This window comes from Nonomuraea sp. NPDC050680, from assembly GCF_040654555.1.
Classification (GTDB): Bacteria; Actinomycetota; Actinomycetes; order Streptosporangiales; family Streptosporangiaceae; genus Nonomuraea.
The window spans coordinates 1-55,486 of sequence record NZ_JBFAIF010000009.1 but is presented as its reverse complement, the minus strand read 5'-3'; the positions used below and the strand labels follow the sequence as shown (position 1 = coordinate 55,486).

Genomic DNA, 55,486 nt, shown 5'->3' with positions numbered 1-55,486 from the left:
CCTCGTCCTGCACTTCGCCTCCGCGGCCTCGCCCGCCGACTACCTGCGCTATCCGATCGAGACGCTGCGGGTGGGCAGCGTCGGCACCCTCCACGCGCTGGGGCTGGCCCGCGAGAAGGGGGCCAGGTTCGTGCTGGCCTCCACCAGCGAGGTGTACGGCGACCCGCTCGAACATCCGCAGCGGGAGACGTACTGGGGCAACGTCAACCCCGTCGGGCCACGCAGCGTCTATGACGAGGCCAAGCGCTTCGCCGAGTCGCTGACCACCGCCTACCGCCACTCACGCGGCACCGACACCGGGATCGTGCGCATCTTCAACACCTACGGCCCGCGCATGCGGCCCTTCGACGGCCGGGCGATACCGACGTTCATCAGGCAGGCGCTGCTCGGCGAGCCGATCACGATCACCGGGGACGGCACGCAGACCCGCTCCATCTGCTACGTCGACGACACGGTGGCGGGCATCCTGGCCATGGCCGGCAGCGACTTCGCCGGACCGGTCAACATCGGCAATCCGGACGAGCTGACCATGGCGGAGCTGGCCGCGCTGATCAAGGAGCTGAGCGGGTCGTCCTCGCCGATCGAGTTCGTCGACCGGCCGGCGGACGATCCCCAGGTGCGCCGGCCGGACACCTCGCTGGCGGCGGAACGGCTGGGCTGGCGGGCCGTGGTGCCGGCGGCCGAGGGGCTGCGCCGGACGATCGACTGGCTCGCGGCGGAACTGTCCGCCGACGAGCCGCTGGCCCGGCTGAGCTGAAGTGCGACGCCCAGCAGGGCGTCGGTCAGGTCGCGGACGTCTAGAGCGCGACGCCCAGCAGGGCGTCGGTCAGGTCGCGGACCAGGGGGGCCGCCGCCGGGTCCGCGCCGCCCTCGGACAGGGCCCGTTCGGCCCAGGCGTCGACGGCGGCCAGCGCGCCCGGGGTGTCGAGGTCGTCGGCGAGCCGTTCGCGCACCTCGGCCAGCAACCGGCCCGCCTCGGGCGCGGTGGCGAGCCCGGCCGCCGAGCGCCACGTGGCCAGCCGGGCCTCGGCCGCGGCGAGCTGGTCCGGGACGTACTCCCAGTCCTCGCGGTAGTGGTGGGCGAGCAGCACGAGCCGGATCGCCATCGGGTCGTGCCGGCCGCGCAGCTTGGAGACGAAGACGAGGTTGCCCTTGGACTTCGACATCTTCTCGCCGTTGAGCGCCACCATCCCGGCGTGGGTGTAGAACTTGGCGAACGGCCACTCCCCGGTGGCCGCGTGCCCCTCGGAGGCGCCGCACTCGTGGTGGGGGAAGATCAGGTCGGTGCCGCCGCCCGCGACGTCGTAGCCGGCGCCCAGGTTGTCGAGGGCGATCGAGGTGCACTCGATGTGCCAGCCGGGCCGGCCGCGGCCGAGCGTCGACTCCCATGACGGCTCGCCGGGCCGCTCGGCCCGCCACAGCAGCCAGTCGAGCGGGTGGCGCTTGCCGGGCCGGTCGGGGTCGCCGCCGCGCTCGGCGAACAGCTCGACCATCAGCTCCTCGCTGTAGCCGGACACCTGCCCGAACTTGGGCGCGTCCGCCACGCTGAAGTAGACGTCGCCGTCGAGGTCGTACGTGACGCCTTTGGCCGCCAGCGTGGCGATCAGCTCGGCCACCCGGCCGACGACCTCGGTCACGCCGACGTACTCGCGCGGCGGCACGATGCGCAGCGCCTCCATGTCGGTGCGGAACAGCTCGATCTCCCGCTCGGCCAGGTCCTGCCAGCTGACACCGGTCTGCTGGGCCCGCTCCAGGAGCGGGTCGTCGACGTCGGTGGCGTTCTGGGTGTAGTGGACCTCGTGGCCCGCGTCACGCCACACCCTGCCGACCATGTCGAAGGCCAGGTAGGTGTTGGCGTGGCCCAGGTGGGTGGCGTCGTAGGGGGTGATGCCGCAGACGTACATGCGGGCGGTCGGACCCGGGTCGCTCTGCCGGACCTGCCCGGCCGCCGTGTCGTAGAGCCGCAGTGGGACGCTCTCACCGGGAAGCGCGGGAATGGCGGGGGCAGACCACGATCTCATGCCTTTGAGCCTATCCGTCCAGAATCAGCGGTCAGGTCCGTGAACTCGTACGTCACACCCTCCGCCGCCAGCGTGACCAGGGTCACCGACAGCGAGGCGAAGACGCGGCCGTCGGGCAGCTCGTGCCGGATGATCAGGGCCGCCGGGTCGGCCGAAGGGGCGGCGGCGATGAGCTCGCGCCAGTCGGCGGCGCCCTCGAAGCGCGGCCGGAAGGCGGCCACCCGTTCGTGTTCCGGGTTGAGACCGGTGTTGACGATCATGCTGGTGCCGTCGGGCACCTCGGAGGTGCTGAGCCGTTCCCCGTCCCAGCTGAACAGCCGCACCCGCGTCAGGTCGGCGAGCAGCAGATGGAAGGGGTCGTAGTGGGTCAGGTCGACATCGGGCAGGTCGTTCGCCGCGACGGCGAGGAGCGGCAGGTCGCCGCGGGAGATCTTGGTGGCCTCGGCCGCGGGCCGGCCGTGTCCGTTGAGGAGGGCGGCGGCGCGGCGCTTGTCGGGGTCGACGGCCAGCCAGGTGCCGCCCGCCTTGAGGTCGCGCCCGCCCAGCACGCCGGGGTGTTCGGGCCAGTGCTCTCCCGGCCCTTCCCAGGGCCGGTCGGCGAACTCGTCTCGCACGCCCATCAGCGTCAGGGGCTGACCCGTCTTCACGATCACCGTGCACATAGGGCAAAGCGTAGTAAACGGTTTTCCATGGGCGGCCACGGGATGGCCGGTTGACGTGGTCGGTCTACATGGGCGGCCACGGGATGGCCGGTTGACGTGGTCGATCTACATGGGCGGCCACGGGATGGCCGGCCACTCGCGGGAGGGGTAGGGGTGCAGGCCGGTTTCGAGCAGCCGCCTGATCCGGGCCCAGGTCGCCTCGACCTCGGCGAGCGTGAGCAGCTCGCGCAGCCTGCGGCCGAGCTGACCCGACTCGATGTCGCGCTCCAGCTTGGTGAGCGTGGCCACGGCATCGCGGGCCAGCGGCTTGCCCCGCCACTGCCAGAGCACGGTGCGCAGTTTGTCCTCGGCGGAGAAGCAGACGCCGTGGTCGACCCCGTAGACGTGGCCGGTGGGCAGCGGTAGCAGGTGGCCGCCCTTGCGGTCGGCGTTGTTGACCACCGCGTCGAACACCGCCATCCGGCGCACCACCGGGTTGCGGCTGCGTACGAGGCGCATGAGGTCGACCTCACGCTCGGTGTCGATCCAGAGCTGGCACATGCCGGGACCGAACGGGCCCTCCCGGAGGACGGTCGGCGGCACGATCTGCCAGCCGGTCGCCTGGGAGACCTCGAACGCCGCGACCTCGCGGGCGGCCAGCGTGCCGTCGGGGAAGTCCCAGAGCGGGCGCTCGCCGCGTACGGGCTTGTAGACGCAGGCGGCGGTGCGCGTGCCGAGCGTGATCGAGCAGTAGAGCGTCATGTTGGTCGCCTCGACGAGGCGGCCCGCGACTTCCAGGCTGCCGTCGCGAAGCAGCTTCAGCGCCTCCTCGTCCTCCATGGGCGACGGGTGCGACGGCCGGGTGGCCGGTTCGCTCTCCGGAGCGCTCATGATGTCGCCTCACCCCCGCGATAGCCGTTGAGGCGGACGCAGACATGTCCCTCGGGGTCGAGTGGCTGCCCGCAAAGGGGACAGGCCGGTCGGCCCGCAGCGACGAGCTGGAGCGCCCGCTGGGTGAACGCACGGGCGACCCCGGCGCTGATCCGCACCCGCAGCATGGCGGGCTCGGGTGCTTCGACGGCTTCCTCGTCGATGATCTCCTGCGCTTCGATCACCACCTGTGAAGTATCGGGATCCCAGGCCAGTGCCATGGTGCCGACCCTGAAGTCCTCAGTGACAGGCACCTCTAGGGGCTTGTCGTCGGTCAGGTCGGCGGGCGCCATGGCGGGCACGTGCGCGGTGCCCCCGCTGCGGCGCAGCACCTCGTCGAGCAGCTCGTCCAGCCTGCCCGCGAGCGCCGCCACCTGCAGCTTCTCCAGCGCTACCGTGGTCAGTCTGCCCTCGGCTCTGGCCTGCAGAAAGAAGGCTCGCGCGCCCGGTTGCCCCAAGGCACCGGCCACGAACCTCTCTGGTGGGTCGTAGTCGAAGACCGGCATAGCCTGACCTTACGTGGTTCCGGGTCCACCGCCGACGGCGGCATCGCTCCCGGAGAGTTTTTCTCCCCCGTCTTTCTCCTCCGAATCCTCGGGAAGCTGCAATTCCCCCATATCGTTAAGCCTGAGAACAAAGGGGCGCAAGGGGGCATAGCGAATGACGGTGAGAGCTCCGGGATCCGCAGTTATCCGCTGAAAGTGATCCAGGTGGAGCCCCAGCGCGTCGGCGACGATGGCCTTGATCACGTCTCCGTGGCTGCAGACCAGGTAGACTCCTTTCTCCCCCAGGCGTTGATTCCACTCCCGTACGGCGGCCACGGCCCGATGTTGCATTTCCGTCAAGGCCTCCCCTTCCGGAAATGTCACCGCACTGGGATGCGCCTGCACCACCTGCCACAACGGCTCCTTCGCCAGCTCCTTGAGCGGCCGCCCGGTCCACGCTCCGTAACCGCACTCCACGAACCGCTCATCGGTCTGTAGGGGCATGCCGTGCCCCTCGGCGACGGCCAGCGCCGTCTCCTGGCAGCGTTCGAGCGGGCTGGAGACGATGGCGTCGAGCCGGACGCCGGCGATGCGCCCGGCCAGCGCCGCGGCCTGCGCCCGGCCCGCCTCGCTCAGATGCACTCCGGGAGTGCGGCCGGCCAGCACCGGCCCGGTGAGTGCGGTAAGCCCGTGGCGGGCGAGAAGGAGGGTGGTCACCGACCAAGTGTCGCAGGCGTGGATCACGGCGTTTGACGCACCCGGGCGGTAACCTGGCGGGATCATGGAGCAGCGCTATGTCGGCCGGAGCGGCCTGTCGGTGTCCCGTCTGGGGCTCGGCACGATGACCTGGGGGCGTGACACCAGCGCCGACGACGCGGCGGCGCAGCTGCGCACCTTCATGAGCGCGGGCGGCACCCTGGTCGACACGGCCGACGTCTACACCGGCGGCGACGCCGAACGCCTGCTCGGCCGGCTGCTGCGCGACTCGGTGCCGCGCTCCGAGCTGGTGATCTCGACCAAGGCGGTGGTGACGCCGTCGGGCCGCCGGCCGCGCGACGCCTCCAGGCGCCATCTGATCGCCGCGGTCGACGACTCACTCAACCGCCTGGGCCTCGACTACATCGACCTCTGGCAGCTGCACACCTACGACGCCGAGGTGCCGCTGGAGGAGACGATGGCGGCGCTCGACGCGATCGTCTCCTCGGGCCGGGCCGTCTACGCGGGCGTCTGCGACTACGCCGGCTGGCAGCTGGCCGCCGCCGCGGTCATGCAGCGGTCGATCCCGGGCCGCATCCCGATCACCTCCGCCCAGGCCGAATACTCCCTGCTGGCCCGCGAGCCGGAGCGCGAGCTGCTGCCCGCCGCCGAGCACGTGGGCGCGGGCGTGCTGGCCTGGTCGCCGCTCGGCAGGGGGGTTCTGACGGGGAAGTACCGGACGGGCATCCCGGCCGATTCGCGGGCCGCTACGCCGCATTTCGCCGATTTTGTCCGCCCTTATCTCGACGAACGCAGCCGACGTGTGGTCGAATCCGTGATGACCGCGGCCGACGGGCTCGGGGTCTCGCCGTTGGCGGTGGCGCTCTCATGGGTACGCGACCAGCCGGGCGTGTCCTCCGCTATCGTCGGTGCCCGTACGCACGCTCAGCTCGCCGGCGCACTGACCGCCGAGGACGTGGTGTTGCCGCGAGAGATACGTGAGGCCCTGGATGACGTGTCGTCGCTCGACTGAGAGCGAACGAGAGTCATGCTCGCGTGTCACGCGTCGATACCGAATCGCAACTTTAGCCGGAAAACGCCTGCGACACACCGCCGATGTCCATAAAGATTTCCTCCGTAAGCGACGCAGGAGGGGACGGATGGGCAGCAGGACCGCGATCTCGGCTGGAGCTCTCGCGCTGGCGCTGGCCGCGATCCCGGTCGTCTCCTCACCCGCGCTGGCCGAGGCGGCCGACTGCAAGCGCGGCGACGGGCTGCTGTCCGGAGTGACGAACGGCCTGTGCGACGTCGTGGAGGCGGTCACCGGCACGGTCGACAGCCTCACGGGCGACACGCTCAAACCCGTGACGAAGAAGGTCGACGGCACCGCGGACGATCTCCTGGGCACGGTGGGCGACGCGGTCCCGACGGCGATCCCCACCAGGTCGGGGCAGCCCCAGCCGACTCCGTCGGATCAGGACCTGCTGCCCAACACCTTCAGCGAGGTCTGCCTCCCGGTGCTGGCCTGTGAGCATGACGGCCAGCCGCGCGACAAGGACCCGGAGCACGTCCTGGAGACCCCGGATCCCCACGACTCCGCCAAGCCCACTCCCTCGGCGAAGCCGAACAAGCGGGAGAAGAAGGAGTCGACGACGACCCTTCCGACGGACGGCCCGACGCCGCCCGAGACCGAGCCCCACCAACTGGACACGACCGCCAACCCGATCAAGATCCAGACCGCCGACACGGACGTGCCACGCATCGATCTCCTGTGGCCCAACCCCTTCGCCCAGGACCTCACCGCTCCCCTGCGCGACCAGCCGATCATCCGCCCGTCGAAACCCGCCTCGGACGTCCTGGGCACCTCCTTGACGATCGCCCTGCTGGCCTCGGCGATCCTGGCGACCCGCATCGTCCAGCAGCGCCGCCAGCGCACGGAGCAGCCGGACTCGATCCCCTTCGAACCGGCCAGAGCGAACAACGGCCGCCGCCACCGCCTGGCTTAGCGCCCCGCTCAACAGCCGAGAGCGCGAGGGAAGGTAAGGGACGCTTCCCCCCAAACTACGCCTAAGCTTCCTTCTCATGACTCTGAGTGGCCGAAGGGGCGAAACCGCGTGACCAGCACCGTAGATCGTGGCGTGAGAATCTCGCGACGCGCACAGGCGGTCGCGCCGTTCTTCGCGATGGAGTTCGGCAAGCATGCCGCGGCGCTGGAGTCCCAGGGACATCACGTCATCAAGCTCAGCATCGGCGAACCGGACTTCGGCGCGCCCCCAGCCGTGCTCGAGGCGATGCGCGAGGTCATGGACGGCCGGCCGATGCCCTACACGGCGGCACTCGGGCTGCCCCAGCTGAGGGAGGCGATCGCGCGGTTCTACCGCGGCGAGCACGGCGTCGAGGTCGACCCCTCCCGCGTCGTCGTGACCGCGGGAGCCTCGGCCGCCTTGGTGCTGGCCACCGCGGCACTCGTCGACACCGGCGACGAGGTGCTGATCGCGGACCCGTCGTACCCCTGCAACCGGCAGATCGTCGAAAGCTTCGGCGCCCAGGTCACGCTCATCCCCACCACCGCCGAGACCCGCTTCCAACTGGACGCGGCATCGGTGAGGTCGAACTGGACGGACAGGACTCGCGGGATCATGATCGCCACCCCGTCGAACCCGACGGGCACCTCGGTTCCGGCCGACGAACTGGCGGCGATCTGCGAACTCGCCCGTGAGCGTGACGCGTGGCGCCTGGTCGACGAGATCTACCTCAACCTGAGCGACCACGACGACCAGGGCCGGCCACCGCGGAGCGTATTGTCCTTCGATCCCGACGCCATCGTCATCAACAGCTTCTCGAAGTACTTCGGCATGACCGGCTGGCGACTCGGCTGGTGCGTCGTACCGGAGATCCTCGTGCCGGCGATGGAACGCCTGGCCCAGAACTACTTCCTCTGCGCGTCCGCTCCCGCCCAGCATGCCGCTCTGGCCTGCTTCACCCCCGAGTCCCTGGCGGTCTGCGAGGCACGCCGCGTCGAGTTCGCCGAGCGGCGCGCGCTCGTCCTCGACGGGCTGGCGCGGATCGGGCTGCCGGTTCCCGTCCCGCCCGACGGCGCTTTCTACGTGTACTTCGACGTCGGCCGCACCGGACTCACCTCCTGGCAGTTCTGCGAGCGAGCGCTGCGGGAGGCACACGTCGCCCTCACTCCGGGCAGAGACTTCGGCGTCCACACCGCGGAGACACATGTCCGGCTCTCGTACGCGGCGCCGACGGACGACCTTCGCGAGGGACTCGCCCGGCTCGGGAAGTTCGTGGCCACCCTTCGATGAGCCGCGCGGCGGCCTTGCCCGGCTGGGGAGCAACGCCCCGCCCGCCGTCCCTGCCAGGGCCTCACCAAGACAAGGAGGGCGACGCCTACGCGGCGTCGCCCAACGTATTAGCCCGTTCAGCCGGTCAGGCCGTTCGGCTCACGCGCCGATCGCGTGGGCGCCGCCGTCCACGTGGACGATCTCGCCGGTGGTGGCCGGGAACCAGTCGGACATCAGCGCGACGCACGCCTTGGCGGCGGGGACCGTGTCGGACAGGTCCCAGCCCAGCGGGGCGCGCTCCGGCCAGCTGTCCTCGAACTCCTTGAAGCCCGGGATCGACTTGGCCGCCATCGTGCGCAGCGGCCCGGCGGCGACGAGGTTGACGCGGATGTTGTGCTTGGCCAGGTCGCGGGCGAGATAGCGGTTGCACGACTCCAGGCCCGCCTTGGCGACGCCCATCCAGTCGTAGACCGGCCACGCCTTGCTCGCGTCGAAGTCGAGACCGACGACCGCGCCGCCCTCCTTCATCAGCGGCAGGCAGGCCACGGCCAGCGACTTGTAGGAGTAGGTCGAGATGTGCATGGCCGTGGCGACGTCCTCCCAGGTGGTGTTGAGGAAGTTGCCGCCCAGGGCGCTCTGCGGGGCGAAGGCGATGGAGTGGACGACGCCGTCGAGGCCGTCGACGTGCTCGCCGATCCGGTCGGCCAGCGTGTCGAGGTGCTCGTTGTTCTGGACGTCGAGCTCGATCACCGGCGGCGTCTCGGGCAGCCGCTTGGCGATGCGCTCGACCAGGCTCATCCGGCCGAACCCGGTGAGCACCAGGGTGGCGCCCTCCTGCTGGGCCAGCTTGGCCACCGAGAAGGCGATCGACGCGTCGGTGAGCACGCCGCTCACCAGGATCCGCTTGCCTTGGAGAATTCCCACGTCAGTGCCCCATTCCGAGTCCGCCGTCGACCGGTATCACGGCCCCGGTGATGTAAGAGGCGTCGTCGCTGGCCAGGAAGCGGACGACGCGCGCGACCTCGCTGGGCGACGCCTGGCGCCCGAGCGGGATGTTCTTGGTGATGGCCTCGACGTCGAGGTCGGCCGTCATGTCGGTGGCGACGAAACCGGGCGAGACCACGTTGACGGTGATGCCGCGCGAGCCGTACTCGCGCGCCATGGACCGGCCGAAGCCGATGAGGCCCGCCTTGGAGGCGGCGTAGTTGGTCTGGCCGGCCGAGCCGGACAGGCCGACGACGGAGGAGACGAGGATGACGCGGCCGCGCTTGAGCTTCATCATGGGCCTGATGGCCCGCTTGGCCACGCGATAGGCACCGGTCAGGTTGGCGTCGATGACGTCGGTGAAGGTCTCCTCCTTCATCATCGCCAGCAGCGTGTCCTTGGTGACGCCGGCGTTGGCGACGAGCACCTCGACCGGGCCCTGCTCGGCCTCTACCTTGTCGAAGGCGGCTTCCACGTCGGACATGCTGGTCACGTCGCACTTGACGCCGAACAGCCCCTCCGGCGGCTCCCCCGATCGATAGGTGACCGCGACGGCGTCGCCGGTCGCGGCTAGTTCACGGGCGATCGCGAGGCCGATGCCGCGATTGCCTCCGGTGACGAGTACAGAGCGTGCCATGACACCTGACGCTATCTCCTACCGGCGGGTATCCACTTGTCCGGGGGATACAAGATCGCAGGGTTAGGATCGTGGACATGCGCCAGATCGATTCCGATTTCCTGGAGCTGCCGATGCGGCAGCTGGCGGACGCCGCCCTGCAACGCGCTCGTGACCTGGGCGCCGAGCATGCCGACTTCCGGTTGGAACGCGTGAGAGCCGAGTCGCTCAGCCTCTACGACGCCCGGCTCGAAGGAGCCATGGACGCCGACGACCTCGGCTACGCGGTCCGCGTCGTCAAGGGCGGCACCTGGGGCTTCGCCGCAGGCATCCATCTCACGCCCGAGGCGGCCGCGAAGGTGGCCGAGCAGGCCATCCGGGTGGCCGAGGTGAGCGCCCCCATCAACCGGGAGCCCATCGAGCTGGCCCCCGAGCCGGTCCACTCCGAGGTGGTGTGGGTCTCCGCCTACGACGTCGACCCGTTCGAGGTGCCCTCGGCGGAGAAGGTGGCGCTGCTGGCCGACTGGTCGGCGGGGCTGCTCAAGGGCGCCGACCACGTCTCGGCCCGGCTGCTCCAGGTCAAGGAGCAGAAGTTCTACGCCGACACGGCGGGCACGGTCACCACGCAGCAGCGGGTACGCGTGCATCCCAAGCTCAACGCGATGAAGGCGGCCAACGGCGGCTTCGACGACATGTCGACGATCGCGCCTCCGGTCGGCCGCGGCTACGAATACCTGACGGGCACCGGCTGGGACTGGGCCGATGAGCTGGCCCAGCTGCCCGGGCTGCTGGCGGAGAAGCTGGCGGCGCCCTCGGTGGAGGCGGGCGACCACGACCTGGTGATCGACCCGTCCAATCTGTGGCTGACCATCCACGAGTCGATCGGGCACGCCACCGAGCTCGACCGGGCGCTCGGCTACGAGGCCGCCTACGCGGGCACCAGCTTCGCCACCTTCGACCAGCTCAACGAGCTCGTCTACGGCTCCCCGGTGATGAACGTGACCGGCGACAGGACCGTCACGCACGGCCTGGCCACGATCGGCTTCGACGACGAGGGCGTGCAGGGGCAGAGCTTCGACATCGTCAGGGACGGCATCCTGGTCGGCTACCAGCTCGACCGGCGGATGGCGCTGATGAAGGGGTTCGGGCAGTCCAACGGGTGCGCGTTCGCCGACTCGCCGGGGCACATGCCGATCCAGCGGATGGCCAACGTCTCGCTGGCCGCCGCGCCTGACGGGCCGTCGACCGAGGAACTCATCTCGCGGGTCGAGCGGGGCCTCTACATCGTCGGCGACAAGAGCTGGTCGATCGACATGCAGCGCTACAACTTCCAGTTCACCGGGCAGCGGGCCTACCGGATCTCGCACGGCCGGCTGGCCGGGCAGGTGCGCGACTTCGCCTACCAGGCGACCACGACGGACTTCTGGCAGTCGATGGAGGCCGTCGGCGGGCCGCAGACGTACGTGCTGGGCGGCGCCTTCAACTGCGGCAAGGGTCAGCCGGGCCAGGTCGCGCCGGTCAGCCACGGCTGCCCGTCCGGCCTGTTCAGGAACGTACGGATCCTCAACACCGTGCAGGAGGGTGGAAAGTGAGCGAGCACCGATCCGCGGCGGGCCATACCGGCCTGCCCGTCCAGATCTCCCCGCAGGACATGGTGGAGAAGGCTCTGGAGCTGTCCACCACCGACGGCTGCGTCGTGCTCGTGGACGAGGCTTCCACGGCCAACCTGCGGTTCGCGGGCAACACGCTCACGACCAACGGCGTGGCCCGCTCCGCCCGGCTGACCGTGATCTCGATCGCGGGCCAGGGCGTGGGCGTGGTCTCCCGCGCCGCCGTACGACCGGATCAGCTCGCCGACGTGGTGGCCGCGGCCGACCGGGCGGCGCGCGAGGCGCAGCCGGCCGAGGACGCGCGGCCGCTGGTCGAGGGCCTGCCGGCGAGCGCCTCGTGGGCGGAGCCGGTGACCCCGACCGACATCGGGGTGTTCGAACGGTTCGCGCCCGCGCTCGGCGACGCGTTCGCCGCCGCGCAGGCGGGTGGCAGGAGGCTGTACGGCTTCGCCGAGCACTCGCTGACCTCGACGTTCCTCGGCACCTCCAGCGGGCTGCGGCTGCGCCACGACCAGCCGTCCGGGCGGCTGGAGCTCAACGCCAAGTCAGCCGACCTGAAGCGCTCGGCCTGGACGGGCGTGGGCACGCGCGACTTCTCCGACGTCGATGTGGCGGCGCTCGACGCGTCACTGGCGCAACGGCTCGAATGGGCCAAGACCCGGGTGGACCTGCCCGCGGGCCGCTACGAGACCCTGCTGCCGCCGAGCGCGGTGGCCGACCTGATGATCTACGCGTACTGGTCCGCGGGCGCCAGGGACGCGCTGGACGGCCGCTCGGTGTTCGCCAAGCCGGGTGGCGGCACCCGGGTCGGCGAGCGGCTGGCCACGCTGCCCTTGACGCTCGTCAGCGATCCGGCCGCCCCGGGCATCGAGTGTGCGCCGTTCGTGGTCGCCCACGCCTCCAGCCGCGAGAGCTCGATCTTCGACAACGGCGTGCCGCTGTCGGCGACCGAGTGGGTGCGGGACGGGCAGCTCACGGCCCTGCGGCAGACGCGTCTGTCGGCCGAGCTCAGCGGGCTGCCGGTCACGCCCTCGATCGACAACCTGATCGTGCGGGCCCCCGGCGACGGGCGCTCGCTGACGGAGATGATCGCCGACACCGAGAGCGGCCTGCTGCTCACCTGCCTGTGGTACATCCGCGAGGTCGATCCGCAGACGCTGCTGGTGACCGGGCTCACCCGCGACGGGGTCTACCTGGTCGAGCACGGCGAGGTCGTGGGCGAGGTGAACAACTTCCGGTTCAACGAGAGCCCGATCGACCTGCTGGGGCGGGTGTCGGAGGTGGGTTCCAGCGAGCAGACGCTGCCGCGCGAGTGGGGCGACTACTTCAGCCGTACCGTGATGCCCGCCATCAGGGTGCCGGACTTCAACATGTCCACGGTCAGCCAGGCGAGCTGACCCTTTCGCCGTAGCACGACGAGCGCGTCCGGGACTCACCCGGGCGCGCTCGTGGCCGCTTCAGCGGCGCTCGCATGCTTCTCGGGGCCATCAGGAGTCCTCGAGAGCGTCAGGAGTCCTCCAGGCGGAAGCCCACCTTCATGCCGACCTGGAAGTGCGCCACCTCGCCCGCGTCGATGTGCCCGCGGACCTCCGTCACCTCGAACCAGTCGAGGTGCCGCAGCGTCTCCGACGCGCGTCTGACCCCGTTGCGGATGGCCTGGTCGATGCTCTCCCCCGACGTGCCGACGATCTCGGTCACCCGGTACGTACGATCCGTCATCTCCACATCCTCATTACGCGAAGGCTCATTACGCGAAGGCTCCTCACACGAAGGCTCCTCACGCGAAGGCTTCTTACCCAAAGCCCATGATCGCATGACCGCTACCGCCGTCCCCGGCCGCTGTCGCGTGCGGCGCACCCGGGGTCTACCGTGGATGTCATGAAGGGGTGGCGCAAGAAGCAGGACGTCCACCAGGTCACCGACGCGAAACCGTCGCTGACCTCGGACATCCACCGGCGGGAGATCAGCTACCTCATCAAGATGGGGATCCGCACGCTGTGCCTGATCCTGGCCGTGGTCGTCCCGGTGCCCTGGCCGTACCGGCTGCTGTTCATCGCCGCGGCCGTCTTTTTGCCATACATAGCCGTAATCGGGGCCAATGAGAGGGGCAAGGATGCCCCTCCCCCTACCTTTCACACACCGGAAGCTAACCAAAGCGAGATACCAAGGCATCGACGCGAGATCGGGTCGTGACTAAGTCTTGACGCATCCCATGGGTTGTAGGTGTACGCTTTAGGCAAGCGCTCCGGTCCCCCGTCGGAGTGCTGGTGCCGGCGTTCCGGGCCCCCGTCGGAACGCCGATGAAGCGACGCCGGGTGGTTTGCCCCCGTAACCACCCGGCGTCGCCCTTTTCCTGGGGAAACTCTCACTCGGACGATCAGTCCAATGCCCCGGAACCCTGTTGGGTAGGGCCGCTTTCCCAAAATCGTTTACGCTCTGTGCCGCTCACTATTGTCGGAAAATTGGCAACTTTGAGCATGGCTTGACACCAACAGTTCGTTGGGGTGTCAACTCTCGGTCAGCGTCTCGGTCGTGGCCGCACCCCAGTTCTTGGCGAGCGCGGTAATCCGGGCGACGGCGTCCTCGGGCGCGGTGCCGGCGCCCTCGGCGAGCCCCAGCAGATAGGCGGTCAGCGGCGCGGCGGGCCTGGCGACGCCGTGCGCCACCTCCTTGGTCAGGTCCAGGATCAGGTCCCGGTCGACGCGGGCCGGGTCGATGCCCAGCTCCTGGCAGGCCAGGGCGGTCCACTCGTTCAGCACGTTCATGCGAGCCTCCTCTAGATCGTCCATTGTGTCGCAGTCGAACCACGGCCGGCCGGGCAGCGCGACGCGCGCGTGGACGAGCGGTCCGAGCAGCCCTCTCAGAGAGCGCCCGGTGTAGCCGTCCAGCGCTCGGCGCAGCGTCTCGGCAGGCCACAGGCTCAGCAACCACTGCTCCCGCCCGCCGTCGTCCACCGCCACGACCCCGCCACCGACGTGACCGGCACCCGTATCCGAGGCGCGGAGCAGCTCGGCGACGTGTCCGGCTCTGAGGTACGGGAGATCTCCGGCGAGCAGCACCACCCGGGGCGCCGTGACCTCGCGCAGCCCGGCCCGCAACGCCGGAACCGGCCCGCCGCCCGGCGGATCCTCCCGCGCGAACAGCGCCCCCGGCAGTGGGCGTTCGGGGCCGACCACGATCACCTTGCGGGCTCCGGAGACCGCAAGCACGACGCCCTCGATCATCGCCCGCGCCCCGACACTCAAGCCGGGCTTGTCCAGGCCGCCCAGCCGCCGCGCCTGTCCCCCGGCCAGGATGACCGCGTCGTACTCTCCGCCGATCGTCACGCCCCCACGGTAACGGCCCCTGGCTAGCCGCCGATCGCCGACATCGGGCGGGACGGCTGGAGGAAGGACGGGTCGTCGATGCCGTGCCCGGCGCGCTTGCGCGACACGGCGGCGATCCAGCGGGCGGCGAGTTCCTCGTCGGAGGCGCCGGCTCGCAAGGGTGTCTTCAGGTCGGACTCCTCGGTGGCGAACAGGCAGTTGCGGATCTGCCCGTCGGCGGTCAGCCGTACGCGGTCGCAGGCGCCGCAGAACGGGCGCGTCACCGACCCGATCACGCCCACCCGGGCAGGGCCGCCGTCCACCAGGAAGCGCTCGGCGGGGGCGCTGCCGCGATCCTCGAGATCGTCTGCCGTGAGGTCGAACGAGGCCGACAGCATCGCGAGGATCTCGTCGGCGGTCACCATGCCCTCGCGGCTCCAGCCGTGCTGGGCGTCGAGCGGCATCTGCTCGATGAAGCGCAGTTCGTAGCCCTGGTCGAGGCAGTAGCGCAGCAGCGGCACGGCCTCGTGGTCGTTGATGTCGCGCATCAGGACCGTGTTGACCTTGACGGGGCGCAGGCCCGCCTCGTGGGCGGCGCTGAGCCCGGCGATGACGTCGTCGAACCTGTCGCGGTGCGCGAGCCGCTTGAAGGTGTCGCGGTCGAGGGTGTCGAGTGAGACGTTCACCCGGTCGAGGCCGGCTTCGACGAGCACCCCGGCCAGCCGGGCCAGCCCGATGCCGTTGGTCGTCAGCGACACCTGCGGCCTGGGATCGAGCGCCACGGTGCGGCCGACGATGTCGGGCAGCTCGCGGCGCAGCAGCGGCTCGCCGCCGGTGTAGCGGACCTCGGTGATCCCCAGCCGTTCGACGCCGATCGTGACCAGCCTGACGATCTCGTCGGCCGTGAGGAGCTGGGCGTTGGGCAGCCAGTCGAGCCCTTCGGGCGGCATGCAGTAGGTGCAGCGCAGGTTGCACTTGTCCGTGAGGGACACCCGTAGATCCGTCGCCACCCGTCCGAACGAGTCTCGCAACATGGCGTCACCTCCAATCCGTCGCCAGAGCCCAGCCTATGTCGGCCTTCTGGCTGCTCCCAAACCCGACATCTCACCGGACGACAACGCGGTTCGCGATCAGGTGATTCCTCGCTGGGCGTTCCAGAACTCGGTGGCGTGTCGGGTGAGGTGTTCGATGTCGGTCAGGTAGAGGTCGGCGTGCCCGGCGGCCAGGTGGGCGGCGAACGCCTGATTCCCGGCCGCCGCCTGCCGCCGCATGTGATCGACCATCGCCCGCAGCCGCTCGGCCGCCACCTCGGGCAGGGCCGTACGCTCCTCGCTGGAGAGGCCATAGGCGTCGGTGAGCAGCCGGAGCCGCCTGGCCTGCTCGGTCACCGACCGCACGGCCTCGCCGTTGCCGACGGCCGACAGCGGGACGAACCGGTAGGCGGCGTAGGCGACGTCCCACAGGCGCGGCCCGGGATGGGCGGTGTCGAAGTCGATGAGCGCCACCGGCAGGCCGTCGCGGTAGACGCAGTTGTAGGGCGCGATGTCGCCGTGGCAGATGACCTCGGCCGGCTCGCGCGCCGGGAAGTACCACTCGGCGTCCTGTGCCGCCAAGCCGGTGGTGGCCTCGTGATAGGCCCGCATGAGTACGGCCAGCGCCTCCAGCGCGGCGTCACTCCAGGCGTAGGCGGGCACCGGGTAGTGCGCCACCTCGCCTGGGACGAAGTCGAGGATCTCCCGGCCGGCCTCGTCCAGCCCGTGCGCGCGGGGCGCCCCGTCGAACCCGGCCGCGGCGAGGTGATCCAGCAGACGGTGTACGGCCGGCGTCCAGGGACCGGTCGGCCGCCGGACGGTGTCTCCCACCCGGACGACCTCGTTGACCCCACCGCCCGCCAACGGCTCTTCGATCATCCGCGGGACTCTACGCCATGGCGGCGCTCGTTCCTTCGCCGGCCTGGGTGGCGCGCACCTAGGAACAGCGCTGCCTGTCACCGGACAGGGGCGGGCGGAGACTGACGACGCGACAGAGGGGGATCCGATGCCCAACGAGAACGTGGTCGGCATGTGGGTGACGGCCGACGGCCACATCCGGCAGGAGCTGCTGCCGGACGGGCGCTACGACGAGGCCCGCGGCGACCGGCGCAGCGCCTATACCGGCCGCTACACCGTGACGGGCGCCCATCTGGACCAGAAATGCCCGGCCCCCGTGCCGGGGACCGGGCATTTCTCGAGCCGCGTACGGTCAGTGGCGGCGGCCGACGACCTTCACCCAGTCGGTGGCCTGTGAGCCGTCGAGCCACTCGGCGCCCTCGAAGACCGCCTTCCAGGTGCCCGAGGTGTAGGCCGGGACGCGGGTGGAGAAGTAGCCGTCACGGCTGGTCCGGACCGACTCCACGTACTCCCACCGGCCGCTGCCGTCGGCCTTGAAGAGGATCGAGATCCGCTTCCAGCCGAGGCGGTGCCACGACTCCGACTCCTTGCAGTAGTCGGCGTGGTGGACGGACACGAAGCCGCTGATGTAGTCCTCTTCGCACTGCACCGACAGCTTGCCCTCGAGGTTGAGGGGCTTGCCGCGCCAGGCCGGTTCGGGGTTGGCGTCGAACTGCAGGGCGGTGTGACCACCGTCGGGCTCGGGTTCCGCCAGCGCCGGAGTGGCGGCGGTCGCCACGACCGTGGCGCCCAGAGCAGCCGCAGCCAGTCCGGCGGCGAGACGTCGCATCATGAATGAACTTCCTTCCCCGTGTGGAGAACGCGCCCCAAGGACAGAGCACGTCAACGCCATTGACGCGTTTGGGAAAGGAAAAGTTGCGAAAGCCCCGATCACAATCTTGCAACGACAATTCACCCGACAGGCTTTATAGCGCCGTTTTTAGGCGTTTATCCCGCTTTCATGGATTTTTGAGACCTTTGGGGCGTAATGGTCGGTTCCTAGGTAGCGGGCCCGCCAGTAGCCGCCGGTGCGGCCCCGCACCGTCCTGCCGAAGTCGCCCGTCTCGCCGGTGGTCGCGATCGCCACCCGCTCCCACGTGTCCTCGGCCTCCGCGCGCCACAGGATCTCCACCTGCTGGTCCGCGAACGGCGCGTAGTCCTCGTAACCGCGCGGGTCCACCCTGGTCAGGGAGCCGCGCAGCCGTACGGAGTCAGCGCCGCCCGCCTTCTCCGCCCGTACGGACGACATCTTGGTCTCCCGCTTGAGCTGGAACGTCTGGTTCCGCGTCACGCGCTGCCCGTCGTCGCCCGTCGCGGTGGCGGTGATCGTCCAGGTGCCCGACGGGTAGAAGCGGGTGAGGACCTTGTCGGGCATGAACCGCCAGGTCTGCCAGCCGTCCAGCATCCGCATCCCGACCGGCTCCGTCCGCCACGCCGGCATGAACGGCAGCGCGGGCTCCACGGTGATGGGCCGCGGCTGTGGCCGCCTGGCCGAGGCCCAGATGTCCGGGCCGAACCAGGCCGGCCACCCCTCTCCGACAGGCCGCGCCGCCGGGTCCACGGCCTGGGCGGGATCCACGACGGCCGCTCCGCCCGGAGCCCGCTTGACACCCCGAGCGGGCTGAACGCCCGCAGCGGCGACGCGCAAGGCGCTTCGGCGACCGGGCGCGAGCACCCCGGTGCCCGTGGAGGAGGCGGGAGGCGTACCGGGGACCGACGGTACGGCGCCGACGGGCGATCCGCCGGTGATGGGCGTCTGGCCCGTGGCGCCGGGCATGGAGCCGGGCTCCACCTTGATGGTCACCCCGTCCTTGCCGCTCACCCCCTTGGCGACCACGTCGATCACCAGGCGGACGGTGTTCCCGGCCCCGACGACGGGGCTTGCGGGCCTGAGGTTGATCTCACGAATGGCGAGCTCGGTCGCTGCGGAGGACGCCGGTATGGGCACCGCGAGGGCCCCCGCCGCGAGCGAGACGAGAAGAAGACTTCTGGTCATGATCGAGACGCTAGGAAGCATCTGGTAATGACCAGGACCACGACGCACGCCCCGAACGGCAAAGGATCAGCCGGAGTACAGGCCCTCGATGACGTCGGCGTACTTGGCGTGGATGACCCGCCTCTTGAGCTTCAGGCTGGGCGTCAGCTCCTCGGTCTCGGCCGTCCACTCGGTGCCGAGCAGCGCCCACCGCTTGACCTGCTGCACCCTGGCCAGCTTGGCGTTGGCCACCACGACGGCGGCCTCCACCTCCTTGAGCACGGCGGAGTGCTCGGCCAGTTCGGCGAGCGAGCCGAAGGTGATGCCGCGCGCCTGGGCCCAGCCGGGCGCCACCTCGGCGTCGAGCGTCAGCACGGCCACCGGGTAGGCCCGGTTGTCGCCGTAGGCGAGGGCCTGGCCGATGAGGGGGTGCTCCTTGAGGTGGTTCTCGATCTCGGCCGGGGAGATGTTCTCGCCGCCGGCGGTGATGATCAGCTCCTTCTTGCGGTCGACGACCCGGTAGAAGCCGTCGTCGTCGACCGAGCCGATGTCGCCGGTGTGCAGCCATCCGTCGTCGTCGATCAGCTGGGCGGTGTCCTCGGGACGGTTGTGGTAGCCGCGGGTGTTGAGGGGGCTTCGGGCGAGGATCTCTCCGTCTTCGGCGATGCGGACCTCGACGCCCGGCTCCGCCCGCCCGACGGTGCCCAGGCGGTAGCAGGAGGGGCTGTTGCCGGTGAAGGCACCGGTCGTCTCGGTCATGCCGTACACGTCGATGACCTTGAGCCCGAGACCGGCGTAGAAGCGCTGCACCTCGGCGGGGAGGGGCGCGGCACCCGTGGCGGTCCACTCGGCGCGGTCGAAGCCGATCATGCCGCGGATGATGGACAGCAGCGCGGAGTCGGCCTGCTCGTAGGCGGCGGCGATCTCGGGGGTGAGCGTGCCGCCGTACTGTCCGGCCTCGACGTAGGCGACGCCGGCGGCCATGGCCCGTCGTACGGCCTCCTGCTGCTCGTCGGTCTGGGTGGCGAGGACCGCCAGCAGGCGGGCCATCATCTTCTCCCACACGCGCGGCACGCCGAAGAACATCATCGGCTTGACCTGCCCGAGCGTGGCGCCGAGGTTGGCCAGGTCGGTGCAGAAGTACACGTGGGAGACCTTCACCAGGGGCAGGTAGAGGCTGAGCACCCGCTCGGCGATGTGCGCGTAGGTGAGGTAGGAGATCTGCGTGCCCTGGACGGGCAGCGAGGTGATGCGGTCGGTCGACTCGACCTCGTAGAAGACGTTCGTGTGGGTGAGGGGAACGCCCTTGGGCCGGCCGGTGGTGCCCGAGGTGTACAGGATGGTGGCCACGTCGTCCGCCGTCACGGCGCGCCAGCGGGCCTCGACCTCGTCCGGGCGGGCGGCCAGCGCGGAGCGGCCCAGCTCCAGGAAGTCCGGCCAGGACAGGAACCGGTCGTCGTCGGGCGCGCCCTCCAGCATGATGATCTTGCGTAGTCCCGTCAGCCGGTCCAGCACCGGCTGCCAGCGGGCCAGCTCGGCGGGCCCGCCGAGCACCACGATCCGGGCGCTCACATCGGCGGCGACGAACGCGATCTGGTCGGGCGCGAACGTCGAGTAGACGGTGCAGCCGACGCCGCCCGCGTGCACCGCGCCGAGGTCGGCGAGCACGTGCTCACTCCTGTTGACCATCATCAGCGCGACGGATTCGCCGAGTTCGAGGCCGAGTGCGGCGTATCCGGCCGCTATCTCGAGCACCCGCTGTCTGGCCTCGCCGTACCTCAGCGTGTTCCAGCCGCCGTCGGCGGGGTCGGAGTAGGCGGGTGCGTCCGGGTAGCGCTCGGCCAGCTCGCTGAGCTGTCCGCATACGGTACGGCCGGCGATTAACCGCTCGATCTCCGCCCGGACTTCGAGGACATCTGCCATGGCACCCGCCTCCAGTCAGTAGTCACTTGCTCAGCTGGCATGCATCGCACCACACCGCCGGGGTAGCGGCAAGGCCTCGACATCGTCGTCACGTAGAGTGATGGATCGCGCACAAAAGGGGGACGGCGCATGGCCAAGGGCGAAAGGACGTTCTTCGGGCATCCGTGGGGCCTGGCGACGCTGTTCGGCACCGAGATGTGGGAGCGTTTCAGCTGGTACGGCCTGCGCGCCATCCTGGCCACCTTCATGGCGGCCTCGCCCGCCCAGCATGGCCTCGGCATGACAGAGCAGACCGCGCAGGCGGTGGTCGGCGTCTACGGCGCGCTGATCTACCTGGTGGCGCTGCCCGGCGGCTGGATCGCCGACCGGGTGCTGGGCCCGCGCAGGTCCGTCTTCCTGGGCGGCTTCATCATCATGTGCGGTCACATCAGCATGGCCCTGCCGGTCGGCGGCTCGTTCTTCATCTGGCTCGGGCTGCTGCTGATCATCGCGGGCACCGGCCTGCTCAAGCCGAACATCTCGGTCATGGTCGGCCGGCTCTACCGCGACGAGGACGACGGGCGCAGGGACGCCGGGTTCTCGGTGTTCTACCTGGGCATCAACATCGGCGCCTTCCTCGCGCCGATCGTGGTGGGCCAGTTGGCCGCGGGCGGCCGCTGGCACCTGGGCTTCGGCGCGGCGGCGGTCGGCATGGCGCTCGGCCTGCTGCAGTACACGCTGGGCAGGAAGAGCCTCAGGGGCGTCGGCGACGAGCCGGGCCTGCCGCTGACGCCGTCCGAACGGACGCGGGCCGTCAAGGTCGTCTCGTTCGCGGTGGCCGTGACCGTGGTGGCCATGGCGATCTGGGTGGCGACGGGGACGTTCACGCTGTCCAGGCTCACGGTCGTGGTGACGGTGGTGGTGCTGGCGGTGCCGGTGCTCTACTTCGGCTACATCATGCTCGGCAGCCACGATCTGACCGAGGACGAGCGGTTGCGGATGAAGGCCTACATCTGGCTCTTCGTGGCGGCCGCGATCTTCTGGATGATCTTCGACCTGGCGCCGAGCAAGCTGCTGTTCTTCGCCCAGAACAACACCGTCCTGTCGTTGTTCGGCATCCCCATCCAGGCGGCGACGACGCAGTCGTTCAACTCGCTGTTCATCCTGCTCCTGGTGCCGGTGTTCGCGGCGCTGTGGACGAAGCTGGGGACCCGGGTGAGCACGCCGCAGAAGTTCGCGTTCGCGCTGTTCATGGCGGGTCTGAGCTTCGTGGTCATGGCGCTGGCGGCCAAGCTGGCCGAGACGGGCAAGATCTCGGTCTGGTGGCTGGTGCTGGTCTATCTGATCCAGGTGTTCGGCGAGCTGTCGCTGAGCCCGGTCGGGCTCTCGGTCACCAGCAAGCTGGCGCCGCGGGCGTTCAAGGGCCAGATGCTCGGCATCTGGTTCATCGCGGTCTCGGTGGGCGACGCGGTCGGCGGGCAGACCGGGCGGCTCAGCAACGTGCTGTCCGAGCCCGCCTACTATCTTCTCCTGGCCGCGACGGCGGTCGTGGCGGGAGTGGTGCTGCTGGTGTTCACCCGTCGGCTGCGGGTACTGATGGCGGAGCACCACACCAAGCCGCTCCGGTAGAAATCTCTCTCGTGTCGGAAATTCTCGATCTCGTAGGCATCTTCGTCTTCGCCCTGTCGGGCGCGCTGATGGGCGTACGCAAACGGCTCGACGTGGTGGGCATGGCGGTGATCGCCGAGATGACCGCGCTGGGCGGCGGCGTCGTGCGCGACCTGATCCTCAACGTCCGGCCCACCGCCTTCCAGAGCTCCGGGTACGTGCTCGTGCCGCTCGCGGCCACGGTCATCGTGTTCTTCTGGCATCCGCACGTGGCCAGGGTGATGCCCGCCATCCTGGTGCTCGACGCGGCCGGCCTCGGGCTGTTCTGCGCGGTGGGCACCGAGAAGGCGCTCGACTACGGGCTCGGCCCCCTGCACGCGGCCCTGCTCGGCGTCACGACGGCGGTCGGCGGCGGCATGCTGCGCGACGTGCTGGCCGGGGAGATCCCGACGCTGCTGTACGACCGCCAGCTCTACGCGGTGCCCGCGACGCTCGGCTCGGCGGTGATGGCCGCGCTCTACACCAACGGGCTGCACGGCTGGCCCGCCACGCTGGCCGCCGCCCTACTGGCCTTCGGCCTGCGCATCGCCGCCATGCGCTACAACTGGCGCGCTCCGCTGGCCAGGGGTGTCAAACCCCCGGAATGAGCCAGGCGCCTCAGACCATCGGCATGAGCGAGTCGGGCAGCCGCGGCCTGGTCCCGGTGGCTCCGCGCTCGTGGGCCGCCGCGATCCGGCTGACGGCTTCGGCGAGCACCTGGGGCGGGTGCGTGTACGGCAGGCGCAGGTAGCCCTCCAGCGTTCCTTCCAGCCCGAACCAGGGCCCCGGAGCCAGGCGTACCCCCTGATGGGCCGCGGCGTCGGCGAGGGCGACCGAGGAGCCGCCGTCCAGCCGCACCCACAACGTGCCGCCGCCTTTGGGCACGGTGAAGCTCCACCCGGGCAGCCGTTCGCGCAGCCCGGCGACGAGCGCGTCGCGGGAGGCCCGCAGCGTACGGCGGCGCTCGGCCCTGGTCTCCTCCAGCCGGTCGAACAGCCGCGCCACCACGAGCTGCTCCAGCACCGGGCTGGCGATGTCCACGGCCCCGCGGTGGACGGCCAGGCGGCGGGCCAGCGCGGCCGTGGTGCGCACCCAGCCGATGCGCAGCCCGCCCCACCACAGCTTGGAGGCCGAGCCGATGCTGATCATCCGGCTGTCGGTGTCGAAGGCGGCCATGGGCGCCGTGCGGGGCACCTCGTCCAGGGCCAGCTCCGACCAGGTCTCATCGATCACCAGCACGGTGTCCGTACGCCTGGCGGCCCCGGCGATCGCGGCCCTGGTGGCGTCGTCCATGAGCGCGCCGGTCGGGTTCTGGAAGTCGGGCATCAGATAGGCCAGCCGGGCCGCGGACTGGCGCATGGCGCAGGAGACCAGGTCGGCCTGCCAGCCCTCGTGCGAGATGCCGACGGGCACGATCCTGGCGCCGCGCTGGCGGGCCACGTCGATGGCGTGCGGGTAGGTGGGCGACTCGACGAGCACCGGGTCGCCCGCGCCGACGAGCAGGCCCAGCACGAGCTGGATGGCGTGCTGGGAGCCGGTGGTGATGAGGATCTGCTCCGGCCTGGTGGCCAGTCCGCGGCCGGTGTAGTGGGCGGCGATCCGCTCCCTGAGCGCCGGCAGGCCCATCGGGTCGTAGCCGTGGCCCATGCCGTATCTGGGCAGGTCCGCCACGGCCTCGGTCATGGCCTCGGCCAGCGCCGACGGCGCGGGCGGGGCGGCACAGTGCAGCGGGATGAGCCCGTCGCCGTCGACGGACAGCCACGGGTTGTCCGCCGACATGGCCGGGTCCGGCAGCGCGGTCCAGCTTCCCGAGCCCTGCCTGCTCTCCAGGTAGCCCCGCTCGCGCAGCAGGTCATAGGCGGCCGTTACTGTGGTGCGGCTGACCTCCAGGGTCTTGGCCAGGTCACGCTCGGCGGGCAGGCGCACCCGCACCGGCAGCTGGCCGTCCATGATGAGCGCGCGCACGGCGTCGGCGAGCGCGCGGTAATAGGGCCGGGCGCCCGCCGGGACGTCCACCAGCCTGGCCACCTGAGTCGCCGACAAATGCCTCATAAAGGCCACTTTCCGGGATTGGCCCTGTTTTGGCAAGCCACGTCCCTGCCACTCTGGGACCACTATGAGCGAAGCGACCGTCCCACGCCCGAACACCCTCCCTATCCGCCTCCTGCGTCTTTACGGCGGTCTGGCGCTGTACGGGCTGGGCATCGCCTTCCAGCTGGTGTCCGGGTTGGGCAACGCCCCGTGGAACACCCTGCACCAGGGCCTGGCCATGCGGACGGGCCTGTCGGTCGGGACGATCATCATCGTGGTCGGCGTGCTGGTGATGCTGTTGTGGATCCCGCTGAAGGAGAAGCCCGGCCTCGGCACGATCAGCAACGTCCTGTTCGTCGGCCTGTTCGCCGACGCCGGCTTCTCCGTGCTGCCCACCGCCACGCACTGGACGGCGAGCTGGCTCTACCTGGTGCTCGGCGTGCTGTCGATCGCCCTGGCCACCGTCCTGTACATCGGCGCGGGGATGGGGGCGGGACCGCGTGACGGCATCATGACCGGCCTGACCCGGCTGGGCCTGTCGCTCCGGCTCGCCCGCTTCCTCATCGAGGTCATGGTGCTGGCCGCGGGCTGGCTGCTCGGCGGCAGGGTCGGCGTCGGGACCCTGATCTTCGCGCTGGCCATCGGCCCGCTGACCCAGCTGCTCACCCGCTGGTTGCCCATGACGTGATCCCAGCTGCTCACCCGCTGGTTGCCCATGTCGTGATCCCAGCTACTCGCCCGCTGGCTCCCCATGACCGATCTCGCGGCCGTGCCCGCTCACGACGCGACGTGCGCGGAGCGGCCGCGAGATCGCCCTCCCGCCGGTAGCGTCAATACATGCGGATCGAGGACTATGCGCTCATCGGGGACATGCAGTCGGCGGCCCTGGTGGGCAGAGACGGCTCCATCGACTGGCTCTGCCTGCCCAGATTCGACTCCCCCTCCTGTTTCGCGGCCATGCTCGGCAGCGAGCGCAACGGCCACTGGTGGCTCGGCCCCACCGGCAGGCGGCCCGCCACGCGGCGGCGCTACCGGCCTGACACGCTCATCCTGGAGAGCGAGTGGGACACCCCGACGGGCACGGTCCGCGTCATCGACTTCATGCCACCGCGTGACCGCAACCCCGACGTGGTCCGCATCGTCGAGGGCGTCTCGGGCACGGTCGAGATGTCCACGCAGCTCAGGGTCCGCTTCGACTACGGCAGGATCGTGCCGTGGGTGCGCCGTACCAACGGCCACCTCCAGGCGATCGGCGGCCCTGACTCCATCTGGCTGCACTCCCCCGTCCCGCTCAAGGGCGGCGACTACGCGCACCGCGCCACCTTCACCATCAAGGAGGGCGAGCGGCTGCCGTTCGTGTTCACCTGGCACCCGTCGCATCAGCCGATGCCGTCGCAGATCCACGCCGAGACCCAGCTCGCCGAGACCGAGGCGCTGTGGACCGAGTGGGTGGCCAAATGCACCTATGAGGGCCCCTACCGCGAGGCCGTCGTCCGCTCGCTGATCACCCTCAAGGGCCTCATCTACGACCCCACCGGCGCCATCGTGGCCGCGCCCACCACCTCCATCCCCGAAGACCTGGGCGGGGTGCGCAACTGGGACTACCGTTACTGCTGGCTGCGCGACGCGACGATGACGCTCGACGCCCTGATCAACTCCGGCTATCTGGACGAGGCCGCCGCCTGGCGGGCGTGGCTGCTGCGCGCGATCGCCGGCCGCCCGCAGGACCTGCAGATCATGTACGGCGTCGCGGGCGAGCGGCGGCTGCCGGAGATGCAGCTGGCATGGCTCGACGGCTACGAGGACTCCCGCCCGGTCAGGATCGGCAACGACGCCGTCACGCAGCTCCAGCTGGACGTCTACGGCGAGGTGATGAGCTGCCTGTTCTTCTCCAGGACCTCCGGCCTGGCCGCCGACGACCGCGCCTGGGCGATCCAGCGCCAGCTGCTCGACTACGTGGCCGAGCACTGGGACGAGCCCGACGAGGGGCTGTGGGAGGTGCGCGGCCCGCGCCGGCACTTCACCCACTCCAAGATGATGTGCTGGGTGGCGCTCGACCGTGCCGTGAAGTACGTGGAGAGGTTCGGCAGGACCGGCCCCGTCGACCGGTGGCGGGAGCTGCGCGACGTCGTCCACGCCGAGATCTGCGACAAGGCCTACGACCCCACGCGCAACACCTTCACCCAGTACTACGGTTCGACGGCCCTCGACGCCTCGCTGCTGCTCATGCCCATGGTGGACTTCCTGCCGGCCGACGACCCGCGCGTGGCCGGCACGGTGGCGGCCATCGAGAAGGAGCTGATGTCCGACGGTTTCGTGCTGCGCTACCCGGTGGCCGAGGACAACGACATCGACGGCCTGACCGGCGGGGAGGGCGCGTTCCTGGCGTGCAGTTTCTGGCTGGTCGAGGTGATGGCCATGCAGGGACGCAAGGAGGAGGCGACGCGGCTGTTCGAGCGGCTGCTCGCGCTGCGCAACGACGTGGGGCTGCTCGCCGAAGAGTACGACCCGCGATACGACCGTATGGTGGGAAATTTCCCCCAGGCGTTCAGCCACGTCCCCTTGGTGCACGCGGCCCGCGCGCTCTCCCGGCTGTGTTGATCCTGATGGGGTTGACCCCGATGGGGTTGATCCTGATGGGTCAGGCGGCGAGCCGGGCCAGCACCTTGGCGAACTCCGGCGGCGGCGCCACCACGAGGCGTGCCAGGCCGTCCTGCAGGACGATGTCCGCCCTGATGAGGGTCAGCCGCCCCTCGTGCCACCAGTAGACCTGCGGGCTGAGCCCGTCGGTGCGTACGGCGTGCACGCGCAGACGCTCCAGCGCCCGCACCACGCCGATCCCGTCGACCGGGTGCACGATCAGCGTGTACGGATCCGGCAGCACCACCAGCACCCCGTCGGCGGGCAACGCCAGATAGTCGCCGAGCCAACGCAGATGGGTGGCGGCGGCCGGGGTGCGGCTGGTCAGGCGCCACACCGGCGTGCCCGACAGCTCGATGGACTCGATCTCCAGCCGCTCGTCCCGCCCGACGTTCGTGACGGCCAGCTCCAGCGCCCGGCCCGACGGGACGGGCCAGCAGCCGGCCTCCTCGGGGCGTACCGGCCTGGAGCCCACTGTGAGCAGCTCGACCAGGTCGCCGTTGAGGTGGCGGCCGACCACCCTGGTCAGGTCGGCGACCTCGTCGACCGCCTCGACGCGGGTCCGCAGCAGCGGCTTGACCTGGTCGAGATCGCACACGTCGAGCAGTTCGTCGGCCGCCGCGACCGCGTGGGCGAGGTGTTCGGAGACCAGCACCGGCCAGTCGTCCCTGGGCCTGCGGCCCGCCTCGCGGCGCAGCCCGGTGAGCCTGACCAGGATCTCCCTGCCGCCACTCAGCGTCAGCGAGGCGCCGTCGGCGGCGAAGACGCAGGTGAAGCCGAGGGAATCGGCGACGAGCCCGAGCAGGGAGTCCAGGTCGGTGTCCTCGATCGACCGTCGCGAGGGCTCCCGGTCACGCCTGAACAAGTTCACGCGCCGTGTCCCCTTTGTCCGTTTCGTCCGTATGCGTGTATTCCTACCTTGCCTGCTCCTCGTCGCGGAACAGACCAGCCAGCGAGCACGATTCGGTATCGATAGCCCCAAGAGCCCCAAGCCACACACTCATCTGTGGTGCGCCGTGACCCACCGGCAACCCCGCCAGGACCGGCACTCCGAGCGGCAGCAGCCGGTCTTTAAGCACGGGATAGGGATCCCCGCAGCCCACCCACGAACCGAGGGCGATCCCGCGCACGCCGTCGAAGGCACCCGCCTGCAAGAGCTGGGTGAGCATCCGGTCGATGCGGTAGGGCTCCTCGCCGATGTCCTCCAGCAGCACGATCTTCCCGGCGAAGGACGGGTGGTAGCGGGTGCCGCACATGGAGGCGAGCAGCGACAGGTTACCGCCGGCCAGTATGCCCTCGGCCCGGCCGGGAGACAGCACCAGGTCGCCGACGACCGGCGGCGCCTGGCGGGCCAGGGCGGCCCGCAGGTGCTCCCAGGTACGCGGCTCGGCCCCCTTCTCGTCGGCGATCAGGTCGCAGGCCGGCATTGGGCCGTGCAGCGTGGGCACGCCCAGCTCCGCCGCGAACGCGTGGTGCAGCGCCGTGATGTCACTCGACCCGATCAGCGTCTTGGGTCCCGCCGCGCGCATGAGGCCCCAGTCGAGCAGCCCGAGCAGCCGGGCCGCGCCGTAGCCGCCCCTGGCGCAGAACACCGCGGAAACGGCCGGGTCGCACCAGGCGCCCTGCAGGTCCGCGGCGCGTGCCGCGTCGGTTCCGGCGAGGTAGGGAAGGTCCTGGCGGTCGAGAACGTGCTCGCCGACCACCACCTTCAGTCCGAGGCCCTCCAGGCGCTCGACCCCCCGCCTGAGCAGGACGGCGTTCGGCGGCCCCGAGGGCGAGACGACGGCGACGGTGTCACCCTGCCGCATTGATCAACTCCAGGACGAGCGGCGACGCCGACGTTGGCTTTTTCACCCGCCAAACGGTGTCACACTTACCTGTCGTATGCGACTTCCGCCCCACATCCTCGTGGTCAACGGCATCAAGGTCCGCAGGCCGGTCTTCCTGCTCGGTGCTCCGCACTCCGGCGCGGACCTGCTCGCCCGCGCCCTGAAACGGTCCCCCGGCTTCCACGTCACGATGGGCCGGGCGTCCGTCGCCCACGTGGTGCACGCCTTCGCCCGCAAGCCGTCGATCGGCCAGACGTCGGGGGCCGTACGCGTGCTGCGCGACGCGCTGGCCGAGTCGTGGCAGGTGCTGCCCCGCTCGTGCGGCCAGTGCGCCGAGGCGTGCAGGGAGGCGGGCGGCGTGACGAGCATGGGCCCGTGCGTGGCCACGAGCGAGGTGACCCGGTTCGGCGACGGCAGCCCCGACCTGCTCTACAGCGCGCCCGTGCTGCTCCGGGCCTTCCCCGACGCCCGGTTCGTGCAGCTCATCCGCGACGGCCGCGACGTGACCGCCGACATGCTCGACGACCCGGACTGCCTGGCCTGGTTCAAGCCGGTGATGCTGTCGGAGGAGACCGAGTTCCCCAACCCGTTCCTCGGCGTCAACCGCGACGAGCACCGCGACCGCTGGAAGGGCATGCCCGCCGCGGGCAAGAGCGCCCTGCGCTGGCGCAGCGCCGTACGGCTCAGCGCCACGCTGCGCAAGGAGCTGCCCGCCGACCAGCTCCTCACGCTGCGCTACGAGGATCTCGTGCAGCGGCCGGCCGAGCCGGTGGCGGCGCTCACGGAGTTCCTGGAGACGCGCGTCTCCAAGATCGGTTTGTACGCCCCGCGCGTCTCCGAGGTCGGCTCCTGGCGCACCCGCCTGCGGCCCGGCGACCTCACCCTGGTGGAGAAGGTCGCCAGGCAGGAGCTCACGCGACTGGGCTATCTGAAGCGCTGAACTGGGTGCGGTAGAGCTCGGCGTAGAGCCCGCCGCGCACCAGCAGCTCCTCGTGACGGCCCCGCTCGGCGATGCGGCCGTCCTGCACGACGAGGATCTCGTCGGCCTCCCTGATCGTCGACAGCCGGTGGGCGATCACCAGCGAGGTGCGACCGGCCAGCGCGGTCTTCAGCGCCTGCTGCACGGCCGCCTCCGACTCCGAGTCGAGGTGCGCGGTGGCCTCGTCGAGCACCACCACGCGCGGCGCCTTCAGCAACAGCCTGGCCAGCGCCAGCCGCTGCTTCTCGCCGCCGGACAGCCGGTAGCCGCGGTCGCCCACGACGGTGTCCAGCCCGTCGGGGAGCGCCTCGATGAGGTCGCCTATCTGGGCGGCCCTGAGAGCCTCCCAGATCTCCTCATCGCTCGCCCCTGGCCGGGCGTAACGGAGGTTGGCCCCGATGGTGTCATGGAAGAGATGAGCGTCCTGCATGACCACGCCAACGGTGTCGCGCAGCGAGGCGAGCGTGGCCTCGCGCACGTCGAGCCCGTTGATCCGGACCGCGCCCTCGTTGACGTCGTAGAGCCGGGAGACAAGGGAGGTGATCGTGGTCTTGCCCGCCCCCGAGGGGCCGACCAGGGCGATGAGCCGGCCGGGCCCGGCCGTGAACGACACGCCGCGCAGCACCTGCTGGGACGGGCCCGTGTCCTGCCTGGCCACCGACTCCAGGGAGGCCAGAGACACCTCCTCGGCCGCCGGGTAGCGGAACTCGACACCGTCGAACTCGATCGTCACCGGCCCGTCCGGCAGCGGCCGCGCGCCGGGCTTCTCCGACACCATGGGCTTGAGGTCGAGGATCTCGAAGACCCGGTCGAAGCTGACGAGCGCGGTCATCACGTCCACCTGCACGTTCGACAGCGAGGTGAGGGGCCCGTACAGCCGCATGAGCAGTGCGGCCAGGGCCACCAGGGTGCCCAGCTCGAAGGCGCCGCCGACGGCCAGCACGCCGCCGATGCCGTACACCAGCGCGGTGGCCAGCGCCGCGACCAGGCCGAGCGCGACCCGGAACACGGTGGCGTACATCCCGACCGTCACACCCACGTCGCGCACCCGGCCGGCGCGGGCGCTGTAGACGGCGGTGTCGTCCTCGGGGCGGCCGTAGAGCTTGGCCACCATCGCGCCCGCCACGTTGAACCGCTCGGTCGTGACCGAGCTCATCTCGGCGTCGAGCTGCATCTGCTCGCGGGTCAGCGCGGACATGCGCCGCCCGACCCACTTGGCGGGCACGATGAAGATCGGCAACAGCACCAGCGCGACCACCGTCACCTGCCACGACAGCGCCAGCATCGCGCCCAGCACCAGGACCAGGCTGACCACGTTGCTGACGACCGAGGACAGCGTGCTGGTCACGGCGCGCTGGGCGCCGATCACGTCGCTGTTGAGCCGGCTGACCAGCGCGCCGGTCTGCGCGCGCATGAAGAACGCCACCGGCATGCGCTGCACGTGGTCGAACACCTCGGTGCGCAGGTCGTAGATCAGCCCTTCGCCGATGCGCGCGGAGAACCAGCGCTGCACGAGCGTGAGAGCCGCGTCGACCAGCGCGAGCGCGCCGATCGCCACGGCCAGGCCGACCACGACGCCGCTGCGCCTGGGCAGGATGCCGTCGTCGATGATCGCCTTCATCAGCAGCGGGTTGGCGATCACGATCACCGCGCCCGCCATCACCAGCAGCAGGAACGCGGTTATCTGCCCGGTATAGGGCTTCGCGTAGCGCGCGATGCGCCGGACCGTGCCCGGGGTGAGCCGCTGCTTGGTCACGGAGCCGTCGCGCCGCAGGGACGCCCATACCTGGGGGCCGAAGCCCCCTCCCATCATCGCCATTCGGGGGTCCTCCTCCCCCGGCTCAGCACCCGGGAGGCCCGTGCGATTCCCGGCTCAGCTCAGCGCGAAACCCGGGCGCCACCGGATCAGCCCATTGCGACACCCGCGCCGACTCAACGCGGCACACCAGCGCCTCTCGAGCCGGCTCGATGCGAAGCCGGGCTCAGCCGAAGAGCGCCTTGAGGCGGCGCGCCTGCTCGACACCTTCCGCCACGCTCTGCTCCTCCAGGGTGCGCGCTCGCGCGCCCTGGAGGAGTCGCTTGGTCGCCGCCGCCGCGTCCCGGTTGGTGGACAGCAGCTCCGCGATCTTGTCTTGTACGGCTCGCGCCAGGTCATCCGCCGCGACCACGCGTTCGGCGAGGCCGATCCGCATGGCCTCCTCCGCCCCGATCGTCCTCGCGGTCAGGCAGATGTCGATCGCCTTGGCCAGCCCCACCAGCTCGACCAGTGGCTTGGTGCCCGTCAGATCGGGCACCAGCCCCAGTGCGGGCTCCTTCATGCAGAATTTGACGTCGTCGGCCACGATGCGCAGGTCGCAGGCGAGCGCGAGCTGGAACCCCGCGCCTATCGCGTGCCCCTGCACGGCCGCTATGGAGACGATCTCCGGTCGGCGGAACCACAGGAATCCCTGTTGGGCTTTCCTGATCTGCTGCTCGAACGCTGTAGTGTCGAGTTGTGCCGCCGAGCTGAACGAGCCCTGTCCGGGCACTCCCTCAGGCGTGAACATTCGCAGGTCGATACCTGCCGAGAAGGACGGTCCCTCACCTTTCACGACGACGATGCGCACCTGCTCAGGCAGGTTGTCCCCGATGTCAGCCAGTGCCGCCCAGGTCGCGAACGTCTGTGCGTTGCGCTTACTGGGCCGATCCAGCGCGATCGTCGCGATCTCACCGTCCACCTCGAAGCGAAGTCCGATCTCCGCCAGCCGTTCGGCAGAGACGTCCTCCGTGTACCCCCCACGCTGTGGCGCCTGCGCTTCCGCCATCGCCCGCTCCCTCATTTGCCTTAGCCGTCGCGCCCGAGCCTACAGAATGTCATTCTGGGACTCGGGCGCGACGGCGGCTGACTTGGGACGAGCGGCTGCGGTCGCACGTTCCGAGGCGGCCGTCAGCGCTTGGACTTGCCTCGGGTCGCTCCCCCGCGCCCGCGCAGAGTCACACCGGACTCGCTCAGGATGCGGTGGATGAACCCGTATGACCGACCGGTCGAAGCGGCCAGGGCGCGGATGCTCTCGCCCGCGGCGTAGCGCTTCTTGAGATCGCCGGCCAGTTTTTCACGATCGGCCCCCGTTACCCGGGTGCCCTTCTTCAGTGTCTCGGCCACGAGTACCTCCTGTAGTGCCGGACTTCCGCAGCGTTACTCCGCCATGATCAGTCATTTCAGCGGGATCGGCTACCTACTCCACGGGAAAAGATCCGTACCCACCCAAATTAAGATCAGGCAAGTGCCACAAGATCGGAAAATTCCTCGCTCCACGCGTCTTCAGTTCCGTCTGGTAGCAAGATCACCCTATCCGGTGACAAGGCGTCAACGGCACCCTCGTCATGGGTGACGAGCACGATCGCTCCTGAATATGACCTCAAAGCGTTCAGAACTTGCTCGCGGCTGACCGGATCTAGGTTGTTCGTGGGCTCATCGAGCAGAAGTACGTTCGCACTGGACAGGACCAGCATGGCCAGCGCCAGCCGGGTCTTCTCGCCACCGGACAGCACGCCCGCCGGCTTGTCGGAGTCGTCGCCGGAGAACAGGAAGGAGCCGAGCACCTTGCGCAACTCGGTGTCGGTGAACTCGCCGCCGGCCGAGCGCATGTTCTCCAGCAGGGTGCGCTCGGCGTCGAGCGTCTCGTGCTCCTGGGCGTAATAGCCGAGCTTGAGGCCGTGGCCGGGCCTGATCTCGCCGCTGTCGGGCGTCTCGACGCCGCCCAGCAGCCTCAGCAGCGTGGTCTTGCCCGCGCCGTTGAGCCCGAGGATCACGACCCGGTGACCTCGGTCGATGGCCACATCGACGTCGGTGAAGACCTCCAGCGAGCCGTAGGACTTGGACAGGCCCACGCCCGTGAGCGGGGTGCGCCCGCAGGGCAGGGGGTCGGGGAAGCGCAGCTTGGCGACCTTGTCGCTCTGGCGCTCCTCCTCCGTGCCGGCCAGCAGCCGGTGCGCGCGGCGCATCATGTCCTGGGCGGCCTTGGCCTTAGTGGCCTTGGCCCGCATCTTGTCGGCCTGCGACAGCAGCGCGCCCGCCTGCTTCTCGGCGTTGGCCCGCTCGCGCTTCCTGCGCTTCTCGTCGCTCTCGCGCTGCGCCAGGTAGGCCTTCCAGCCGACGTTGTAGTGGTCGATCGCACTGCGGTTGGCGTCGAGGTGCAGCACCTTGTTGACCGTCGCTTCAAGAAGGCCCACATCGTGGCTGATGATCACCAAGCCGCCCTGATGCGATCGCAAAAAATCACGAAGCCACCCGATTGAGTCCGCATCTAGGTGGTTTGTCGGCTCGTCGAGAAGGAGAGTTTCCGCTCCGCTGAAAAGAATGCGCGCCAATTCCACGCGCCTTCGCTGGCCGCCGGAAAGCGTTTCCAGTGGCTGCCCGAGCACCCGGTCGGGCAGGCCCAGACTGGAGGCGATGGAGGCGGCCTCGGACTCGGCCGCGTAGCCGCCGAGCACGTGCATCTGGTCCTCGAGCCGGCCGTACTGCTTGACGGCCTTGTCGCGGGTGCGCACGTCGGCGGAGGACATGCCGAGCTCGGCCGCGCGCAGCTTGCGCAGCACCTCGTCGAGCCCTCTGGCCGACAGGATGCGGTCACGGGCGAGCACCTGCAGGTCACCGGTGCGCGGGTCCTGCGGCAGGTAGCCGATGGCGCCGCTGGTGGTGACGCTCCCGGCGGCGGGCATGCCCTCGCCGGCCAGCACCTTGGTCAGCGTGGTCTTGCCCGCACCGTTGCGGCCGACGAGCCCGATCTTGTCGCCGGGATTGACCCGGAACGAGGCGTTCTCTATGAGTAGCCGCGCGCCCGCGCGCAGCTCGATGTCACTGGCGATGATCATGATTGACGGAACACTCCCGAGCTAGGGGTAAGAAGAGGTGGGCGTGGGGGGACGCCGGTCAATCGGGAGTGTGCATACAGAAGAGTGTAGGGCCCTCGCCGGGAGCCCCACCTCTGCTTAATCCTGCTCAGTCGGCCGGCAAGTGGTCTCCGATCAGCGCGAGGTTCTGGATCGCGGCCAGGCCGTACTGGGCGGCGTCGTTGGTGGAGACGAACGGCGCCTCCAGCACATGCGCCAGGACGTGCGGCCCCTCGACGCGGGTCAGGCGCCAGTCCGGCTCGCGCTGCAGGGGGTTGCTGTTGAGCTGGTCGCCCTCGTCGAGGAAGAACTTGTGCCAGGCCAGGCCGGCCAGGTCGGCGTCGCCCGAGCGGGCCGCGGCGTACGCGGCGAGGCGGCTGTGCGCCTGCACCAGCGAGATGCCGCTCAGCGGCCGGCCCACCTCGGCGGCCTGCCGCTCGGCGGAGGCCAGGTAGAGCCGGCAGTAGTCCAGCCACGCCTGCTCGAAGCCGGGGACGTCCAGGTCGAGCGCGATCAGCTCGGAGCACATCTCGGGCAGCCCGAAGACCGACGACAGGTGGGAGACGGAGATCTGGTCCCGCGAGGTGTCGAACCGGCCCGTGGCCAGGTCGAGGCGGGCCTCGCCGGTCAGGAACCCGCGCGGCAGCGCCCCGATGCCGGCCATCGTGCCCAGCAGCCTGTCCTTGGCGTGCTCGTCGCCGTAGCGCTCCCACCGGGTGAGCCAGGCCGCCGCGAGCGCGCCCCAGTCGGTGCCGAGCCCGACCGCCAGGGCGGACGGATCGGGGGTGTAGACGTCCTCGCGCACCTTGCGCGTGGGGTCGATCACCAGGAACGTCTCCTCGGGCCTGGCCAGCTCGTCGAGCAGATCACCGGTGCGCTCGTCGGCGGTCAGGTAGTAGAACAAGCGCCGGTAGGCGGCGTTGGAGATGCGCAGCTGCTTGGCGCTGCATCCCCAGTGCTGCACGTTGTGCCTGGTGCCCAGGCCCTTCCAGCGGCCGAGGTGATAGACGTCGACCTCGCCGGTGTGGCGGGTCATGGCCTCGGCGAAGCGGAAGACCTCGGCCCGTCCCGTACGCAGATACTGGTACCAGAGCCACAGGTCGGGCGAGAGCTCGGAGTTGTCCCAGGCGTAGCCGCCGACGTCGTAGCGCCAGGTGTGCCGGTCGGCGTCGTAGGTGTGCATGACGTCGCCGTAGTCCCAGAACCCGTACCACCTGCGCTGCTCCCGCTCACGCCGGTAGAAGTCGAACAGCAGGTCCAGCCGGTCCTCGATCGCGGCATGGGCGGGCATGGAGCGGTCGGGCAGCGCCCAGTCGCCGAACACGCCCGCCTCGCGGACGCGTTCCGGGGCGGCGGCCAGCAGCGCCGGCTCGTTCATCGCGTCCGCGTGCCCGGCCAGGCCCTCTGATGACGGCGTGGCGTCGTGGACGCGCAGCGTGAGCTCATGGGTCCGCGCGATGCCCTGGGCGTGGCCGAAGCCCGGCTCGTAGTCCTCGTAGGTGATCTCCAGGCCCTCCAGCTGCTCGGCGAAGCTGTCCTGGCCCATGCCGTCGTGGTAGAAACGCAGGTCCATGGCGGGCGCGGAGGGCGACCAGAGCCAGACGGTCGCGGTGGCCAGGTCCGTGGCGGCGCCTCTGACGTCGAGCCGGGTCGGGTGCAGCCGCCAGAAGTCGCGCAGTCCGAAGCCGAGGCCGCCGCTCGCGCCACCGAGGTAGCCGTGCCCGGCCGAGCGGGTGCCCGACGGCACGCTCACCCAGGCGTGGCCTTCGGCGGTGCGTTTGCGCAGGGTGAAGCCGTCGGCCGAGGTCTGGTCGAGGGTGTAGTCGTTCCAGGCGGGGATGAGGTGCAGGCGGTTGGCCACCTCGGGGTTGCCGATCGGGCCGCACGGCCTGCCCTCGACCTGGGCCCGCCGTACGGCCTCTCCTGGGTCGCGGCGCAGCCCGGTCAGGCCGCGTACCGCCTCGGTGAGAAAGCCGTCCTGCCCGGCCAGCCGCACGTGGCGGTCGTGGAGTTCGTCGCGCATGACCACGTCGGCGCGCAGGCCGAGCCCGGCCAGGAAGTCACGCTCCGGGTCGCCGTCCCAGACGAAGGTGTGCATGACGCGCACGTCCTCGGCGCCCGCGTAGAAGTACAGGCGGACGGTGAACGGCAGCCGGCCCCCGTGGTCGCCCGTCAGCCGGATCACAGCCCGGACGGGTCCGTCCTGTTCGACGGTGACCTCGCGGATGATCCCCGTGGCCTGCTCGCGGGTGACGGTGCCGCCCTCGTCCGGGGTGGGGCCGTCCTGGTGGAGGCTGACCAGCCGGACGTCCCTGGCGATCTCGCGGGAACCGTGGGAGACGGAGCGGGCCAGCGTGTCACCCGCCTCCTCGATCGTCCAGGTGACGGGTCCGGTGCTCACCCGCAGCACGCCGCCCTCGCGGACGACGGTGACGGACCGCTCCGGCACCACACCAGGTTGTCCCGCCGTCAGCTCGTACGACGCGGCGGGCTGGGCCTGCGGCCCGATGGCGTGCGCCGACCACTTGACCGACCCGTCCGGCCAGGTGGCGGTCACCCAGCTCTGCACCGGCACCGCGCGGCCCCCGGGATCGGTGAGCGCGAACGGGGAGTCGCGCTCCACCGTGCCGCGCGTCCACGGGACCCCCCAGGTCACGCCCTGTTCCTTGGGCCGGTCGAGCCAGTTCAGCGTGGTCAACAGATCTCCTTGAGTCGCCCGGCGACGATCGCCGCCACCTCGTCGGCGCCGCGAAAGCAGAAGTGGGTGTCGTCGGCGACGCCGTCGGGATAGAGCGGGTGCTCGCCGGGCGCGAAATGGGTGAACAGGGCCTTGGAGCCCTCGGGCCCGAGCCGCTCGTACAGCTCGGTGGTCGCGGCGGTCAGGTCGATCAGCGGCAGGCCCTCGGCCGCCGCCAGCTCGCGCACCTGGCCGGGATAGTCCCCATGCGTCGGCACCAGCCGGTCACCGTCGAACCTGCGCCGCTGCACCGGCGTGCACAGCACCGGCAGCGCCCCCGCCCCACGCGCCTCCTCGACGAAGTCGCGAAGGTTGTCGCGGTAGGGCAGGTCAGGCTCCTTCTGATCGTTGTGCCCGAACTGGAGCACCACGACGTCGCCGAGGGCGGCCTCCCGTAGGAGCGCCGCCCACAATCCCTCCGCCCGGTGACTGGCCGTGGTGGCGCCGCCCTTGGCGAAGTTGCGCACCGGGCCGCCGACATGGGCGCCGAGCTGCGCCCCCCATCCCGACATCGGCGCCTCGAACGCCGGACAGGAGGCGACCGTCGAGTCACCGGCCAGCAGGACCGTACGGGTCACTCCTTGACCGAGCCGAGCAGCACGCCCTTGGAGAAGTGCTTCTGCAGGAACGGGTAGAAGAACAGGATCGGCAGCGTCGCGATGACGACCACCGCGAACTTCAGTCCCTGGGTGGGGAAGAAGACCGACTCCAGCATGGCCATCGCGTTCTGGGCGTCAGGGCTGGTCAGCTGCCTGACGAGCACCTGGAGCGTCCATTTCTTGGAGTCGTCGATGTACAGCAACGGCGACATGTAGTCGTTCCAGATGCCCACCGCGTAGAACAGCGAGAACGTCGCGATGATCGGCTTCGAGAGCGGCAGCACGATCTTGAAGAAGACGCCCATCTCGTTGCAGCCGTCGATGCGCGCTGCTTCTTCCAGCGCCTGCGGCAGCTCCTGGAAGAAGCTCTTCACGATGATCAGATAGAAGGGGTTGATCGCCAGCGGCAGGATCAGCGCCCAGTAGCTGTCGAGCAGCCCCATGTCGCGCACCACCAGGTAGGTGGGAATCATGCCGCCGGTGAAGACGAGCGTGAAGATGACCAGGTTGAGGACCAGCGTCCGTCCCGGCAGGTACCGCTTGGCCAGGGGGTAGGCCATCGTGAACGTCAGCAGCACCTGCACCACCGTGCCCACCGCCGTCACGCAGATCGTGGTGAGCAGCGCCCGGACGAACGTGCCCGAGTCGAAGATGTACTCGTAGGTGGTGGTGACGAACTTCTCCGGCCACAGGAAGAACGGCCGTGAAGCGATCTCCGCCTCCGAGGCGAACGACCCGGCCAGCACGTACAGCAGCGGCAGGATCGTGATCAGCGCCAGGAACAGCAGCACGGCGACGTTGAGCACGTCGAACACGCGGCTGCCGAGCGTGGGCTTGTATGTGGTCGACTGGTTGGGCATGCAAGCGCTCCTTAGAACAGTCCACGCTGGCCGAGGCGCTTGGCCAGCCAGTTGGAGCCGAAGATCAGGAGGACGCCCACCAGTCCCTTGAACAGGCCGACGGCCGTGGAGTAGCTGAAGGCGCCCTGGGTGATGCCCATGTAGTAGACGAAGGTGTCGAACACGTCCGCCGACGAACGGTTCAGCGCGCCGGTCATCAGCCAGATCTGCTCGAACCCGGTGTCGAGCAGGTGACCCGACGTCAGGACGGCCATCACCACGATCGTGGGCCGGATCGCGGGCAGCGTGATGTGCCAGAACTGCCGGAAGCGCCCGGCGCCGTCCATGCGGGCCGCCTCGTACAGGTCGGTGTTCACGCCCGCCAGCGCGGCCAGGTAGATGATCGTGCCCCAGCCGGTCTGCTTCCACAGCAGCTGGAAGACGATGATCGGCCGGAACCAGTCGGGCTGGGCCACATAGTCGATCTTCTTGCCGCCGAGCAGCTCGTGGAAGAAGGTGGCGATCACCCCGAAGTCCACGGAGAACAGCAGGTACGTCAGCGAGGCGACGATCGTCCAGGACAGGAAGTGCGGGATGTAGACCAGCGACTGGATCGACCGCTTGAGCACGCTGTGCCGCAGCTCGTTCAGCATGAGCGCGACGATGATCGGCGCTGGGAAGACGAAGACCGCCGTCAGCAGCGCCAGGATCAGCGTGTTGAACATCAGGCGGCCGAAGTCCGGCCCGTTGAACAGCTCCTCGAAGTGCTTGAAGCCGACCCACGGGCTGCCGGAGTAGCCGAGGAACGGCAGGAAGTCCTGGAAGGCGATGGTCACGCCGTACATCGGCAGGTACTTGAAGACGACGAAGTACGCGAGACCGGGCAACAGCATCAGGTACAGCCAGCGGTATCGCAGCATGGCGGTCCTGAAGGTCAGCCTCTCGCGGGGGCGCCCGGGCTTGGTGGCCGCCTTCACAGGAGGCGGCGCCAGGTCGGTGGCCACAGCCACCTCCTTTCACAGAAGGGGCCCGGGAGTGTCCCGGGCCCCTTGGGCGAGATCAGTTGCCGAGCTTGGAGACCAGGTCGTTGGTCTCAGCGGCGATCTGGGTGCCGCCGTTGTCGTACCAGCGCTTGATCTCGGCCTTCAGCCCCGCCTCGTCGATCGCGCCGGAGATGAACTTGATCCGGGCGTCGGTGATGATCGGGTCGAGGGTCTGGCCCTTGGCGATGGTGGTGGGCGCCATGACCGCGAGCGCCGGGTTGTGCACGGCCGTCTTCAGGTCCTCTTCGGCCAGCTTGGTGCGCAGCGTGACCTGGTCCTGGTGCGGCTTGTCCGGGTAGAGGTCCGGGTAGGCGCCGAGGCCGACACTGGCGGTGGTGCCGAGCTGGATGAACGCCTTGTCCACGTCCTGCTGGATCTGCTTGATCTTGGGGTCGTCCTGGTTGATGCGGGCGGCGCTACCGTCCTGGACCTTGAAGTTGCGGCCCTCGAGCCCGTTGCTCAGCAGGATCCCGCCTTCCTTGGAGGCCAGCTTGTTCAGGACCGTCAGCACCTCGTCGAGCTGCTGCTCGGTCTGCACGCTCTGCCGCGGGATGGCGATGACGCCGTTGTAGCCGGTGAACGGGGAGGAGAACTTCTTGCCGTCCGAGCGCTTCAGGTTGCCGACCGTGAGGACCTTGTCGAAGTTGTTGGGGTCCTGCTCCTTGAGCAGGTCGAGGAGGTTGGTGCCGCGGACGTTGACATCGACGATGATGCCGCCCTTGCCCTGGATGAACGGGTCGTTCCACTTGGCCGAGTCGAGGGTGGCGTAGTCCGGGTTGACCAGGCCCTCGTCGACCATCTTCTTGACGAACTTGTTCGCCTCGACGAACTCGGGGGTGTCGAAGCCGGGGACGAGCTTGCCGTCCCGCTCACCCCAGCCGTTCGGGGCGCCGAACCAGGTCTCGATCACGTCGTACGGGCTGGAGCTGGCGTACTGCGGGGACGGCCACTTCGGGATGATCAGGCCGTAGGTGTCCTTCTTGCCGTTGCCGTCGGGGTCCTTCTCCGTGAACGCCTTGGCGACGTCGTAGAGGTCGTCGACGCTCTCCGGCGTCTTCAGCCCGAGCTTCTCCATCCACTGCTTGTTGATCAGGACGGCCGAGCGGAGCAGGGGACGGATCCGGTAGAGGCCGTAGATCTTGCCGTTGGTGGAGGAGTTCCGGACCGTCTGCGCGTCCCGGTTCTTCAGGTTCGGGAACTTGTCCAGCTTGTCAGTCAGGTCCCAGAACGCCCCGGCCTGGGCGGCGCGGACGAACGACGAGGTCTTGTCGCCCTGGATGACCATGATCTGCGGCATCTTGTCCGAGGCCAGCGTGACGTTGGTCTTGTCGTTGTAGTCAGCGTTGGGCACCCAGGTGATCTGGAGCTTCTTGCCGACGAGCTTCTCGACCGCCTGCTGCATCTCGCCCTTGGGGTCGGGGGCCGTGCCGAACAGCGGGACCATCATGGTCACCGTGCCGCTGTCGGCCTCACTGCCCCCACCGCCGCTGGAGCACGCGGACGCGAGTAGCGCCGCCGTCAGCGTTAGTGCACCGGCGACCAGCCGGCGACGAGATGCGCTCATGAGTTCCCTTTCGAATGCAGGCGCGCCTCGTTCTCCTCGAAGAAACGCAGGCAGAGCCACGTGTTGAGATAGATCCACGCACCGATGCTGATCACCGCTGTGAGAACGGGCGCCGCCGAGGTCACGAAGACGATGGTTGAGAGCGCGAACAGCAGCACCACTGACGAGGCCGGCCGAGTGAGCGCTAACAGTGACGCCTTGGGCAGGTAGGCCCACAGCGGTAGCTCATAGTGCGCGTAGAGCGGCCCGAGATAGGTCCCCACCCCGGCCAGCGCCACCATCGCCACCAAGGTCGCGATCCGCAACGCTTCCGAGCCGGGCCCGAGAGCGGAGAAGTACAGGTAGTTGCCCACGAGGACCGTGCCGAGCACCGCCACCGGCAGGATCAGCAGCGAGGCGCGGACGAACTCCCGCCGGTAGACGGTCCAGAATTGCGACCAAGCCTGAAACGATTCACCCTGGCTGTGCCGCCGGGCCAGCGTGTAGGCGGCGACGGTGGCGGGCCCGAGCCCGAGGATCACGCCACCCAGGAGGGTGAACACGATCCAGAGGAGGTTCAGCCGGGCCGCCCAGATGAGCTCTGAGCAGGCAGCCTGAATCCTGATCGACGTGGCGGGATGGTTCATCCGGCACCACCTTCTCGTGGCGTGTGCGCGGACACGGGGGTGGAGTGTTGCGCCGCCGTTCCTAGTCCGTTTCGTACGAGTGAACGGCGGTTGGTGCGAAATTAGTGTTGAATCGACTCAATGTCAATGATGTGAAACCCGCAGATTCGCATACTCCCCGATCATCGGGGCCATCTGCCGGAATCCGATCTTGCCGCCGCGCAGCGCGGGGCCGCCGGTGCTCCCGTCGTCCGTCCAGCGGAACGAGACCACATCGTTGATCGAGAAGGTGATCTCTCCGCCCAGGACGTCCAGGCGCACGGCGTACGGCCCGACGGCGTCCAGCGCCGCGGGCAGCGGGTCGGCGCCCTGCGTGACCAGGTGAAACCCGTGACTCTTACGCAGGTTGCAGGTGTGCAGAGCGCGCTCTGTCGGCCACATCCGCCGGAAATAGGACACGTGGTAGGCGTCGATGTCGCCGTGGTGATACTGCTCGTACGGCCCGTCGCGCGGCGCGAGGCCCGGGTCGAACAGATCCTCACCACCCCGGCCGCGGGCATGGAAGAACATGATGCACAGCCCCGGCTCCCTGACCGGCCAGAAGTCCCATTCGATCCGTACGTCGGCGGGCAGGTCCTCGGGGCACCACAGCACCACGTTGGCCGCCTGCCCGTCGGCGGGCGGTCTGAGGCTCTCCAGCCGCATCCGCCCCATCGGGAACGTCGTCGCCCCGTCCCCCTCCAGCCGGAATCCCGCCAGGTCGTCGGGGCCGGCGAGCGGGTTGCGGTAGATCTCCGTCAAGGTGGGCTCCTGTGCAGGTCGCTGGACTGCCGCACCACCAGGTCCGGCTGGAAGATGACCTGCCGGTGCCGGTGCAGCTCCGGCTCCGCCACCTCCTCCAGCAGCAGGTCGATGGCCGTACGCCCGAGCAGCTCGCGCGGCTGGCCGACCGACGACAGGGGCACGGTCGCCGCCGCGGCGAAGTCGATGTCGTCGTAGCCGACGATCGCCATGTCGTGCGGCACCCGCAGCCCGTGCGCGGCCATGGCCTGCAGGAACCCCAGGGCGAGCAGGTCGTTGGCGCAGAAGGCGGCCGTCGGCCGCTCCTCGACGGGCAGCGCCGCCACGCGCTCGCCCGCGGTCCGCCCGTGGGCCACGCTCAGCGCGGGCATGAACCAGGCGACCAGCTCGACCCCGCCACCCGGCCCGCCACCTGGCTCGACTCCCCCGCCCGGCTCGGTGTCCCGCGCCTCGGAGACGGCGCTCATGATCCCTAAATGCCGGTCCCCCACCTGCTTGATCGACCGTGGCCCGCCGACGAACAGGATCTTGCGGTGTCCCCGCTCGATCAGGTGGACCCCGGCGATATGGCCGCCGAGCCGGTCGTCGACCGCCACCGAGCACTGGAGCCCGGTGGCCGCGCTGTCGACGAGCACCACGGGCGTGCCCCTGGCGGCGAGCTCCGCCAGCCTCGGGCTGCTCGCGTCGACCGGCGTGATCAGTATGCCCATGACCCGCTGCTGTTCGAGCTGGTCGAGATGCCGCAGCTCGCGGGCCGGGTCGGCGGCGCTGTTGCACAGCACCACCATCGTGTCGTGCTCGTCCGCCAGGGCGTCGGCGCCCTGCGCGACGTCGGCGAAGAACGGGTTGGCCACGTCGAGCACGATCAGGCCGACCGTGCGGCTGCGGCCGACCCGCAGGTGGCGGGCCACCTCGTTGCGGACGAAGCCCAGCTCGCGGATCGCGTCGAAGACGCGCTTACGCGTGGCGGGTGAGACGATCTCGGGGCGGTTGAGCACGTTGCTCACAGTGCCCACGGAGACGCGTGCCCGCTGCGCGACCTCCTTGATGTTCGTGGTCGACATTGATCCTCACGAGGCCGCTCCATTGCTGAACGCGGCTTATCATAGCCTTACTCATGATCCTTTTGAATCGACTCAAGGCACCGATCTTCGGGCGAGCATACACTCAGGGGTCACCCACTCCCCCCGGCGGACGATGTCGCTTACGATTCCCCGCCCGTGGTGGGTGGGTCCACCACGCGGATGCGTACCGCGCGAAACAGTGCGGGCGTGTCCTTGAGTACGGCCAGCCTCGGGTCGGGGACGACGAGGAACGGCTCCGTCTCCAGCGCCAGCAGGCCGGCCAGGCGCCGGTCGGCGCGCAGCGCGTCCACGGCCCGGCGATCACCGCCGAGCACGACCGCGTCCAGCTCGCCCAGGCACGGCGACAGGACGCGCACCACGGTCTCGGCCGCCGCCTCGAAGGCCTGATCCGCCTGGTTCTGCCGGCGTCTGGCGAAGCGCTGCTGGGACCACCCGCCCGCCGCGGTACGCCCCTGGACCAGGCGGGACCCGACCTTGGAGACCACCAACCGGGACCCGTGGAACATGCCGGTCGCGTAACCGCCCATCCGTACCAGGATCACCCCCACGCGCCGCTCGGCCCGCGCGTGGGTGACGAGCCTGGTCACGTACGGTGGCCCGAGTGGCAGGGGCGGGAAGGGCACGTGCAGCTCCGCCAGCGCCCCGTCTGCGGCCACCAGGCGCACGACCAGCTCGTCACCGGTGGCCTCGAACGGGCCGTGCCGGTCGGCGAAGCCGTCGATCCACGGGTGCACGCGCTCGGGCACCACGGACACCCACCGCCCGCCGCCCTTCGCCGGTCGCGCACTCATGGGTGAAGGCTAGCCGACCGGAGAACGGAGCCCGCGTGCCGAAAGGCCGACCGAAGTCCGCGCCGAAAGGCCGACCAGGGTCCGCCTGCCCGAAGGCCGGCCGACCGAAGTCCGCGCCCGCCCCTCCCCTGGGCCGGGAACTCCGAACGAAATATCGGTGAATTTCGTTTCAAGTCACTTCTGCCGAACGTGACACAAGCCCATCATCACTACGTGTCTTCCCTGCTCACCAGCCCCGTGGTGGACCTCGACACGGGAGCCGTCATCGCGCGCCCGGCGGTCATCGACGCGGCGGGCTACCTCCGGCCCGACCCGCTGCCCGTCGTGCTGGAGCTGCCCATGCGGATCGTGCTGGGAGGCGCGGGGGCGCTGGCTCCGCTGCACGAAGCGCTGCGGCGCTCGGGCAGGCATCCGCGCGAGGCCATCGTGCTGCTCACCGGCCCGTGCGGGCCCGCCGACCGGCCGGTGCTGAAGGTGACGCTCGACGGGCTGCGCAACCTCGGTTACCTGCTGGGCTTCGCCGACGTGGGCGCGGAGAGCGTGCCGCTCGACATCATCGCCGACGCCTCCCCGTACCTGCTGGCCCTGACCCCGGAGCCGATCGGAGGGCTGCCGGGCGACCGCCGGCCGGCGGCGGTGGCGCGGTCGGTCGTGGCACTGGCGCGCGGCCTCGGCGCGCACGCGCTGGTCTCGGGGGTCGAGCGCGAGGCGCAGCTGTCCGCGGTGCGGGGCTGGGAGGTGCGGCTGGCCTGCGGGCCGCTGCTGAGGCCGGGACCCGACGGCAAGGTACGGGTGCCGCTCCCGCCCACCGAGGACCCGTCCGCCACGGTACAGCTCGGGCCGCGCGTGCAGGAGTTCCTGCTGCCCGCCGTGACGCTGCCCGCCGGGGCCAAGGCGGAGGAGGTGGTGGCGGCGTTCGGGCACGAGCCGTCGATCACCAGTGTGATCCTGGTGGATGAGTACCAACGGCCCAAAGGCAGTCTCGACCGCAGCCGGTTCCTGCTGTCGTTCGCGGCCCGCTACGGGCACGCGCTGCACGGCGCGAAGCCCGCCCAGCGCCTGGCCGACCCGCCGCGTACGGTGCCGAAGACCACGCCCGCGGTGGCGGCCATGCGGGCGGCGGGCCAGGACGCCGGCCGCGTCTACGACGACCTGGTGGTGACCGACGAGCTGAACCGCTGCCTGGGCATCGTGCGGGTGTCGGACCTCATCCGGCACGTGGCCTGGGCAGGATGATCCCGAGATCGGGCCTACAGCCAGCCCTGTGACTTCGCGCGCTGGACCGCCTCGATGCGGTTGCGGGCGTGCGTCTTCTGGATGGCCGAGGACAGGTAATTGCGTACGGTGCCCTCAGAAAGGTGCAGGTGCCGGGCGATGTCGCCGATGGTCGAGCCGTCCACCGCGGCGGCCAGCACGTCCCGCTCGCGCGCCGACAGCGGATTGGGCCCCGCGCTGAGCGCCGCCGCCGCCAGGCCCGGGTCGATGACCCGCTCCCCCGCGTGCACGCGCCTGATCGCCGCCGCCAGCTCCCGGGCCGGGCTGTCCTTGACCAGGAAGGCCACCGCCCCCGCCTCCATGGCGGTCCGCAGGTACCCGGGACGGCCGAACGTGGTCAGGATCATCACCCGGCAGCCGGGCACCTGGGAGGTGATCCTGGCGCTCGCGCTGAGGCCGTCCATGACGGGCATCTCGATGTCGAGCAGCGCGATGTCAGGGTGTTTCTGGACCGCGACGGCCACGGCCGCCTCGCCGTCGGCCGCCTCGCCGACCACCTCGATGTCGGGCTCCAGGCCGAGCAGCGACGCCAGGGCGCCGCGTACCATGGCCTGGTCCTCGGCCAGGATCACGCGGATCACGCCGCCGCTCCCACGGGGACCAGCACCCGCAGCCGGAAGCCCGCCTTGGCCCCCGGGCCCACCTCGACGTTCCCGCCCGCTTCGCGCACCCGCTCGGTCAGCCCCTGTAAACCACTGCCGAGCCGGAACGGCTCCTCGCCCCGCCCGTCGTCCATGATCTCCAGGATGGCGTGTCCGCCGTCGTACGTCACCTCGATCCGGCAGCGACGCGCCCGCGCGTGCCGTACGACGTTGGTGGTGCCCTCGCGTACCGCCCAGCCGAACAGGCCGTCGAGCAGGCCGGGCAGCGGCGTGCCCGAGACCCGCACCAGCGGCTCCACGCCCGCCGCCCGCAGCACGGCCCTGGCGTTGTCCAGCTCCTCCGGCAGGCTGCGCTGCCGGTAGCCGGTGACGGCCTCGCGTACCTCCGTCAGCGCCTTCCTGGCGACGGACTCGATGTCCTGGATCTCCTGGAGCACCTTCGGGGAGTCCTCGGCCAGCCGCCCGGCCAGCTCGCTCTTGAGCACGATCAGCGACAGGCTGTGGCCGAGCAGGTCGTGCAGGTCGCGCGCGATGCGCAGCCGCTCGTCCGCCGCGGCGAGCCGGGCCACCTCGCCCTGCGCGTCGCGGAGTTGCACGGCCAGCAGCCTGGTGTTGCGTACGCCGATGAACAGCGCGCCCAGCGTGACCACCTCCAGCCCCAGGATGAGGAGGGTGGCGCTGTCGGAATGGTGCAGCAGCCCACCACCGACGACGACCGCCAGCATCGCGGCGATGCCGAAGAGCGCCCCCCGGGGCGGCAGGATCATGGCGAAGAGCACCGTGGAGTAGATGGGCAGGGCCAGCCAGCCACCGCCGAAGACCAGCGCGCCGGCCACCACCTGCGCCGTGGTGAGGGCGAGCAGCGGGTACGTCGACCACGACCGCTCCTTCATGCTGCGCGGGCTCATGACGGTCGCCAGGTACGAGAGCACGAACGCGATCAGCGACAGCCACGCCCAGACGGCCTTGGCCCCGGTGAACTCCCCGCTCAGGATCTCCGCCACCGGGAAGAACAGGTAGACCATTCCGAAGCAGATCCCGAACAGCCGCCGGTAGGGGGAGGAGGTCTCACCCGTCCCGCCGAAGGTGAACCGGTTGGTCCAGCTCATGCCCGAACAGTAGCCCGCCGGTAGGCATAGGCGGCGGCGCCGCCGAGCACGATCCCCCACGCCACCACGATCAGCGCGTCGGACATGGACACGCCGTGGCCCGCGATCACGTTCCAGCCGAGGCTGGCGTAGTGGTAGGAAGGCATGAAGCCGGCGATGGTCCGCATCGTGCCGCCGATGGCGTCGATGGGAAACCAGAGGCCGCCGAGCAGCGACAGGGCGAACATACAGATCATCGCGGCGGGCTGGGCGGCGTCGGCGCTCAGCAGGGAGCCGATGAACAACCCGAGCGCGATGAACGGGATCGAGCCCACCCACAGCGACAGCAGCAGCGCCACCCACTGGCCGGCGGGCAGCGACACGCCCTGCTGCAGCACGGCCGTCAGGCTGACCAGCAGCAGGGACGGCAGCACGAGGAGCATCGCGGCGCCGAGCTTGGTAACGATGATCGCCCAGCTCGGCAGCGGGGTGATCTGCAGCTGACGCAGCCAGCCGGACTGGCGCTCCTGCGCCCAGGGCACGGCCGAGCTCATCATGGACGAGGCGAGCGCCCCGTAGGCGGCCATCGACACCAGCAGGTAGGTGCTCATCCGCACGCCGGCCGCGTCCGTCTGGGTGCCGTAGATGTTGGCGTTGATCAGGTAGAACACGACGGGGAACAGCACCACGAAGATGATGTACCGGCGGTTGCGCAGCATCCGCAGCGCCTCGGTCTTGGCGTAGTAGAGCATCAGGACTCCCTGGTGAGGGCGAGGAAGGCGTCCTCTAGGTCGGCGCCGGCGAGCTGGAGGCCGCGCACGTCGAGCGTGGTGCCCCGGTAGAGCCCGGCGAGGGTCGCGTCGGCGTCGGAGGTACGCAGCGTGGCCGTGCCCGCGGTGATCTCGACCGCCGTGACGCCGGGCAGCAGGTCGAGCCCGGCCGCCGGCTGCTCGCCGAGGGTGAAGCGGACGACCTGCCCGCCGACGCCCGCCTTGATCCGCGCGGCGGTGTCGTCAGCCACCACCTTGCCCCTGGCGATGACGATCACCCGGTCGGAGTGCTCGTCGGCCTCCTCCAGGTAGTGCGTGGCGAACAGCACGGTCCGGCCGCCCGCCGCGTACGCGCGCATGCTCTCCCAGAACCGCAGCCGGGACTCCACGTCCATGGCCGCGGTCGGCTCGTCCAGCAGCAGCACCTTGGGCGCCCCCGCGACCGCCAGGGCGAACCTGACGCGCTGGGACTGGCCGCCCGACAGCTTGTTCGCGCGCCGCTTCACCAGGTCGGTGAGGTCGGCCAGCTTGAGGATCTCCTCCAGGCCCAGCGGCTGGGGGTACAGCTTGCGGACCAGGTCGATGAGCTCCATGACCGTCAGCTCGGGGATGAGCTGGCCGCTCTGCAGCATGGCGCCCATCTGGCCGGCCGCGACGGCCTGGCGGGGCGTGCGGCCGTACACGCTGACCGTCCCCTTGGAGGGCCGCAGCAGGCCGAGCAGCATGTTGATGGAGGTCGACTTGCCGGCGCCGTTGGGGCCGAGCAGGGCCACGGTCTTGCCGGGCTCTATCGCCAGGGACACATCATCGACGGCAAGGACGGCCCCGTAGTCCTTGCTGACGTGGTCGAACACGATGGCGTTCATGACGTCAACGCTAGGGCGGGGGATCTTGCCGGGTTAGTGCGTTCCCTCCGGGGTTGGCGGTGACATTTGTCAGGCGACGCGCCGCACCAGGCCCGTGTCGAGGCTGTAGTAGGCGCCGACCACAGTGGCCTTGCCGGATAACAGGGTGTCGGCTCTCAGCACCGACACCGTCCGTACGATGTGCGCATGGACCATGTCGTCCACCTCGCCACCGGAGCCGGTGTAGACCGGTTCGAGGGCGGCGACGATGCTGGGCAGCTCTCCGGGCAGCGTCTCCCGCTCGCGCAGCGCCTTGGCCGCCGCGGTGACGGCGCCGCAGCGCTGGTGTCCCAGGACGACGACGAGGCTGGCGCGTAAGTCCTGCGGGCCGAACTGGACCGCCGCGGTGACGAGCCGGTCGACGGTGTGCGCGGCCGTACGGACGACGAGCAGATCGCCCAGCCCGGCGTCGAAGACGACCTCGGGCGGCACCCGCGAGTCGATGCACGACAGCACCACGGCGTAAGGAGACTGCCCCGCCGCCACCTGCCTCCTGCGGTCGGGGTCCTGGCGGGGGCGGCGGGACGCGCCCGCCGCCCAGCGCCGGTTGCCGCGCTGCAACGCCGCCCAGGCCTGCCGGGCGGCGCCATCACAGAACGGGACATAACTACAAGCAAGCGATTCGTCACCCACCGCTAGGTGATTCCCGGATGGGACATCACCTAGCGGACAGATCTCAGAGGCGGCAGGCGTAGATGTCGGTGGCCAGGATGGCCCTTGCCCCGATCTCCCAGAGCTGGTCCATCACCTGCTGGTGCCCGCGCCGCTGGACCATCACCCGGACGGCGACCCAGCCCTCGCGGTGCAGCGGCGAGACCGTGGGCCCCTCCATGCCGGGCGTGAGCGCGATGGCCTCCTCGATCCGCTCGGCGCGGATGTCGTAGTCCATCATCACGAAATCGCGGGCGTGCACGACGCCCTGCAGGCGGCGGACGAGCTGCTCGACGCCGGTGTCCGCGCCGTTGCCCTGCTGCCTGATCAGCACGGCCTCTGAGCGCATGATCGGCTCGCCGAACACCTCCAGGCCGACGTTGCGCAGCGTGGTGCCGGTCTCCACGACGTCGGCGACCGCGTCGGCCACGCCCAGCCTGATGGCGGTCTCGACCGCGCCGTCGAGCTTGATGACGCGGGCGTCGACGCCGGACTCCGACAGGTATTTGCCGAGCACCCCGGCGTAGGAGGTGGCGATGCGCAGGCCGTCGAGATCCTTGACCGACGTCATGGCACCCACCCTGGCGGCCAGCCGGAAGGTGGAGCCGCCGAAGCCCAGCGGCATGATCTCCTCGACGGGGGCGCCGGAGTCGACGCGCATGTCCCGGCCGGTGATGCCGGCGTCGAGCGTGCCCTCGCCGACGTAGACCGCGATGTCGCGCGGGCGCAGGAAGAACAGCTCGCAACCGTTGTCCTCGTCGAGGACGACGAGCTCCTTGCTGTCCTTGCGGGACCGGTAGCCGGCCTCCTTGAGCATGGTCTGGGCGGCCTCACTGAGCGCGCCCTTGTTGGGTACGGCCAGACGCAACATGTCCGTGGTGTCCTTGATGTCTCGCGGGCTGTTAGGTGTACGGGCTGACGGGCGCGGGCGCCCTAGAGATGCTTGTACACCTCGTCCAGCCCGATGCCCTTGGCGAGCATGAGCACCTGCACGTGGTAGAGCAGCTGGGAGATCTCCTCGGCGGCTCGGTCACTCGACTCGTGCTCGGCGGCCATCCAGCTCTCGGCGGCCTCCTCGACGACCTTCTTGCCGATGGCATGGACGCCGGCGTCGAGCGCGGCCACGGTGCCCGAACCCGCGGGTCGGGTGCGTGCCTTCTCTGACAGCTCGGCGAACAGCTCTTCGAAGGTCTTCATGATCTCTCTCGTCAGTCGGCTGGCATGCGTGACAAGCCTAGTCTGCGCGCGCGGGTCAACGGGCCCCGGTCCGCCACACGAGACGGCCGCACGCCTATAGGGCTGTTGACTCTCACTTCTTACTCATCTACTGTCACACGGGCTAAATCAATTGTTTGGAGCATTTTTTAGCGATTTATGGAGACTTAGTGTCGACGGAAAGTCCCTTTCCGCATTCGCTCCGTGTCCTACTAAAACCGGAAATACTCCGGAATCCAGCACCCGTCTATGCCGCCTGGCGGGAAACGGAACCGTTCTTCTGGTATGGCGAACTCGACACCTGGGTGCTCACCCGGTATGCCGACTGCGCCGCCGTACTCAAAGGGCTCGACCGCTTCACCTCCGACTGGCGGCGGCTCGGCGAGCGGACGCCCGCCGAGCTGGTCATGTTGCAGACCGTCGATCCGCCCGACCACCCGCCTGTGCGGCGGCTGCTCACCGCCGCCTACCGGGCCCAGGACCACGCGGCGCTGGTCAGACGTACCGAGCAGCGCGTACGGCGGCGCCTGGCGGCGCTGGCGGGCACCGAGTTCGACTTCGTCCACCGGCTGGCCATCCCGCTGACCGTGGAGACGATCTGTGAGGTGCTCGGCGTGGATCCCCCGGATCTCGACTGGCTCACCTCCGTTTCCCCGCCCGTCATCGACACCATGGACGGCGGTCTGCGCCCCGAGGTGATACCGGCGGGCCTGGCCGCGCGGGCCGAACTCGACGCACTAATGGAACACTGGATGGTCGAGCATCGTCCGGACGGCATGTTCGCATATATCAGCAAAAAGCTACCAAGCGCCAGTGCCGACCGCCGTCTGGTGCTGAATTCGCTCCGCTCCACCTTCCACGCCGGCTTCGAATCCTCGGCCCGGTTGCTGACGCTCTCACTCCTGGCCCTGACCGACAATCCCGGCAGCCTCCGCGAATTCTCCAAAAGTCCCGATTTAGCAGTTGAAGAGTTGATTCGCTACACCAGCCAGGTCCAGGTACTCGCCCGCGGCTGCCTGACCGACACCGAAGTCGGCGGCCGGAAGGTCCGCAAGGGCGAGGGTGTGACCTTGATCATCGGAGCCGCCAACCGCGACCCCGCCGTCTTCTCCGACCCCGACGCCCTTCGACTGGACCGTACCCCCAACCCCCACCTCGGCTTCGGCCGCGGCCTGCACGCCTGCCTGGGGGCCGGCGTCGCCTCCCTGCAGACCAGGGCGCTGTTCACGGAGCTCGCCCGCGGCTACCCGGCCGTCAGGCCGGGCGCCGAGCCGGTGATGTGGGACAGCGGCACCCTGCGCGGGGTACGGACTCTGCCCGTCGAGCTGGGGAGGTGACCAGACATGCGTTACGCCTACTGACCGACGGTCGCCGTGGTCCGGGCAGGCCACGGCGACCGACACTTCACCTGGGGGAACTCGATGAACCAGCCGGCGCCCACCCGCGCCCGATACCGGGACGCGCTGGCCGTGCCCGAGTTCCGGGCTATCTTCCTGTCGCACGTCGTCTGCATGCTGGGCACGATCGTGACCCAGTTCGCCCTCACCGTGCTGGTCTACCGCCAGACCGGCTCGCCCTTCCTGGCCGCGCTGGTGTTCACCGTGGCGTTCGTCCCCTACCTGTTCGGCGGGGTACTCCTGTCGGCCCTGGCCGACCGGGTGGCGATCCGGCCCCTGCTGGTGGGCTGCAACCTGACGACGGCCGCGCTGGCCGCGGCCATGGCGCTGCCCGGCTCGCCCGTGGGCGTCGTGCTGGCGATGGCGTTCGGCATGGGGCTGGTGGCGCCGGTCTTCGCGGGCGCGCGGGCCGCGGTGCTGCCGCGCGTCCTCGACGGCGAGGTCTACATCGCCGGCCGCAGCCTGTTCCGGCTGGTGGCGCAGGCCGCGCAGGTGGGCGGGTTCGCGCTCGGCGGGCTGCTGCTCATCGCGCTGACTCCGCGCGCCGCCCTCCTGCTCAACACGGGCGCCTTCCTGGTGTCGGCGACGCTGCTCGCCGTGGGGGTCAAGGCCCGTCCCGCCGCCGCCTCGGCCCGGTCGCTGTCGCTCGTACGCGACTCGCTGGCGGGGCTTGGGCGGGTCTTCCGGCTGGTACGGCTGCGCCGCGTCCTGGTGTTCGGCTGGGCCGTGCCCGCCATCGGGGTGACACCCGAGGCGCTGGCGGCGCCGTACGCCCACCTGGCCGGGTTCGGGACGGTGGGGCTGGGGCTGCTCATGTCGGCCCTGCCGGTCGGCACGGTCCTTGGCGAGGTGCTGTGCCTGTGGATCCCCTCGCCCGCCCGCCGACTGCGGCTGGTCGTGCCGCTGGCGCTGTTGATGTTCCTGCCGCAACTCGCCTTCGGCCTGCGTCCCGGACTGCCGCTCGCGGTCGGGCTGCTGGTGGTGTCGGGCATGGGTCTGGCGCACCACCTGGGGCTGGACCAACTCCTCATGGACGCGGCCCCGGAGGAGGTGGTGGGCAGGGCGCTGAGCATCCAGACGGCTGGGCTGATGTTCTGGCAGGGCATCGGCTTCGCCGTGGCGGGCTCGGCCGCCCAACTGGTCGCACCGACGGTGGCCATCACGGCCGCCGCGGTGGCCGGCCTCGCCCTGGTTCCGCTGCTCCGGCCCCGTTAGTCCGGTGCCCAGGACCTCCCGCTAGTCCGGTGCCCGAGACATCCCGCTAGTCCGCTGCCCGGGACATCCCAGCCACAACGGACCGTCTTCTTTCGCACCCCCGCTCTCGAAGAACCCCAGCCACAACGGACCGGCCACTTCCGCACCCCCGAAGGGGGTACCCCCTCAAAGGACCCCAGTCACGACGGACCGTGACCACTTGACCTTGTCGTAGCGTCAACGTGTCCAATGGGGCCATGAGGATCGGCGAGCTTGCCACGCTGGCCGGGGTTTCCACCCGGACCGTACGTCACTACCACCACCTGAACCTTCTCCCGGAGCCCGAACGACTGGCCAACGGCTACCGCGAGTACCGGCTGCGGGACGCGGTGGTTCTCACCCGCGTGCGCCGGCTGGCCGAGCTGGGCATGTCCCTGGACGAGATCCGCGACGTCCTGGCCGACGACCAAGGCCGGGAGCTGCGGGAAGTGCTCCTGGAGCTGGACGCCGACCTGGCCCGGCAGCAGGAGACGATCGGCGCCAGACGGAACCGGCTGGCCGCGCTGCTGGCGGAGACGGACTTGCATCCCGACTCGACGGTCTCGCCGGACATGGCGAAGGTACTGCGCGATCTCTCCGTCGAGGGCTCGAAGTTCGCGGAAATGGACCGGGAGCTGCTGGCTCTGATGGACACCGTGGCCGACCCTGCCGACCGGGCCGGGTTCATCGATCTGTTCCGCCCGCTCACCGAGCCCGAGGCGGCCGCACGGGGACACGCCCTCTACGCGCGGCTGGACGAGCTCACCGACGCCGACCCCGGCGATCCCCGCGTCGCCACGCTCGCCGCCGATCTCGCCGCTCACTTTCCCGACGAGATGGTGACGGCGTTGGTCGCGAACCTGGACGCGGCTCCCGATCACCTGCGCCCGCCGACCACCGAGAACGCGGACGGCGGCCACTGGCTGACGACGATGTATCCGGAGCTGTCGGCCGCCCAGACCGAGGTGTTCCGGCTGGTCATGGTCATGCTGAAGGAGCGAGGGTGATGGTGCGGATCGCGCGCGCCGTGCTGTTCGCCATGGTGCCCATGGAGCTGCTGCTCGCGGTCCTGCTCGTGTCCGGCGTGTCGCTGCCCCGCCCGCTGGTCGCGGCGGCCGAGGCGGCTGTCGTCGCCGCCTTCGTCTTGGAGGCGACGACCCTGTGCCGACTGTTCGGGGCCGAGCGCCGAGGCGGCGCGGACCGGCGGACGGCGTTGCGGGCGGCCTATGGGCGGCTGGTCCCCGATCAGGTGCGGCGGATCATGGGGTTCGACGTGAAGGGCATGGTCAGCCTCGCCCTGTGGGTCGCGCGGCGCCGCCACGGCGTGCCGTATGGCGCCACCGCCCTCTCCTACTCCCGCGCGCAGACAACCACGATGATGATCTTCCTGTTCGCGATGGTCGTGGAGTTGATAGTCGCGGAGATCTTGCTGCGGGCGTTCGGCGCTCCGGTGGGCCTGCGCACCGTGGTCCTCGTGGCCGACGCCTATACGGTCCTGATCGTGCTCGCGGCCATCGCGGCCTGCGTCACCCGGCCTCACGTCGTCTCCGCCGACGAGGTACGCATCCGTTACGGCGCGTTCTTCGACCTGCGCGTCCCACGCGAGCGGATCGTCCAGGTACGCCACGTCCGCAACTTCAACGAGAACGGCACGATCAAGGTGGAGGGCGACAGGCTGGTCGTGGCGGTGGCCTCCCAGACCAACCTGATCCTCGAACTGACCGAACCGATCAGCGCCGTCCGTCCCCTCGGCCGCCGCGCCGAGGCCCGCGTGATCCGCTTCTTCGCCGACGATCCCAGCGCCGCGATCCACGTACTGCGACCCCGCCGCGAACACGCACCCGAATCCTGAGGCGACTCTAACCAGCAGAAACGGCGCTGCCCGCCGTACCCCGATGAATG

Annotated in this window: 55 protein-coding genes (1 of these 55 cut by a window edge); 18 read left to right on the top strand and 37 right to left on the bottom strand. The window is 70.0% G+C overall.

Annotation, left to right across the window (positions count from 1 at the left end; all coding sequences use genetic code 11):
* Nucleotides 1-757 carry the 3' portion of a UDP-glucuronic acid decarboxylase family protein gene (locus AB0H88_RS28090; protein WP_357649458.1) on the top strand. 203 nt of this gene lie to the left of the window's left edge, so the window shows 757 of its 960 coding nt (coding positions 204-960); the start codon falls outside the window, past its left edge; it ends in the stop codon at nt 755-757.
* A 40-nt stretch (nt 758-797) separates the two neighbouring features.
* Here the strand turns inward: AB0H88_RS28090 and mshC are convergent, their stop codons facing one another.
* The 5 genes from mshC to AB0H88_RS28065 form a co-directional block, all read right to left on the bottom strand.
* Nucleotides 798-2,021 carry a cysteine--1-D-myo-inosityl 2-amino-2-deoxy-alpha-D-glucopyranoside ligase gene (mshC, locus tag AB0H88_RS28085; protein WP_357649457.1) on the bottom strand — a complete coding sequence of 408 codons (1,224 nt, stop codon included), beginning with the start codon at nt 2,019-2,021 and terminating at the stop codon, nt 798-800.
* The gene (locus tag AB0H88_RS28080; RefSeq protein WP_357649455.1) at nt 2,018-2,683 is read right to left on the bottom strand and encodes an NRDE family protein; all 666 of its coding nucleotides are present in this window, start codon (nt 2,681-2,683) and stop codon (nt 2,018-2,020) included. Before AB0H88_RS28080 ends, mshC begins: the two co-directional genes overlap by 4 nt.
* 105 nt (nt 2,684-2,788) lie before the next feature.
* On the bottom strand, nt 2,789-3,553 hold the full coding sequence (locus tag AB0H88_RS28075) for an SCO1664 family protein (protein ID WP_357649453.1): 765 nt from the start codon (nt 3,551-3,553) through the stop codon (nt 2,789-2,791).
* A complete protein-coding gene (locus AB0H88_RS28070) occupies nt 3,550-4,098 on the bottom strand; it encodes a DUF3090 domain-containing protein (RefSeq protein ID WP_219528509.1) in 549 nt (182 codons plus the stop codon). The genes AB0H88_RS28075 and AB0H88_RS28070 overlap by 4 nt, the downstream gene beginning before the upstream one ends.
* A gap of 9 nt (nt 4,099-4,107) precedes the next feature.
* The gene (locus tag AB0H88_RS28065; protein ID WP_357649450.1) at nt 4,108-4,794 is read right to left on the bottom strand and encodes an MSMEG_4193 family putative phosphomutase; all 687 of its coding nucleotides are present in this window, start codon (nt 4,792-4,794) and stop codon (nt 4,108-4,110) included.
* A gap of 64 nt (nt 4,795-4,858) precedes the next feature.
* Between AB0H88_RS28065 and AB0H88_RS28060 the strand changes: the two genes are divergently transcribed.
* From AB0H88_RS28060 to AB0H88_RS28050, 3 genes are all read left to right on the top strand, one after another.
* A complete protein-coding gene (locus AB0H88_RS28060) occupies nt 4,859-5,806 on the top strand; it encodes an aldo/keto reductase (RefSeq protein WP_357649448.1) in 948 nt (315 codons plus the stop codon).
* Between the two features lie 127 nt (nt 5,807-5,933).
* A complete protein-coding gene (locus AB0H88_RS28055; protein WP_357649446.1) occupies nt 5,934-6,779 on the top strand; it encodes a hypothetical protein in 846 nt (281 codons plus the stop codon).
* 132 nt (nt 6,780-6,911) lie between these two features.
* Nucleotides 6,912-8,087, top strand: a complete 1,176-nt coding sequence (locus tag AB0H88_RS28050) for a pyridoxal phosphate-dependent aminotransferase (RefSeq protein ID WP_357649443.1) — start codon at nt 6,912-6,914, stop codon at nt 8,085-8,087.
* A 138-nt stretch (nt 8,088-8,225) separates the two neighbouring features.
* Here AB0H88_RS28050 and fabI read toward each other — a convergent pair whose 3' ends face one another.
* Entirely contained in the window at nt 8,226-8,990 is a 765-nt protein-coding gene (gene fabI / locus AB0H88_RS28045; protein WP_357649441.1) for an enoyl-ACP reductase FabI, read from the bottom strand.
* A 1-nt stretch (nt 8,991) separates the two neighbouring features.
* A complete protein-coding gene (fabG, locus tag AB0H88_RS28040; RefSeq protein ID WP_357649439.1) occupies nt 8,992-9,687 on the bottom strand; it encodes a 3-oxoacyl-ACP reductase FabG in 696 nt (231 codons plus the stop codon).
* Nucleotides 9,688-9,764: 77 nt separating this feature from the next.
* Here fabG and AB0H88_RS28035 point away from each other — a divergent pair, with 77 nt between their 5' ends.
* Both AB0H88_RS28035 and AB0H88_RS28030 read left to right on the top strand, forming a co-directional pair.
* Nucleotides 9,765-11,258: a TldD/PmbA family protein gene (locus AB0H88_RS28035; RefSeq protein ID WP_357649436.1), complete on the top strand. Its 1,494-nt coding sequence runs from the start codon at nt 9,765-9,767 to the stop codon at nt 11,256-11,258.
* Nucleotides 11,259-11,317: 59 nt separating this feature from the next.
* A complete protein-coding gene (locus tag AB0H88_RS28030; RefSeq protein WP_357649986.1) occupies nt 11,318-12,673 on the top strand; it encodes a metallopeptidase TldD-related protein in 1,356 nt (451 codons plus the stop codon).
* A gap of 109 nt (nt 12,674-12,782) precedes the next feature.
* Here AB0H88_RS28030 and AB0H88_RS28025 read toward each other — a convergent pair whose 3' ends face one another.
* Nucleotides 12,783-12,995 carry a dodecin gene (locus AB0H88_RS28025; RefSeq protein ID WP_357649434.1) on the bottom strand — a complete coding sequence of 71 codons (213 nt, stop codon included), beginning with the start codon at nt 12,993-12,995 and terminating at the stop codon, nt 12,783-12,785.
* Nucleotides 12,996-13,154: 159 nt separating this feature from the next.
* Here AB0H88_RS28025 and AB0H88_RS28020 point away from each other — a divergent pair, with 159 nt between their 5' ends.
* Nucleotides 13,155-13,469 carry a DUF3099 domain-containing protein gene (locus AB0H88_RS28020; RefSeq protein ID WP_357649431.1) on the top strand — a complete coding sequence of 105 codons (315 nt, stop codon included), beginning with the start codon at nt 13,155-13,157 and terminating at the stop codon, nt 13,467-13,469.
* A 314-nt stretch (nt 13,470-13,783) separates the two neighbouring features.
* Here AB0H88_RS28020 and AB0H88_RS28015 read toward each other — a convergent pair whose 3' ends face one another.
* From AB0H88_RS28015 to AB0H88_RS28005, 3 genes are all read right to left on the bottom strand, one after another.
* Nucleotides 13,784-14,602: an NTP transferase domain-containing protein gene (locus tag AB0H88_RS28015; RefSeq protein ID WP_357649429.1), complete on the bottom strand. Its 819-nt coding sequence runs from the start codon at nt 14,600-14,602 to the stop codon at nt 13,784-13,786.
* Nucleotides 14,603-14,625: 23 nt separating this feature from the next.
* Nucleotides 14,626-15,615 (bottom strand): GTP 3',8-cyclase MoaA, encoded by a 990-nt coding sequence (gene moaA, locus AB0H88_RS28010; protein WP_357649427.1) that lies wholly within the window; start codon nt 15,613-15,615, stop codon nt 14,626-14,628.
* A 96-nt stretch (nt 15,616-15,711) separates the two neighbouring features.
* A complete protein-coding gene (locus AB0H88_RS28005) occupies nt 15,712-16,491 on the bottom strand; it encodes an aminoglycoside phosphotransferase family protein (RefSeq protein WP_357649425.1) in 780 nt (259 codons plus the stop codon).
* 127 nt (nt 16,492-16,618) lie between these two features.
* Here AB0H88_RS28005 and AB0H88_RS28000 point away from each other — a divergent pair, with 127 nt between their 5' ends.
* On the top strand, nt 16,619-16,867 hold the full coding sequence (locus AB0H88_RS28000; RefSeq protein WP_357649423.1) for an Atu4866 domain-containing protein: 249 nt from the start codon (nt 16,619-16,621) through the stop codon (nt 16,865-16,867).
* Here the strand turns inward: AB0H88_RS28000 and AB0H88_RS27995 are convergent.
* The 3 genes from AB0H88_RS27995 to AB0H88_RS27985 form a co-directional block, all read right to left on the bottom strand.
* Nucleotides 16,823-17,302 (bottom strand): hypothetical protein, encoded by a 480-nt coding sequence (locus AB0H88_RS27995; RefSeq protein WP_357649421.1) that lies wholly within the window; start codon nt 17,300-17,302, stop codon nt 16,823-16,825. The two genes, AB0H88_RS28000 and AB0H88_RS27995, sit on opposite strands and share 45 nt — an antisense overlap.
* A 147-nt stretch (nt 17,303-17,449) precedes the next feature.
* Nucleotides 17,450-18,505 carry a hypothetical protein gene (locus AB0H88_RS27990; protein WP_357649419.1) on the bottom strand — a complete coding sequence of 352 codons (1,056 nt, stop codon included), beginning with the start codon at nt 18,503-18,505 and terminating at the stop codon, nt 17,450-17,452.
* Between the two features lie 66 nt (nt 18,506-18,571).
* A complete protein-coding gene (locus AB0H88_RS27985) occupies nt 18,572-20,407 on the bottom strand; it encodes a long-chain fatty acid--CoA ligase (RefSeq protein ID WP_357649417.1) in 1,836 nt (611 codons plus the stop codon).
* Between the two features lie 129 nt (nt 20,408-20,536).
* Between AB0H88_RS27985 and AB0H88_RS27980 the strand changes: the two genes are divergently transcribed.
* Nucleotides 20,537-22,015 carry an oligopeptide:H+ symporter gene (locus AB0H88_RS27980; RefSeq protein ID WP_357649414.1) on the top strand — a complete coding sequence of 493 codons (1,479 nt, stop codon included), beginning with the start codon at nt 20,537-20,539 and terminating at the stop codon, nt 22,013-22,015.
* 11 nt (nt 22,016-22,026) lie between these two features.
* Complete coding sequence (locus tag AB0H88_RS27975; protein ID WP_357649412.1) at nt 22,027-22,641, top strand: trimeric intracellular cation channel family protein; 615 nt, start codon at nt 22,027-22,029, stop codon at nt 22,639-22,641.
* 10 nt (nt 22,642-22,651) lie between these two features.
* Here AB0H88_RS27975 and AB0H88_RS27970 read toward each other — a convergent pair whose 3' ends face one another.
* Complete coding sequence (locus AB0H88_RS27970; RefSeq protein WP_357649410.1) at nt 22,652-24,085, bottom strand: PLP-dependent aminotransferase family protein; 1,434 nt, start codon at nt 24,083-24,085, stop codon at nt 22,652-22,654.
* 64 nt (nt 24,086-24,149) lie between these two features.
* On the opposite strand from AB0H88_RS27970, the gene AB0H88_RS27965 reads away from it, so the two are divergent.
* On the top strand, nt 24,150-24,752 hold the full coding sequence (locus tag AB0H88_RS27965; protein ID WP_357649408.1) for a hypothetical protein: 603 nt from the start codon (nt 24,150-24,152) through the stop codon (nt 24,750-24,752).
* Nucleotides 24,753-24,901: 149 nt separating this feature from the next.
* Entirely contained in the window at nt 24,902-26,665 is a 1,764-nt protein-coding gene (locus AB0H88_RS27960; RefSeq protein WP_357649407.1) for a glycoside hydrolase family 15 protein, read from the top strand.
* Nucleotides 26,666-26,705: 40 nt separating this feature from the next.
* On the opposite strand, the gene AB0H88_RS27955 is transcribed toward AB0H88_RS27960, so the two are convergent.
* A complete protein-coding gene (locus AB0H88_RS27955; RefSeq protein ID WP_357649405.1) occupies nt 26,706-27,575 on the bottom strand; it encodes a hypothetical protein in 870 nt (289 codons plus the stop codon).
* Between the two features lie 43 nt (nt 27,576-27,618).
* The gene (locus tag AB0H88_RS27950) at nt 27,619-28,512 is read right to left on the bottom strand and encodes an LD-carboxypeptidase (protein WP_357649403.1); all 894 of its coding nucleotides are present in this window, start codon (nt 28,510-28,512) and stop codon (nt 27,619-27,621) included.
* 76 nt (nt 28,513-28,588) lie between these two features.
* Between AB0H88_RS27950 and AB0H88_RS27945 the strand changes: the two genes are divergently transcribed.
* Nucleotides 28,589-29,473 carry a sulfotransferase gene (locus tag AB0H88_RS27945; RefSeq protein ID WP_357649401.1) on the top strand — a complete coding sequence of 295 codons (885 nt, stop codon included), beginning with the start codon at nt 28,589-28,591 and terminating at the stop codon, nt 29,471-29,473.
* Here the strand turns inward: AB0H88_RS27945 and AB0H88_RS27940 are convergent.
* The 13 genes from AB0H88_RS27940 to AB0H88_RS27880 all read right to left on the bottom strand — a co-directional run bounded on the left by AB0H88_RS27940 (nt 29,445) and on the right by AB0H88_RS27880 (nt 44,448).
* On the bottom strand, nt 29,445-31,331 hold the full coding sequence (locus tag AB0H88_RS27940) for an ABC transporter ATP-binding protein (protein WP_357649399.1): 1,887 nt from the start codon (nt 31,329-31,331) through the stop codon (nt 29,445-29,447). The two genes, AB0H88_RS27945 and AB0H88_RS27940, sit on opposite strands and share 29 nt — an antisense overlap.
* Nucleotides 31,332-31,494: 163 nt before the next feature.
* Entirely contained in the window at nt 31,495-32,316 is an 822-nt protein-coding gene (locus AB0H88_RS27935) for an enoyl-CoA hydratase/isomerase family protein (RefSeq protein WP_357649397.1), read from the bottom strand.
* Between the two features lie 122 nt (nt 32,317-32,438).
* On the bottom strand, nt 32,439-32,654 hold the full coding sequence (locus AB0H88_RS27930) for a helix-turn-helix domain-containing protein (protein ID WP_020547488.1): 216 nt from the start codon (nt 32,652-32,654) through the stop codon (nt 32,439-32,441).
* A 113-nt stretch (nt 32,655-32,767) separates the two neighbouring features.
* Complete coding sequence (locus AB0H88_RS27925) at nt 32,768-34,366, bottom strand: ABC-F family ATP-binding cassette domain-containing protein (protein ID WP_357649395.1); 1,599 nt, start codon at nt 34,364-34,366, stop codon at nt 32,768-32,770.
* 127 nt (nt 34,367-34,493) lie between these two features.
* Nucleotides 34,494-37,082, bottom strand: a complete 2,589-nt coding sequence (locus AB0H88_RS27920; RefSeq protein WP_357649393.1) for a Tat pathway signal sequence domain protein — start codon at nt 37,080-37,082, stop codon at nt 34,494-34,496.
* Complete coding sequence (locus tag AB0H88_RS27915; RefSeq protein ID WP_357649391.1) at nt 37,079-37,699, bottom strand: rhamnogalacturonan acetylesterase; 621 nt, start codon at nt 37,697-37,699, stop codon at nt 37,079-37,081. The genes AB0H88_RS27920 and AB0H88_RS27915 overlap by 4 nt, the downstream gene beginning before the upstream one ends.
* Nucleotides 37,696-38,580: a carbohydrate ABC transporter permease gene (locus AB0H88_RS27910; protein ID WP_357649389.1), complete on the bottom strand. Its 885-nt coding sequence runs from the start codon at nt 38,578-38,580 to the stop codon at nt 37,696-37,698. Before AB0H88_RS27910 ends, AB0H88_RS27915 begins: the two co-directional genes overlap by 4 nt.
* Before the next feature lie 11 nt (nt 38,581-38,591).
* The gene (locus AB0H88_RS27905) at nt 38,592-39,563 is read right to left on the bottom strand and encodes an ABC transporter permease subunit (RefSeq protein ID WP_357649387.1); all 972 of its coding nucleotides are present in this window, start codon (nt 39,561-39,563) and stop codon (nt 38,592-38,594) included.
* A 55-nt stretch (nt 39,564-39,618) separates the two neighbouring features.
* On the bottom strand, nt 39,619-41,166 hold the full coding sequence (locus AB0H88_RS27900; protein ID WP_357649385.1) for an extracellular solute-binding protein: 1,548 nt from the start codon (nt 41,164-41,166) through the stop codon (nt 39,619-39,621).
* Nucleotides 41,163-41,792, bottom strand: a complete 630-nt coding sequence (locus AB0H88_RS27895) for a DUF624 domain-containing protein (RefSeq protein WP_357649383.1) — start codon at nt 41,790-41,792, stop codon at nt 41,163-41,165. Before AB0H88_RS27895 ends, AB0H88_RS27900 begins: the two co-directional genes overlap by 4 nt.
* A 123-nt stretch (nt 41,793-41,915) precedes the next feature.
* Nucleotides 41,916-42,572, bottom strand: a complete 657-nt coding sequence (locus AB0H88_RS27890; RefSeq protein ID WP_357649381.1) for a DUF1961 family protein — start codon at nt 42,570-42,572, stop codon at nt 41,916-41,918.
* Nucleotides 42,569-43,636, bottom strand: a complete 1,068-nt coding sequence (locus AB0H88_RS27885) for a LacI family DNA-binding transcriptional regulator (protein WP_357649379.1) — start codon at nt 43,634-43,636, stop codon at nt 42,569-42,571. The genes AB0H88_RS27890 and AB0H88_RS27885 overlap by 4 nt, the downstream gene beginning before the upstream one ends.
* 140 nt (nt 43,637-43,776) lie before the next feature.
* Nucleotides 43,777-44,448: an acVLRF1 family peptidyl-tRNA hydrolase gene (locus AB0H88_RS27880; RefSeq protein ID WP_357649376.1), complete on the bottom strand. Its 672-nt coding sequence runs from the start codon at nt 44,446-44,448 to the stop codon at nt 43,777-43,779.
* Nucleotides 44,449-44,661: 213 nt separating this feature from the next.
* Between AB0H88_RS27880 and AB0H88_RS27875 the strand changes: the two genes are divergently transcribed.
* Nucleotides 44,662-45,684 (top strand): EAL domain-containing protein, encoded by a 1,023-nt coding sequence (locus AB0H88_RS27875; RefSeq protein WP_357649373.1) that lies wholly within the window; start codon nt 44,662-44,664, stop codon nt 45,682-45,684.
* A gap of 14 nt (nt 45,685-45,698) precedes the next feature.
* Here AB0H88_RS27875 and AB0H88_RS27870 read toward each other — a convergent pair whose 3' ends face one another.
* The 7 genes from AB0H88_RS27870 to AB0H88_RS27840 form a co-directional block, all read right to left on the bottom strand.
* Nucleotides 45,699-46,304 (bottom strand): response regulator transcription factor, encoded by a 606-nt coding sequence (locus AB0H88_RS27870; protein ID WP_357649371.1) that lies wholly within the window; start codon nt 46,302-46,304, stop codon nt 45,699-45,701.
* Nucleotides 46,301-47,434, bottom strand: coding sequence for a sensor histidine kinase (locus AB0H88_RS27865; RefSeq protein ID WP_357649369.1), 1,134 nt, complete (start codon nt 47,432-47,434; stop codon nt 46,301-46,303). Before AB0H88_RS27865 ends, AB0H88_RS27870 begins: the two co-directional genes overlap by 4 nt.
* Nucleotides 47,431-48,165, bottom strand: a complete 735-nt coding sequence (locus AB0H88_RS27860) for an ABC transporter permease (RefSeq protein ID WP_357649367.1) — start codon at nt 48,163-48,165, stop codon at nt 47,431-47,433. Before AB0H88_RS27860 ends, AB0H88_RS27865 begins: the two co-directional genes overlap by 4 nt.
* Complete coding sequence (locus AB0H88_RS27855) at nt 48,165-49,049, bottom strand: ABC transporter ATP-binding protein (protein WP_357649365.1); 885 nt, start codon at nt 49,047-49,049, stop codon at nt 48,165-48,167. The genes AB0H88_RS27860 and AB0H88_RS27855 overlap by 1 nt, the downstream gene beginning before the upstream one ends.
* 69 nt (nt 49,050-49,118) lie before the next feature.
* Complete coding sequence (locus tag AB0H88_RS27850) at nt 49,119-49,721, bottom strand: carbonic anhydrase (RefSeq protein ID WP_357649363.1); 603 nt, start codon at nt 49,719-49,721, stop codon at nt 49,119-49,121.
* A gap of 43 nt (nt 49,722-49,764) precedes the next feature.
* On the bottom strand, nt 49,765-50,610 hold the full coding sequence (gene hisG, locus AB0H88_RS27845) for an ATP phosphoribosyltransferase (protein WP_357649361.1): 846 nt from the start codon (nt 50,608-50,610) through the stop codon (nt 49,765-49,767).
* A gap of 62 nt (nt 50,611-50,672) precedes the next feature.
* Nucleotides 50,673-50,936, bottom strand: a complete 264-nt coding sequence (locus tag AB0H88_RS27840; RefSeq protein ID WP_214636287.1) for a phosphoribosyl-ATP diphosphatase — start codon at nt 50,934-50,936, stop codon at nt 50,673-50,675.
* Nucleotides 50,937-51,259: 323 nt separating this feature from the next.
* Between AB0H88_RS27840 and AB0H88_RS27835 the strand changes: the two genes are divergently transcribed.
* The 4 genes from AB0H88_RS27835 (at nt 51,260) to AB0H88_RS27820 (ending at nt 55,436) form a co-directional block, all read left to right on the top strand.
* The gene (locus tag AB0H88_RS27835) at nt 51,260-52,291 is read left to right on the top strand and encodes a cytochrome P450 (protein ID WP_357649359.1); all 1,032 of its coding nucleotides are present in this window, start codon (nt 51,260-51,262) and stop codon (nt 52,289-52,291) included.
* 84 nt (nt 52,292-52,375) lie between these two features.
* On the top strand, nt 52,376-53,566 hold the full coding sequence (locus AB0H88_RS27830) for an MFS transporter (protein ID WP_357649357.1): 1,191 nt from the start codon (nt 52,376-52,378) through the stop codon (nt 53,564-53,566).
* A 236-nt stretch (nt 53,567-53,802) separates the two neighbouring features.
* Complete coding sequence (locus tag AB0H88_RS27825; protein ID WP_357649355.1) at nt 53,803-54,591, top strand: MerR family transcriptional regulator; 789 nt, start codon at nt 53,803-53,805, stop codon at nt 54,589-54,591.
* A complete protein-coding gene (locus AB0H88_RS27820) occupies nt 54,591-55,436 on the top strand; it encodes a hypothetical protein (RefSeq protein ID WP_357649984.1) in 846 nt (281 codons plus the stop codon). The genes AB0H88_RS27825 and AB0H88_RS27820 overlap by 1 nt, the downstream gene beginning before the upstream one ends.
* Nucleotides 55,437-55,486 lie beyond the last annotated feature (50 nt).

Bases quoted from the DNA above. Each gene is read 5' to 3' on its own strand.
- AB0H88_RS27960 (WP_357649407.1), top strand. From the start codon at position 24,902: ATGCGGATCGAGGACTATGCGCTCATCGGGGACATGCAGTCGGCGGCC.
- moaA (WP_357649427.1), bottom strand. From the start codon at position 15,615: ATGTTGCGAGACTCGTTCGGACGGGTGGCGACGGATCTACGGGTGTCC.
- AB0H88_RS28060 (WP_357649448.1), top strand. From the start codon at position 4,859: ATGGAGCAGCGCTATGTCGGCCGGAGCGGCCTGTCGGTGTCCCGTCTG.
- AB0H88_RS27940 (WP_357649399.1), bottom strand. From the start codon at position 31,331: ATGGCGATGATGGGAGGGGGCTTCGGCCCCCAGGTATGGGCGTCCCTG.
- AB0H88_RS27925 (WP_357649395.1), bottom strand. From the start codon at position 34,366: ATGATCATCGCCAGTGACATCGAGCTGCGCGCGGGCGCGCGGCTACTC.
- AB0H88_RS27895 (WP_357649383.1), bottom strand. From the start codon at position 41,792: ATGAACCATCCCGCCACGTCGATCAGGATTCAGGCTGCCTGCTCAGAG.
- fabG (WP_357649439.1), bottom strand. From the start codon at position 9,687: ATGGCACGCTCTGTACTCGTCACCGGAGGCAATCGCGGCATCGGCCTC.
- AB0H88_RS28030 (WP_357649986.1), top strand. From the start codon at position 11,318: ATGGTGGAGAAGGCTCTGGAGCTGTCCACCACCGACGGCTGCGTCGTG.
- AB0H88_RS27885 (WP_357649379.1), bottom strand. From the start codon at position 43,636: ATGTCGACCACGAACATCAAGGAGGTCGCGCAGCGGGCACGCGTCTCC.
- mshC (WP_357649457.1), bottom strand. From the start codon at position 2,021: ATGAGATCGTGGTCTGCCCCCGCCATTCCCGCGCTTCCCGGTGAGAGC.
- AB0H88_RS27860 (WP_357649367.1), bottom strand. From the start codon at position 48,165: ATGCTCTACTACGCCAAGACCGAGGCGCTGCGGATGCTGCGCAACCGC.
- AB0H88_RS27990 (WP_357649419.1), bottom strand. From the start codon at position 18,505: ATGACCAGAAGTCTTCTTCTCGTCTCGCTCGCGGCGGGGGCCCTCGCG.
- AB0H88_RS27965 (WP_357649408.1), top strand. From the start codon at position 24,150: ATGAGCGAAGCGACCGTCCCACGCCCGAACACCCTCCCTATCCGCCTC.
- AB0H88_RS28000 (WP_357649423.1), top strand. From the start codon at position 16,619: ATGCCCAACGAGAACGTGGTCGGCATGTGGGTGACGGCCGACGGCCAC.
- AB0H88_RS28055 (WP_357649446.1), top strand. From the start codon at position 5,934: ATGGGCAGCAGGACCGCGATCTCGGCTGGAGCTCTCGCGCTGGCGCTG.
- AB0H88_RS27840 (WP_214636287.1), bottom strand. From the start codon at position 50,936: ATGAAGACCTTCGAAGAGCTGTTCGCCGAGCTGTCAGAGAAGGCACGC.
- AB0H88_RS28035 (WP_357649436.1), top strand. From the start codon at position 9,765: ATGCGCCAGATCGATTCCGATTTCCTGGAGCTGCCGATGCGGCAGCTG.
- AB0H88_RS27865 (WP_357649369.1), bottom strand. From the start codon at position 47,434: ATGAGCTGGACCAACCGGTTCACCTTCGGCGGGACGGGTGAGACCTCC.
- AB0H88_RS27945 (WP_357649401.1), top strand. From the start codon at position 28,589: ATGCGACTTCCGCCCCACATCCTCGTGGTCAACGGCATCAAGGTCCGC.
- AB0H88_RS27950 (WP_357649403.1), bottom strand. From the start codon at position 28,512: ATGCGGCAGGGTGACACCGTCGCCGTCGTCTCGCCCTCGGGGCCGCCG.
- AB0H88_RS27900 (WP_357649385.1), bottom strand. From the start codon at position 41,166: ATGAGCGCATCTCGTCGCCGGCTGGTCGCCGGTGCACTAACGCTGACG.
- AB0H88_RS28080 (WP_357649455.1), bottom strand. From the start codon at position 2,683: ATGTGCACGGTGATCGTGAAGACGGGTCAGCCCCTGACGCTGATGGGC.
- AB0H88_RS27985 (WP_357649417.1), bottom strand. From the start codon at position 20,407: ATGGCAGATGTCCTCGAAGTCCGGGCGGAGATCGAGCGGTTAATCGCC.
- AB0H88_RS27910 (WP_357649389.1), bottom strand. From the start codon at position 38,580: ATGCCCAACCAGTCGACCACATACAAGCCCACGCTCGGCAGCCGCGTG.
- AB0H88_RS27880 (WP_357649376.1), bottom strand. From the start codon at position 44,448: ATGAGTGCGCGACCGGCGAAGGGCGGCGGGCGGTGGGTGTCCGTGGTG.
- AB0H88_RS27825 (WP_357649355.1), top strand. From the start codon at position 53,803: ATGAGGATCGGCGAGCTTGCCACGCTGGCCGGGGTTTCCACCCGGACC.
- AB0H88_RS27980 (WP_357649414.1), top strand. From the start codon at position 20,537: ATGGCCAAGGGCGAAAGGACGTTCTTCGGGCATCCGTGGGGCCTGGCG.
- AB0H88_RS27830 (WP_357649357.1), top strand. From the start codon at position 52,376: ATGAACCAGCCGGCGCCCACCCGCGCCCGATACCGGGACGCGCTGGCC.
- AB0H88_RS27855 (WP_357649365.1), bottom strand. From the start codon at position 49,049: ATGAACGCCATCGTGTTCGACCACGTCAGCAAGGACTACGGGGCCGTC.
- AB0H88_RS28070 (WP_219528509.1), bottom strand. From the start codon at position 4,098: ATGCCGGTCTTCGACTACGACCCACCAGAGAGGTTCGTGGCCGGTGCC.
- hisG (WP_357649361.1), bottom strand. From the start codon at position 50,610: ATGTTGCGTCTGGCCGTACCCAACAAGGGCGCGCTCAGTGAGGCCGCC.
- AB0H88_RS28075 (WP_357649453.1), bottom strand. From the start codon at position 3,553: ATGAGCGCTCCGGAGAGCGAACCGGCCACCCGGCCGTCGCACCCGTCG.
- AB0H88_RS27820 (WP_357649984.1), top strand. From the start codon at position 54,591: ATGGTGCGGATCGCGCGCGCCGTGCTGTTCGCCATGGTGCCCATGGAG.
- AB0H88_RS27995 (WP_357649421.1), bottom strand. From the start codon at position 17,302: ATGATGCGACGTCTCGCCGCCGGACTGGCTGCGGCTGCTCTGGGCGCC.
- AB0H88_RS28005 (WP_357649425.1), bottom strand. From the start codon at position 16,491: ATGATCGAAGAGCCGTTGGCGGGCGGTGGGGTCAACGAGGTCGTCCGG.
- AB0H88_RS28020 (WP_357649431.1), top strand. From the start codon at position 13,155: ATGAAGGGGTGGCGCAAGAAGCAGGACGTCCACCAGGTCACCGACGCG.
- AB0H88_RS28025 (WP_357649434.1), bottom strand. From the start codon at position 12,995: ATGACGGATCGTACGTACCGGGTGACCGAGATCGTCGGCACGTCGGGG.
- AB0H88_RS27935 (WP_357649397.1), bottom strand. From the start codon at position 32,316: ATGGCGGAAGCGCAGGCGCCACAGCGTGGGGGGTACACGGAGGACGTC.
- AB0H88_RS27970 (WP_357649410.1), bottom strand. From the start codon at position 24,085: ATGAGGCATTTGTCGGCGACTCAGGTGGCCAGGCTGGTGGACGTCCCG.